The organism is Microbispora sp. NPDC004025 (genome assembly GCF_053604425.1).
Genome location: NZ_JBSGHN010000015.1, coordinates 57,672 through 112,633, shown reverse-complemented (window position 1 = coordinate 112,633; position 54,962 = coordinate 57,672). Strand labels below are relative to the sequence as shown.

The 54,962-nt window shown below is 71.9% G+C and carries 56 protein-coding genes and 2 tRNA genes (2 of these 58 cut by a window edge); 28 read left to right on the top strand and 30 right to left on the bottom strand.

Annotation, left to right across the window (positions count from 1 at the left end; genetic code table 11):
- Positions 1–1,593: the 5' portion of a leucine--tRNA ligase gene (gene leuS, locus ACWEQG_RS30985; protein WP_452290126.1), read on the bottom strand. Its footprint begins 870 nt before the window's first position; 1,593 of the gene's 2,463 nt are visible here — the first part of the coding sequence; the start codon lies at positions 1,591–1,593; the stop codon falls past the left edge of the window.
- A gap of 552 nt (positions 1,594–2,145) precedes the next feature.
- Here leuS and ACWEQG_RS30980 point away from each other — a divergent pair.
- Positions 2,146–3,687: a hypothetical protein gene (locus ACWEQG_RS30980; RefSeq protein ID WP_452290124.1), complete on the top strand. Its 1,542-nt coding sequence runs from the start codon at positions 2,146–2,148 to the stop codon at positions 3,685–3,687.
- On the opposite strand, the gene ACWEQG_RS30975 is transcribed toward ACWEQG_RS30980, so the two are convergent.
- The 3 genes from ACWEQG_RS30975 to ACWEQG_RS30965 are packed head-to-tail and all read right to left on the bottom strand — an operon-like array spanning position 3,671 to position 7,039.
- Positions 3,671–4,654, bottom strand: coding sequence for a phosphotriesterase family protein (locus tag ACWEQG_RS30975; RefSeq protein ID WP_452290122.1), 984 nt, complete (start codon positions 4,652–4,654; stop codon positions 3,671–3,673). The genes ACWEQG_RS30980 and ACWEQG_RS30975 overlap by 17 nt on opposite strands.
- 16 nt (positions 4,655–4,670) lie before the next feature.
- Positions 4,671–5,954 carry a cytochrome P450 gene (locus tag ACWEQG_RS30970; protein ID WP_452290120.1) on the bottom strand — a complete coding sequence of 428 codons (1,284 nt, stop codon included), beginning with the start codon at positions 5,952–5,954 and terminating at the stop codon, positions 4,671–4,673.
- Between the two features lie 44 nt (positions 5,955–5,998).
- Entirely contained in the window at positions 5,999–7,039 is a 1,041-nt protein-coding gene (locus tag ACWEQG_RS30965) for a GlxA family transcriptional regulator (protein ID WP_452290118.1), read from the bottom strand.
- 99 nt (positions 7,040–7,138) lie between these two features.
- Here ACWEQG_RS30965 and ACWEQG_RS30960 point away from each other — a divergent pair, with 99 nt between their 5' ends.
- Positions 7,139–7,543 (top strand): hypothetical protein, encoded by a 405-nt coding sequence (locus tag ACWEQG_RS30960; RefSeq protein WP_452290116.1) that lies wholly within the window; start codon positions 7,139–7,141, stop codon positions 7,541–7,543.
- 113 nt (positions 7,544–7,656) lie between these two features.
- Positions 7,657–9,183, top strand: coding sequence for a long-chain-fatty-acid--CoA ligase (locus ACWEQG_RS30955; RefSeq protein ID WP_452290114.1), 1,527 nt, complete (start codon positions 7,657–7,659; stop codon positions 9,181–9,183).
- Between the two features lie 4 nt (positions 9,184–9,187).
- On the opposite strand, the gene ACWEQG_RS30950 is transcribed toward ACWEQG_RS30955, so the two are convergent.
- The 3 genes from ACWEQG_RS30950 to ACWEQG_RS30940 form a co-directional block, all read right to left on the bottom strand.
- The gene (locus tag ACWEQG_RS30950) at positions 9,188–10,444 is read right to left on the bottom strand and encodes a class I SAM-dependent methyltransferase (protein ID WP_363461101.1); all 1,257 of its coding nucleotides are present in this window, start codon (positions 10,442–10,444) and stop codon (positions 9,188–9,190) included.
- Positions 10,445–10,469: 25 nt separating this feature from the next.
- Positions 10,470–11,840: an FAD-binding oxidoreductase gene (locus ACWEQG_RS30945; RefSeq protein ID WP_363461099.1), complete on the bottom strand. Its 1,371-nt coding sequence runs from the start codon at positions 11,838–11,840 to the stop codon at positions 10,470–10,472.
- A gap of 187 nt (positions 11,841–12,027) precedes the next feature.
- Entirely contained in the window at positions 12,028–13,017 is a 990-nt protein-coding gene (locus ACWEQG_RS30940) for an NAD(P)-dependent oxidoreductase (protein ID WP_452290112.1), read from the bottom strand.
- Positions 13,018–13,091: 74 nt separating this feature from the next.
- Between ACWEQG_RS30940 and ACWEQG_RS30935 the strand changes: the two genes are divergently transcribed.
- The 6 genes from ACWEQG_RS30935 (at position 13,092) to ACWEQG_RS30910 (ending at position 17,485) form a co-directional block, all read left to right on the top strand.
- Positions 13,092–14,210 carry a CaiB/BaiF CoA transferase family protein gene (locus ACWEQG_RS30935; RefSeq protein ID WP_452290110.1) on the top strand — a complete coding sequence of 373 codons (1,119 nt, stop codon included), beginning with the start codon at positions 13,092–13,094 and terminating at the stop codon, positions 14,208–14,210.
- A gap of 47 nt (positions 14,211–14,257) precedes the next feature.
- On the top strand, positions 14,258–14,905 hold the full coding sequence (locus ACWEQG_RS30930; RefSeq protein WP_452290108.1) for a nitroreductase family protein: 648 nt from the start codon (positions 14,258–14,260) through the stop codon (positions 14,903–14,905).
- 95 nt (positions 14,906–15,000) lie between these two features.
- Positions 15,001–15,843 carry an ABC transporter ATP-binding protein gene (locus ACWEQG_RS30925; protein ID WP_452290106.1) on the top strand — a complete coding sequence of 281 codons (843 nt, stop codon included), beginning with the start codon at positions 15,001–15,003 and terminating at the stop codon, positions 15,841–15,843.
- A complete protein-coding gene (locus tag ACWEQG_RS30920) occupies positions 15,840–16,628 on the top strand; it encodes an ABC transporter permease (protein WP_452290104.1) in 789 nt (262 codons plus the stop codon). Before ACWEQG_RS30925 ends, ACWEQG_RS30920 begins: the two co-directional genes overlap by 4 nt.
- A gap of 30 nt (positions 16,629–16,658) precedes the next feature.
- Complete coding sequence (locus tag ACWEQG_RS30915; protein ID WP_183544114.1) at positions 16,659–16,892, top strand: helix-turn-helix transcriptional regulator; 234 nt, start codon at positions 16,659–16,661, stop codon at positions 16,890–16,892.
- Positions 16,889–17,485 (top strand): hypothetical protein, encoded by a 597-nt coding sequence (locus tag ACWEQG_RS30910; RefSeq protein ID WP_452290102.1) that lies wholly within the window; start codon positions 16,889–16,891, stop codon positions 17,483–17,485. The genes ACWEQG_RS30915 and ACWEQG_RS30910 overlap by 4 nt, the downstream gene beginning before the upstream one ends.
- On the opposite strand, the gene ACWEQG_RS30905 is transcribed toward ACWEQG_RS30910, so the two are convergent.
- The gene (locus tag ACWEQG_RS30905) at positions 17,467–17,976 is read right to left on the bottom strand and encodes a GyrI-like domain-containing protein (RefSeq protein WP_452290100.1); all 510 of its coding nucleotides are present in this window, start codon (positions 17,974–17,976) and stop codon (positions 17,467–17,469) included. The genes ACWEQG_RS30910 and ACWEQG_RS30905 overlap by 19 nt on opposite strands.
- 104 nt (positions 17,977–18,080) lie before the next feature.
- Here ACWEQG_RS30905 and ACWEQG_RS30900 point away from each other — a divergent pair, with 104 nt between their 5' ends.
- The 5 genes from ACWEQG_RS30900 to ACWEQG_RS30880 all read left to right on the top strand — a co-directional run bounded on the left by ACWEQG_RS30900 (position 18,081) and on the right by ACWEQG_RS30880 (position 24,005).
- Positions 18,081–19,520: a GuaB1 family IMP dehydrogenase-related protein gene (locus tag ACWEQG_RS30900; protein ID WP_363461082.1), complete on the top strand. Its 1,440-nt coding sequence runs from the start codon at positions 18,081–18,083 to the stop codon at positions 19,518–19,520.
- An 83-nt stretch (positions 19,521–19,603) separates the two neighbouring features.
- Positions 19,604–20,281, top strand: a complete 678-nt coding sequence (locus ACWEQG_RS30895; protein ID WP_452290098.1) for a general stress protein — start codon at positions 19,604–19,606, stop codon at positions 20,279–20,281.
- A 132-nt stretch (positions 20,282–20,413) separates the two neighbouring features.
- Positions 20,414–20,788: an FKBP-type peptidyl-prolyl cis-trans isomerase gene (locus tag ACWEQG_RS30890; RefSeq protein ID WP_079316111.1), complete on the top strand. Its 375-nt coding sequence runs from the start codon at positions 20,414–20,416 to the stop codon at positions 20,786–20,788.
- 135 nt (positions 20,789–20,923) lie between these two features.
- Complete coding sequence (locus ACWEQG_RS30885) at positions 20,924–22,426, top strand: glycosyltransferase family 39 protein (protein ID WP_452290096.1); 1,503 nt, start codon at positions 20,924–20,926, stop codon at positions 22,424–22,426.
- A gap of 52 nt (positions 22,427–22,478) precedes the next feature.
- Positions 22,479–24,005, top strand: a complete 1,527-nt coding sequence (locus ACWEQG_RS30880) for an ATP-dependent DNA ligase (RefSeq protein ID WP_452290094.1) — start codon at positions 22,479–22,481, stop codon at positions 24,003–24,005.
- Between the two features lie 21 nt (positions 24,006–24,026).
- On the opposite strand, the gene ACWEQG_RS30875 is transcribed toward ACWEQG_RS30880, so the two are convergent.
- Positions 24,027–24,569: a DUF4870 domain-containing protein gene (locus ACWEQG_RS30875; RefSeq protein ID WP_452290092.1), complete on the bottom strand. Its 543-nt coding sequence runs from the start codon at positions 24,567–24,569 to the stop codon at positions 24,027–24,029.
- Between the two features lie 200 nt (positions 24,570–24,769).
- Here ACWEQG_RS30875 and ACWEQG_RS30870 point away from each other — a divergent pair, with 200 nt between their 5' ends.
- Entirely contained in the window at positions 24,770–25,117 is a 348-nt protein-coding gene (locus ACWEQG_RS30870; protein WP_169984690.1) for a hypothetical protein, read from the top strand.
- On the opposite strand, the gene ACWEQG_RS30865 is transcribed toward ACWEQG_RS30870, so the two are convergent.
- A complete protein-coding gene (locus ACWEQG_RS30865) occupies positions 25,096–26,196 on the bottom strand; it encodes a DUF4192 domain-containing protein (RefSeq protein WP_452290090.1) in 1,101 nt (366 codons plus the stop codon). The genes ACWEQG_RS30870 and ACWEQG_RS30865 overlap by 22 nt on opposite strands.
- Before the next feature lie 275 nt (positions 26,197–26,471).
- On the opposite strand from ACWEQG_RS30865, the gene ACWEQG_RS30860 reads away from it, so the two are divergent.
- Positions 26,472–28,064 (top strand): ABC-F family ATP-binding cassette domain-containing protein, encoded by a 1,593-nt coding sequence (locus ACWEQG_RS30860; RefSeq protein ID WP_452290088.1) that lies wholly within the window; start codon positions 26,472–26,474, stop codon positions 28,062–28,064.
- Here ACWEQG_RS30860 and ACWEQG_RS30855 read toward each other — a convergent pair.
- Together ACWEQG_RS30855 and ACWEQG_RS30850 are read right to left on the bottom strand one after the other, a co-directional pair.
- Complete coding sequence (locus ACWEQG_RS30855) at positions 28,037–28,843, bottom strand: EI24 domain-containing protein (protein ID WP_452290086.1); 807 nt, start codon at positions 28,841–28,843, stop codon at positions 28,037–28,039. The genes ACWEQG_RS30860 and ACWEQG_RS30855 overlap by 28 nt on opposite strands.
- A gap of 10 nt (positions 28,844–28,853) precedes the next feature.
- A complete protein-coding gene (locus ACWEQG_RS30850; protein ID WP_452290085.1) occupies positions 28,854–29,441 on the bottom strand; it encodes a Maf family protein in 588 nt (195 codons plus the stop codon).
- Between the two features lie 61 nt (positions 29,442–29,502).
- On the opposite strand from ACWEQG_RS30850, the gene ACWEQG_RS30845 reads away from it, so the two are divergent.
- Positions 29,503–31,368 (top strand): CASTOR/POLLUX-related putative ion channel, encoded by a 1,866-nt coding sequence (locus ACWEQG_RS30845; protein ID WP_452290083.1) that lies wholly within the window; start codon positions 29,503–29,505, stop codon positions 31,366–31,368.
- A gap of 30 nt (positions 31,369–31,398) precedes the next feature.
- On the opposite strand, the gene ACWEQG_RS30840 is transcribed toward ACWEQG_RS30845, so the two are convergent.
- Positions 31,399–32,046 (bottom strand): response regulator, encoded by a 648-nt coding sequence (locus ACWEQG_RS30840; protein ID WP_452290081.1) that lies wholly within the window; start codon positions 32,044–32,046, stop codon positions 31,399–31,401.
- On the bottom strand, positions 32,043–34,016 hold the full coding sequence (locus tag ACWEQG_RS30835) for a sensor histidine kinase (protein ID WP_452290079.1): 1,974 nt from the start codon (positions 34,014–34,016) through the stop codon (positions 32,043–32,045). The genes ACWEQG_RS30840 and ACWEQG_RS30835 overlap by 4 nt, the downstream gene beginning before the upstream one ends.
- Positions 34,017–34,159: 143 nt before the next feature.
- On the opposite strand from ACWEQG_RS30835, the gene ACWEQG_RS30830 reads away from it, so the two are divergent.
- Positions 34,160–35,023, top strand: a complete 864-nt coding sequence (locus ACWEQG_RS30830) for a CPBP family intramembrane glutamic endopeptidase (protein ID WP_363463282.1) — start codon at positions 34,160–34,162, stop codon at positions 35,021–35,023.
- Here ACWEQG_RS30830 and ACWEQG_RS30825 read toward each other — a convergent pair.
- From ACWEQG_RS30825 to ACWEQG_RS30815, 3 genes are read right to left on the bottom strand one after another with little or no spacing between them, the layout of a single operon-like run.
- The gene (locus ACWEQG_RS30825) at positions 35,020–36,000 is read right to left on the bottom strand and encodes a hypothetical protein (protein ID WP_452290077.1); all 981 of its coding nucleotides are present in this window, start codon (positions 35,998–36,000) and stop codon (positions 35,020–35,022) included. The genes ACWEQG_RS30830 and ACWEQG_RS30825 overlap by 4 nt on opposite strands.
- Before the next feature lie 46 nt (positions 36,001–36,046).
- Positions 36,047–36,709 carry a peptidyl-tRNA hydrolase gene (locus ACWEQG_RS30820; protein ID WP_452290075.1) on the bottom strand — a complete coding sequence of 221 codons (663 nt, stop codon included), beginning with the start codon at positions 36,707–36,709 and terminating at the stop codon, positions 36,047–36,049.
- Positions 36,706–37,965: an MFS transporter gene (locus ACWEQG_RS30815; protein WP_452290073.1), complete on the bottom strand. Its 1,260-nt coding sequence runs from the start codon at positions 37,963–37,965 to the stop codon at positions 36,706–36,708. The genes ACWEQG_RS30820 and ACWEQG_RS30815 overlap by 4 nt, the downstream gene beginning before the upstream one ends.
- A 72-nt stretch (positions 37,966–38,037) precedes the next feature.
- Between ACWEQG_RS30815 and ACWEQG_RS30810 the strand changes: the two genes are divergently transcribed.
- Positions 38,038–39,012 carry a GlxA family transcriptional regulator gene (locus ACWEQG_RS30810; RefSeq protein WP_452290071.1) on the top strand — a complete coding sequence of 325 codons (975 nt, stop codon included), beginning with the start codon at positions 38,038–38,040 and terminating at the stop codon, positions 39,010–39,012.
- 13 nt (positions 39,013–39,025) lie between these two features.
- On the opposite strand, the gene ACWEQG_RS30805 is transcribed toward ACWEQG_RS30810, so the two are convergent.
- Positions 39,026–39,232 carry a DUF6203 family protein gene (locus tag ACWEQG_RS30805; protein ID WP_452290069.1) on the bottom strand — a complete coding sequence of 69 codons (207 nt, stop codon included), beginning with the start codon at positions 39,230–39,232 and terminating at the stop codon, positions 39,026–39,028.
- 45 nt (positions 39,233–39,277) lie between these two features.
- A complete protein-coding gene (locus ACWEQG_RS30800) occupies positions 39,278–39,982 on the bottom strand; it encodes an SDR family oxidoreductase (protein WP_452290067.1) in 705 nt (234 codons plus the stop codon).
- Between the two features lie 117 nt (positions 39,983–40,099).
- Here ACWEQG_RS30800 and ACWEQG_RS30795 point away from each other — a divergent pair, with 117 nt between their 5' ends.
- Entirely contained in the window at positions 40,100–40,552 is a 453-nt protein-coding gene (locus ACWEQG_RS30795; protein WP_452290065.1) for a winged helix-turn-helix transcriptional regulator, read from the top strand.
- Between the two features lie 304 nt (positions 40,553–40,856).
- Here ACWEQG_RS30795 and ACWEQG_RS30790 read toward each other — a convergent pair.
- Positions 40,857–40,929: transfer RNA gene (locus ACWEQG_RS30790), tRNA-Ala, on the bottom strand.
- Between the two features lie 72 nt (positions 40,930–41,001).
- Positions 41,002–41,457, bottom strand: coding sequence for a rhodanese-like domain-containing protein (locus ACWEQG_RS30785; protein WP_452290063.1), 456 nt, complete (start codon positions 41,455–41,457; stop codon positions 41,002–41,004).
- Between the two features lie 72 nt (positions 41,458–41,529).
- On the opposite strand from ACWEQG_RS30785, the gene ftrA reads away from it, so the two are divergent.
- Positions 41,530–42,498 carry a transcriptional regulator FtrA gene (gene ftrA, locus ACWEQG_RS30780; protein ID WP_452290061.1) on the top strand — a complete coding sequence of 323 codons (969 nt, stop codon included), beginning with the start codon at positions 41,530–41,532 and terminating at the stop codon, positions 42,496–42,498.
- On the opposite strand, the gene ACWEQG_RS30775 is transcribed toward ftrA, so the two are convergent.
- The 3 genes from ACWEQG_RS30775 to ACWEQG_RS30765 form a co-directional block, all read right to left on the bottom strand.
- Positions 42,495–43,934, bottom strand: coding sequence for a SpoIIE family protein phosphatase (locus tag ACWEQG_RS30775; RefSeq protein ID WP_452290060.1), 1,440 nt, complete (start codon positions 43,932–43,934; stop codon positions 42,495–42,497). The genes ftrA and ACWEQG_RS30775 overlap by 4 nt on opposite strands.
- Before the next feature lie 39 nt (positions 43,935–43,973).
- The gene (locus ACWEQG_RS30770; RefSeq protein WP_452290058.1) at positions 43,974–44,642 is read right to left on the bottom strand and encodes a class I SAM-dependent DNA methyltransferase; all 669 of its coding nucleotides are present in this window, start codon (positions 44,640–44,642) and stop codon (positions 43,974–43,976) included.
- Between the two features lie 127 nt (positions 44,643–44,769).
- Entirely contained in the window at positions 44,770–45,333 is a 564-nt protein-coding gene (locus ACWEQG_RS30765; protein WP_452290056.1) for a helix-turn-helix domain-containing protein, read from the bottom strand.
- A 67-nt stretch (positions 45,334–45,400) separates the two neighbouring features.
- Here ACWEQG_RS30765 and ACWEQG_RS30760 point away from each other — a divergent pair, with 67 nt between their 5' ends.
- The 5 genes from ACWEQG_RS30760 to ACWEQG_RS30740 all read left to right on the top strand — a co-directional run bounded on the left by ACWEQG_RS30760 (position 45,401) and on the right by ACWEQG_RS30740 (position 48,192).
- Positions 45,401–46,129 (top strand): AzlC family ABC transporter permease, encoded by a 729-nt coding sequence (locus ACWEQG_RS30760; protein WP_452290054.1) that lies wholly within the window; start codon positions 45,401–45,403, stop codon positions 46,127–46,129.
- Positions 46,120–46,428 (top strand): AzlD domain-containing protein, encoded by a 309-nt coding sequence (locus ACWEQG_RS30755; RefSeq protein WP_452290052.1) that lies wholly within the window; start codon positions 46,120–46,122, stop codon positions 46,426–46,428. Before ACWEQG_RS30760 ends, ACWEQG_RS30755 begins: the two co-directional genes overlap by 10 nt.
- A gap of 192 nt (positions 46,429–46,620) precedes the next feature.
- Entirely contained in the window at positions 46,621–47,550 is a 930-nt protein-coding gene (locus ACWEQG_RS30750; RefSeq protein ID WP_452290050.1) for a hypothetical protein, read from the top strand.
- 37 nt (positions 47,551–47,587) lie between these two features.
- Entirely contained in the window at positions 47,588–48,037 is a 450-nt protein-coding gene (locus tag ACWEQG_RS30745; protein ID WP_452290049.1) for a hypothetical protein, read from the top strand.
- Positions 48,034–48,192: a hypothetical protein gene (locus ACWEQG_RS30740; RefSeq protein WP_452290047.1), complete on the top strand. Its 159-nt coding sequence runs from the start codon at positions 48,034–48,036 to the stop codon at positions 48,190–48,192. The genes ACWEQG_RS30745 and ACWEQG_RS30740 overlap by 4 nt, the downstream gene beginning before the upstream one ends.
- A gap of 71 nt (positions 48,193–48,263) precedes the next feature.
- Here the strand turns inward: ACWEQG_RS30740 and ACWEQG_RS30735 are convergent.
- Positions 48,264–48,339 (bottom strand) — tRNA-Ala (locus tag ACWEQG_RS30735).
- Positions 48,340–48,432: 93 nt separating this feature from the next.
- On the opposite strand from ACWEQG_RS30735, the gene ACWEQG_RS30730 reads away from it, so the two are divergent.
- Positions 48,433–49,347 (top strand): RNA polymerase sigma-70 factor, encoded by a 915-nt coding sequence (locus ACWEQG_RS30730; RefSeq protein WP_452290045.1) that lies wholly within the window; start codon positions 48,433–48,435, stop codon positions 49,345–49,347.
- The gene (locus tag ACWEQG_RS30725; RefSeq protein ID WP_452290043.1) at positions 49,344–50,507 is read left to right on the top strand and encodes a phytoene desaturase family protein; all 1,164 of its coding nucleotides are present in this window, start codon (positions 49,344–49,346) and stop codon (positions 50,505–50,507) included. The genes ACWEQG_RS30730 and ACWEQG_RS30725 overlap by 4 nt, the downstream gene beginning before the upstream one ends.
- Before the next feature lie 75 nt (positions 50,508–50,582).
- Here the strand turns inward: ACWEQG_RS30725 and ACWEQG_RS30720 are convergent, their stop codons facing one another.
- The 5 genes from ACWEQG_RS30720 to araB all read right to left on the bottom strand — a co-directional run.
- Entirely contained in the window at positions 50,583–51,350 is a 768-nt protein-coding gene (locus tag ACWEQG_RS30720; protein WP_452290041.1) for a glycoside hydrolase family 43 protein, read from the bottom strand.
- Between the two features lie 95 nt (positions 51,351–51,445).
- Positions 51,446–52,495 (bottom strand): immunoglobulin-like domain-containing protein, encoded by a 1,050-nt coding sequence (locus ACWEQG_RS30715; RefSeq protein ID WP_452290039.1) that lies wholly within the window; start codon positions 52,493–52,495, stop codon positions 51,446–51,448.
- Positions 52,492–53,973, bottom strand: a complete 1,482-nt coding sequence (gene araA / locus ACWEQG_RS30710; RefSeq protein ID WP_452290037.1) for an L-arabinose isomerase — start codon at positions 53,971–53,973, stop codon at positions 52,492–52,494. Before araA ends, ACWEQG_RS30715 begins: the two co-directional genes overlap by 4 nt.
- Entirely contained in the window at positions 53,970–54,629 is a 660-nt protein-coding gene (locus ACWEQG_RS30705; protein ID WP_452290035.1) for an L-ribulose-5-phosphate 4-epimerase, read from the bottom strand. The genes araA and ACWEQG_RS30705 overlap by 4 nt, the downstream gene beginning before the upstream one ends.
- Positions 54,626–54,962, bottom strand: partial view of a ribulokinase gene (araB, locus tag ACWEQG_RS30700; RefSeq protein WP_452290033.1) — the final stretch only. Its footprint extends 1,349 nt past the window's final position; 337 of the gene's 1,686 nt are visible here — the last part of the coding sequence; the start codon falls outside the window, past its right edge; it ends in the stop codon at positions 54,626–54,628. Before araB ends, ACWEQG_RS30705 begins: the two co-directional genes overlap by 4 nt.

Here is a 54,962-nt window from a genome sequence, read left to right as displayed (position 1 = left end):
CCACGTGCGGACCTTCTCGACGTCGAACGGCCCGTCGGTGTAGTGCGGGTCGCAGTAGCGCAGGAAGTACCACGACGAGTCGACGAAGGTGTCCATCGTGTCGGTGTCCCGCTGGGCGGGGCCGCCGCACTTGGGGCACGCGACATTGACCCACTCGGTGGCCGAGGCCAGCGGCGAGACGCCCTTCGGCTGCAGGGCCGCGCCGCGCAGGTCGGGCAGCGTGACCGGGAGCTGGTCGTCCGGCACCGGGACCTCGCCGCAGTCCATGCAGTGGATGATCGGGATCGGGGTGCCCCAGAACCGCTGCCGCGACAGCAGCCAGTCGCGCAGCCGGTAGTTCACCGCGGCCTTGCCGGTGCCCCGCTCCTCCAGCACCTCGATGATCTTCTGGATCGCCTCGGTCTTGGTCAGCCCGTCCAGCGGGCCGGAGTTGACCAGCGTGCCCTCGCCGGGGGTGGCGACGCCGGTCTCGCCCGGGTCGGCCAGGCCGGTGTGCACGACGACCTTCACCGGCAGGCCGAACTTCCGCGCGAAGTCGAGGTCGCGCTGGTCGTGCGCGGGCACCGCCATGATCGCGCCATGGCCGTAGTCGGACAGCACGTAGTCGGCCGCCCAGACCGGGATGCGTTCCCCGTTGACCGGGTTGATCGCGTACGTGCCCAGGAAGACGCCGGTCTTCTCCTTCTCCGTGGACAGCCGCTCGATGTCGGAGAGCTTGGCGACCTCGGCGCGGTAGGCGGCCAGCGCCTCCGCCTGCTCGGGGGCGACGATCTCCTCCGCCAGCGGGGCGTCGGCCGCCACGACGAAGAACGTCGCGCCGTACAACGTGTCGGGGCGGGTGGTGTAGACGGTGACCGGCTCGTCGCGGCCCTCGATGCGGAACTGGACGTCGGCTCCGGTGGAGCGGCCGATCCAGTTGCGCTGCATGGTGAGGATGCGCTCGGGCCAGCCGCCCTCGATCTGCGCCATGTCGTCGAGCAGCCGGTCGGCGTAGTCAGTGATCTTGAAGTACCACTGGGTCAGCTCGCGGCGGACGACGTCGGCGCCGCAGCGCTCGCACTTGCCCGCCACGACCTGCTCGTTGGCGAGCACGGTCTGGTCCTGCGGGCACCAGTTGACCAGGCCGCCCTTGCGGTAGGCCAGGCCCCGCTCGTAGAAGCGGGTGAACAGCCACTGGTTCCAGTGGAAGTACTCCGGGTCGCTGGTGTGCAGGCGCCGCGACCAGTCGAAGGAGATGGCGTACCGCTTGAACGAGTTCGCCTGGGTGTCGATGTTGGTGTACGTCCACTCGGCGGGGTGCGCGTTGCGCTTGATGGCCGCGTTCTCCGCGGGCAGGCCGAAGGAGTCCCACCCGATCGGGTGCAGGACGTTGTAGCCCTTCTGGCACCAGTAACGCGCGACGACGTCGCCGATCGCGAAGACCTCGCCGTGCCCCATGTGGAGGTCGCCGGAGGGGTAGGGGAACATGTCGAGCATGTACTTGCGCGGCCTGGTGTCCGCGAGGTCCTCGACCGCCGCGAAGGGGTTCAGCTCCTCCCACCGCGGCAGCCACTTGGCCTGCAGCGCCTGCGGGTCGTACACCGGCTCGTCCACTTCCACTCCTCGCCAGGCGGCTGGAATCACACAGATGAAGGCGCGTCCGGGGCGGAACCCCGTCGCACTCCCCTTACCGCTCCGGCCCTCTCCGACCCGACTGTCTGACGCGACTGTCCGACCCGGGAGGGGAGGGCGGCCCGCGCTCTCACACGCCCGGTGTGAGGCGGCTGCCTGCGCAGCAGGGTGCGGCACGCGTGTCAAGCGTAGCGCAGACCGCAAGTGAGTCGCCGATCGCTCGTGTGCCCCTCGCTGCGGCCTTCGCCTCCGTCCGGGCTGATCTCGTCGGTCGCGGCGCTCGCTCGCTGACCTCGTCTGTCAAAGTGTGATATCCGATGGTGATAGTTCCGTTGTGGGCTCTTATGTCCATTCCCTTACTGTGCTGCCGTGGCCAACTCATATCCGCCCGCGGATTTGCCGATGCAGGACCCGCCCACCGACCCCACGGGTGAGCAGTTCCGCGAGGCATTCCGCGGTTTCGCTGCGGCAGCCCCCGGCGCGCATGAGATCATGCCAGGCACCCCCAATTCGGGCATGATCTCGGGAGGTACCGTGCCCACGGACCGCAGCGAACACCAGCGGGAACCGGCCTGGCCGGAGATCCCGCCGGCGTGGCCCGAGATGCCTCCGCCCTCCTCCTTCACCCCCACCGTCCGGTCCTTCGTCGAGGGGGCGCCGCAGCAGTCGCCGGACGCCACCGCGACCATGGCGGGCTCGCTTCCCGGCGCGACTCCCCGGCAGCCCGTCCCCGCCTTCGGTGAGCCCGACGCGCCCCGGCCCGCTCCTTCCTTCGGCGGCCCCGAGTCCTTCGCAGGCCACCCGCAGGCCGGCGCGCACCCGCAGCCCGGTGGGCACCCGCAGCCCGGCGCACCCGCGGCTTTCGGCAACCCCGCCCAGCCCGGCGGCCCCGCGGCCTTCGGCGGCCCCGCGCCCGCGTACGGCATGCCGGGCCCCGCGCAGAGCCACGATCAGAACCACCTTCAGAGCCCCGGGCAGAACCACGGTCGAAACCACGGTCACGGCAACGGGCACGGCAACGGTCACGGTCACGACCGGGGTCAGGCGGGCCCCCACGGGGTGACGTTCCCGGGCGGTCAGGACCGCGCGCAGCCCTCCACGCCGTTCACTCCCTCGGTCCGCGCGTTCGCCGAGTCCGCCCCGCCCGTCTCCACCCCGCCCGTCTCCGCGGCGCCCGTCTCCACCGCCCCTCCTCCCCCGCCGCAGCCGGAGGATCCGTACCGGCCGTTCGTGACGGCGGGACAGATCAGCGGGCCGAAGACGCCTCCCGCGCACCGGCAGCAGGAGCTGTGGAACACGGTGTTCGGGGAGAACTACCGGGCCATCGACGAGTACGAGGAGGAGGAGCCCGGCCGGCCGGTCTGGCTGTACGCGCTGGTGGCCTCGGTCGTCGCCGCGCTCGTCGGGGTGCTCGTGTGGGCCTTCGCCGCCGGGCCGCTCAGCTCCGGCGACACGGCCGAGGCGGCGACGTCCGCGAAGCCCGCCCCCGCCAAATCCGCCGCCACGGCCAAGCCGCAGGCGCAGGTCCCGCGGCTGCCCGTCTACAAGGGCACGGCCTCCCCCGTGAACGGCGTGGTCACCGACACCGCCGCCCGGATCACGCTGCCCCGGCTCGGCGGCCCCTGGCAGGCGGACGCCGACCCGGCTCAGATCAAGGCGACGTACGGCTTCACCAGCAGGCAGTACGTGCCCGCAGGCATGACCACCAAGGGCAAGCGGGAGTTCGCCCTGGTCATGTCGGGCCGGTTGGCCCAGTCCCTCGCCGTGAAGTACACGACGCCCGACAACCTGGGCCCGGTCGTGAGCGCGGTGATGTTCCGGGCGCGGCAGACCCAGTTCCCCAAGGACAACAAGGTCACCAAGGTCGCCCAGCAGCGTCTGGCCCGCAACGGCCTCACCGGCCTGACGGCCGCGTACAAGGTGACCGCCGACGGCGCGACCACCACGGTCGTGATCGCGGCCGTGAACACCGGCGCCGACCTGCCCACGATCGTCTACATGGCCGTGCCGCAGCTCAAGGACGATCTGCTCCCCGACGTCAACACGGTCTTCCGGTCGATCAAGCCGATCGGCTGAAGTAGCGGCGGGGGGTGTCCACCAGCATCTGCCGGATCTGGTGGTCGCCCACCCCTCGCTCGCGCAGGGCCGGCAGCACGTCGTCGTGGATGTGGTCGTACCGCCAGTTCGGCGTGACCTGCATGACCTGGTCCCACGCCCCGCCGAAGTAGTCCATGAAGCACGCCGCGTCGTGGCTCAGCACCATGCGGTCGGCGTAGCCGCGTTCGCACAGCGCCGCGATCGTCTCCACGCGCGCGGCCGTGGGGTTGTAGAGGTCCAGGCCGAAGCGGTCCATGCCCAGGATCGCGCCGGTGTCGGCCAGGCGCATGAGGTAGTCGAGGTCGTTGGAGTCCCCGGCGTGGCCGATCACGATCGCCCGCGGGTCCACGCCCTCCGCGACGAAGAGGTCGAGCGCGGCGAGGCCGCTGCGGGCCGCGGCGTTGGTGTGCACGGTGATGGGCGCGCCGGTGCGCTGATGGGTCCGCGCCACGGCCCGGCAGATCCGCTCGACGCCGGGGGTGAGCCCCTGCTGCTCGACCACGCACTTGAGGAAGGCCGCCTTCACCCCGGTGTCGGCGATCCCCTCGGTGATGTCCCGGACGAAGTCGTCCACCATCGGCTCGGGCATGTCCATGACCAGGCCCGGCCCGCGCAACTCGTACTGGTGCGGCACGCTCTCGAACATGTACAGGCCGGTGGCCACGATGATGTTGAGTCCCGGCACCTCGGCGGCGATCCGCCGCACCCGGGGGATGTAGCGGCCCAGTCCCCAGACGGTGGGGTCGACGATCGTCGTGACCCCCTTGGCCACCAGCGACCGGAGCGTGGCGATCGCGTCGGCGACCCGGGTCTCCTCGTCCCACCACGCACCCCGGCCGTAGTTGTCCATATGCTCGGTCGCCAGCACGAAGACGTGCTCGTGCATCAGCGTCTCGCCGAGGTCGTCCACGTCGACGGGGCCGCGTACGGTGTCCACGGTGGCCATGCGAGCACCGCCTCGGTCAGAAGTCGCAGGTCATGTGCTTGATGCCGTTGATGAAGCTGGACAACAGGCGCTCCGGCTCACCCGTTTCGATCTGGGGGATCCGCCGCATCAGCTCGCGGAACATCACGGTGATCTCGCGGCGGGCCAGGTGCGCGCCGAGACAGAAGTGGGGACCCGGGCCGCCGAAGCCGACGTGCGGGTTGGGGTCGCGCCGAATGTCGAAGCGCAGGGGGTCGTCGAACACCCGCTCGTCGCGGTTGGCGGCCCAGTAGTACAGCAGGACCTTCTCGCCCTCGCGGTAGAGGTTGCCGTTCATCTCGTGGTCGCGGGTGACCTTGCGGCGCATGTAGTTGACCGGCGCGGCCAGCCGGACGATCTCCTCGATCGCGCGCGGCGCCCGGCCCTCGAAGTCCTCCAGCCACAGCCGCCGCTGATCGGGGTTGAGGGTGAGCAGGCGCATGCCGTGCGAGATGGCGTTGCGGGTGGTCTCGTTGCCGGCCACGACGAGCAGGATGAAGAACGAGCCGAGCTCCTGGGCGGTCAGCCGCTCCCCGTCGATGTTGGCGTTGACCAGGGACGAGGTGAGGTCGTCGGTGGGCGTCTCCATCCGCAGCGCGGCCAGGTCCTGGACGAGCTGCTGCAGCTCCATCCCCGCGGTGAGCAGCGCGTGGGCGATGTCCTCGCGGTCGCTGACGTACTCGGGGTCGGTGGCGCCGAGGACGATGTTCGAGCGGTCGAAGACGAACCGGTAGTCCTTCTCCGGGATGCCCATCATGTCGCAGATGATCTTCAACGGCAGCTTCGCGGCCACCTCGGTGACGAAGTCGCAGCCCGGGCCGGTCTCCAGCAACTCATCGACGATGCGCGTGGCGGCGGCGTCCACGTCGGACTCGAACTGTTTGATCATCCTCGGCGTGAAGGCACGTGAGACGATCCGCCGCAGCCGCGCGTGACGCGGGTCGTCCATGTTGATCATCGAGCCGAAGTACTCGGCGAACTCCGCCGGCAGGTCCGGGATGTTGGTGGCCCCGCCGTCCCCGGAGCAGAAGACCTCCGGGTTGCGGCTGGCCTCCAGGATGTCGGCGTGCCGGACGAGCGCGTGATAACCCGGCCCGGTGGCGGCCGCGAAGCCGAACTCCGGCTCGGGGAAGAAGGCGGGCTTGTCCAGGTCACGCAGCAGCCGGAACGCGTGTTCCCGCTCCGCGTCGGGGCGGCCCCAGAAGTTCCAGTCGTTCAGGTCGATGTCCGCGGCCGAGGTGATGGGCGCGGGCTCCGCGGGCTCCGTCGGCTGAGTCGTCATGGAGAGGCCGGCCCCTTCCGAGTGACTAGAACCATATTCGGTCGTCAGTCTGCCACACTCCCCGGCTCAGCCACAGGGGCCTGATCGGGCCGGGAAGGCGGATCGTCGCCGAAGGAGGACGGCAGCGCGGTGGCCTGGGTCAGGCGGTAGCGCGAGGGCGGGATGCCGTACAGGTCGACGAAGGCCTGGCGGAGGGCCTCGGCCGTCCCGAAGCCGCAGCGGGCCGCGACGGCGCCCATCGGCAGCGAGGTGGACGCGAGCAGGTGGGCGGCGGCCTCGGTGCGGGCCCGGCGGACGAACCGGCCCGGCGTCTGCCCCATGTGCTTGAGGAACAACCGGGTCAGGTGGCGCTCGCTCACGCCCGCGCCGGCCGCCAGAGCGGTGGTGGACAGGTCCGCGTCCGGATGGCCGGTGACGTGGTCGACGACGCGCTTGACCAGGCCGTCGCCGGGCGGCGGGCCCTCGGTGAACATGCTCATCTGCGCCTGGTTGCCGGGTCGTTGCAGGTAGGTCACCAGGTTGCGGGCCACCTGCCTGGCGAGGGCGGGGCCGTTGTCCTCCTCGATGAAGGCGAGGGTGACGTCCAGCGCGCTGGTGACGCCGGCGGCCGTGGTGACGTTGCCGTCGCGGATGAAGATCGGACGGGCGTCGACGGCGACCTCCGGATGGCGCGCGGCGAGCGTGTGCGCGAACTGCCAGTGCGTGGTGGCGCGCCGCCCGTCGAGCAGACCGGCGGCGGCCAGCACCGCCGCGCCCGTGCACACCGACGCGACGCGGCGGCTCTCCCGTGCCAGCCGCCGCACATGGCTGACGATCACCCGGTTGGCGGCCGCGTCCTCGTGCCCGATCCCGCCCGAGACGAGGAGCGTGTCCAGCGGCCCGGTGAGGCGTTCGAGCGCCTGCTGCCCCTGCAGCGTCAGACCGCTGCCGCAGGTGACGGGCAGGCCCGACGGGGTGGCCAGGCACACGTCGTAGCACGGGGACGCGCCGTGGGCGTTCGCCATTATCAGTGCCGAGGTCACGCAGGCGATGTCGACGAGCTCCGCCGCGTGATATCCGACCACGACCATGCGCCGCTGGGTCATGACACGACTGTAGGCCGGACGGACCGGGAGCCCAAGATTTCGGACCTGTCCCCGTCTCTCTCCTTGGCGCGTCCCGGAGCCGCCCGGACAGTTGGGGCCATGACGCACACGACGCCCGAAAGGCACGCCGCGCGGCGATGGGGCCGATTCGCCCTCCACTATCTCGAGATGGTCGTCGCCATGTTCGCCGGGATGGCCGCGCTCGGCCTGCTGTGGTCCGCCCTGGGGATCGATCCCTCGTACGCACGCGATCCCGAGATCGCCTATCTGCTGATGGCGTTCGACATGTCGGCCGGCATGGCAGCCTGGATGCGCGTGCGCGGCCATGCCTGGGCCCCGACTCTGGAGATGTGCGGCGCGATGTTCGCCCCGGTCGTGCCGCTGTTCCCGCTGCTGTGGCTGGGCCTGATCGACGGCATGGCACTGATGGTCGCGGCCCACGTCGCGATGTTCCCGCTGATGCTGGCGGCAATGCTGCGGCGCCGCGACGAGTACGCTCATTGAGGACCGGAGCGATCCGGGTAACCGGCCCCCCAAAATACGCCCCTCCGAGCCGTTACGCTGAGGTACCTACCGGTTGGTATGGACCGAGGGTCCGACAGAAGAGGGAGCGGCAGATGCTCAACCTGGCCGTCGTGCTGGACGACACCGCACGAGACACCCCCGACGCCACAGCGGTCGTCTTCGGAGACCTCCGCCTGCCGTACTCACTCGTAAACACCATCGCCAACCAGGTCGCCAACCTGCTCGTCTCGCGCGGCATCGGCAGGGGCGACAAGGTGGCGCTGGCCTGCCCCAACCTGCCGTACTTCCCGTTCGTCTACTTCGGGATCCTCAAGGCGGGCGCGACCGTCGTCCCGCTGAACGTGCTGCTGCAGACCAGGGAGATCGCCTATCACCTGAACGACTCCGACGCCAAGGCCTTCTTCTGCTTCGAGGGCTCGCCGGAGCTGCCGCTGGGTGAGCGGGGCCGGGCCGGTTTCGCCGAGACCGAGGTCACCGAGCACTTCTTCGTGCTGCCGGCCACGCCGTTCGCGACCGAGTCCGAGCTGGGCGAGACGCTCTGGGCCGCCCTCGACGGGATGTCCGGCGAGTTCGAGACCGTGCAGACCTCGGCCGAGGACACGGCGGTGATCCTCTACACCAGCGGCACCACCGGTCAGCCGAAGGGCGCCGAACTCACCCACCAGAACATGGTCATGAACGCCGTCGTCAGCGACGAGATGTTCCCCCGGCAGCCCCGGAACACCTATCTCGTCACGCTGCCGCTCTTCCACTCCTTCGGCCAGACCGTGTTGCTGAACGCCGGCTTCCGGCGCCGCGGCACGCTCGTGCTGATGCCTCGCTTCGAGCCGGCCGAGGCCCTCGCGCTGATGAAGCGGGAGGAGGTCACGCTGTTCGCCGGAGTGCCGACGATGTACTGGGCGATGCTCACCGCCGTGCAGACCGGGGCGGCCGAGGTGCCGTCGTCGCTGGTCACGGCGGTCTCCGGCGGCGCCGCACTGCCGGTGGAGGTGCTCAAGGACTTCAACGCGGCGTTCGGCGTGGACATCCTGGAGGGCTACGGCCTGTCGGAGACCTCGCCGGTGGCGTCGTTCAACCAGCCCGGCAGGCCCGCCAAAGCCGGCTCGATCGGCACCCCGGTCTGGGGCGTGGAGATGAAGCTGGTCGACGCCGGCTGGAACACGGCCGACGACGTCGGCGAGATCGCCATCCGCGGGCACAACATCATGAAGGGCTACTACAACCGGCCCGAGGCGACCGCCGAGGTGATGAAGGACGGCTGGTTCCGCACCGGCGACGTGGCCCGCCGCGACGAGGACGGCTACTACTTCATCGTCGACCGGGCCAAGGACATGATCATCCGAGGTGGGTTCAACGTGTACCCCCGGGAGATCGAGGAGGTCCTCATGACCCACCCGGCCGTCTCGCTCGCCGCGGTCGTCGGGGTGCCCCACGACTCCCACGGCGAGGAGATCAAGGCGTACGTGATCCGCAAGCCCGGCGCCACGACCACCGAGGAGGAACTGGTGGCCTGGTGCAAGGAGACGATGGCGGCCTACAAGTACCCGCGGATCGTGGAGTTCCGCGAGTCCCTGCCGATGACCGCCACCGGCAAGATCCTCAAGCGCGAGCTGCGGTAGTGCTCTACGGCCAGTCGAGGGACGGGCGCAGCGCGACGTGCGACCGTCCCTCGTCGAGCCGGACGCCGAGCACCTGGTGCAGCTGCACCTTGTTGCGCTCGAACCCGACGACGCAGCCGGCCATGTAGAGGCGCCAGACCCGGGCGGTGCCCTGGCCGACCTCCTCGACCGCCTCGTCCCAGTGGGCGTCGAGGTTCTTGCACCATTCGCGCAGCGTCAGCGCGTAGTGCTCGCGCAGGTTCTCCTCGTGGCGGACCTCGAACCCGGTGTCCTCCATCTGGCGGATGAGGTGGCCCACCGACTCCAGCTCGCCGTCCGGGAAGACGTAGCGGTTGATGAAGCCGCCCTTGTTCAGGGTCTTCTCCGTGCTGGTCGGACGGGTGATGCAGTGGTTGAGCAGGCGCCCGCCCGGCTTGAGCTTGCCGTACAGGAAGGAGAAGTAGGACGGCAGGTTGTCCTTGCCGATGTGCTCGGTGAGGCCGATCGAGCTGACCCGGTCGAAACCGGTTTCGGCGACGTCGCGGTAGTCCATGTGACGGACCTCGGCGAGCTCCGACAGCCCGGCCTCCGCGATGGCCTTCTGCGCCCACTCGGCCTGCTGGCGCGACAGCGTGACGCCGAGGCCCTTGACGCCGTACTCCTTGGCCGCGTGCATGACCATGCCGCCCCAGCCGCAGCCCACGTCGAGCAGGCGCATGCCGGGCTTGAGATCGAGCTTCTTGGCGACCAGGTCGAACTTCGTGTACTGCGCCTCCTCCAGCGTCGCGTCCGGCCGGGGGAAGACCGCGCACGTGTACGCCATGGAGGGGCCGAGCACCCACTCGTAGAAGCGGTTGGAGACGTCGTAGTGGTGATGGATCACCTCGGCGTCGCGCTGCTTGGCGTGCCTGCTGCCCAGCTTGGCCAGGGTGCTCTGCCGCGCCTCCTGCGGCGGCGGCGGAACGCGCATCAGCAGCGGCTTGATCCCGAGCGAGCGGACCGCGGCGATCTTCTCGCTCAGCGGCAGGTCGTTGAGCGTCAGCGACCACATCCGGTCGAGCAGGGTGTACATGTCACCGTGCACATCGATGTGCCCGGAGATGTACGCGCGGGCGAGGCCGAGTTCCCCCGGCGCCTGCGCGAGGTAGGCCACCGCCGCCGGCGACTTCACCTCGATGCGGACGTCCGCGCCCGAAGATCCGGCCTTGCTGCCGTCGTAGGCGACGAATTCGACGCCTGCGTCAGGACCGACGATCTTCTCAAAGATCTCCGCAAGAGTCATTGCACCTCTCCCGACGTTTCGACGCCTACCTGCCCCTGACGCACTTGTCATAGAGGTCAAGAAGCCGGCCGCCCGGGTCGTAGGCGCGTTTGACCGGCCAGTAGGCGTCACCGTTGTAGAGCCGCCAGAACTCCTCACGCTCGTAGAAAGAGGTGGAGTACAGCGACTTGTGGCCGTCGAGCGAGTGCACCGCCCGCTCGATCAGCCGGTTGTGGTACCCGTCGTACTGACCGCGCGGCAGCGGCACCATGCCCCAGAAGCCGAAGTTCACGTACAGACGGCCGGGCTCCAGGGGGTAGAGCGACCACTGGCCGGTCGCCTTGAGCGGGCACATCCACACCGGGGTCATGCCGACCCTGTCGTGGAAGACCTCCAGGAACTCGGCGCCGCGCTCGACCGGCACCTCGACGTCCTGGATCACCGACTCGTGCACCGGGTTGTTCCGCCAGCGGTCGACGCGGGCGGTCACGCCGTACCTCTGGTCGAGGCCGACGAGCTTGCGGTAGACGTCCGAGCGCAGGTAGCGGCGCGGCAGGAGCGAGCGGACCAGCGGCTGCTGCACGCCGAAGGCGCGCGAGCACCAGAACCAGTCGGTGTCCCAGCGCCACAGGTAGTCGCGCACGGTCAGCCAGTCGCGCACGCGGCTGCGGATCGACTGGTAGTAGATCCGCATGCCGGTGTAGTCGGACGTGTAGGGCGCCCGGTCGGAGAACGAGCCCACCGTGATGTACAGCTCGTCCGGGCCGAAGAACGTGCCGTCGACGAAGTCGACCTGCTCGCCGTCGTGCTCGCGGCTCTCGCAGATCTCCTGCATGGCGAGCATGCACTTGTCGGCGTCGCTGAAGCGGATGTGCGTCAGCTTGACGTACGGCTTCACCCGGGCCAGCTTGATGCGGATCCGCAGGGCGTAGCCGAGCGTGCCGTAGGAGTTGGGGAACGCCCGGAACAGGTCCGCGTGCTCGTTGTCGGCCCGGGCCACCACGATCCGCCCGTCGCCGGTGAGGATCTCCAGCTCCTCGACCGACTCGTGCGGCAGGCCGTCCTTGAAGCTCGTCGACTCGATGCCGAGGCCGGTGACCGCGCCGCCCAGCGTGATCGTCTTGAGCTGCGGCACGACGTACGGCATGAGCCCGTACGGCAGCGTCGCGTCCACGAGGTTCTCGTACGTGGTCATGCCCTGGACCTCGGCCGTCATGGTCGCCGGGTCCACCTGGATGACCTGGTCCAGATCGCGGGCGGACAGCGATGCCGTCTTCGCCGGCGTACGGAAGCGGAACAGGTTCGTCGTCGCCTTGGCCAGCCGGGGAGCCGCGTCCGCGGGAATGGCGGCGTAGGAGTCCCTGATCTGCTCGACGGCCTTGCTATGGGCGGTCATACTGGCCGTGCGCTCTGGCATGACACCACCCCCATGGATCGTAGAGATCGCCTTCTTGGCACGCTATCCCCGGAGGGGAACGCAGACCAGAGTAGACACGTTACGCCCGCGAAAACTATCCGGTTGTTCTCACGGCGGCCCACCGGCGTAGATCGTATCTCGCCTCTTTTCATCGCCTCCGCCGCCCCTGGTGTAACTGTGGAAACCGTCAGGACGTGGGCGGACGCCGGCGGACGAGCGGGTCGGCGCCGTTGACCACGTTGACGACGGGACGGCCCTCCATCGCCGCGGCGAGATTGTCCAGCACGCACCGGATCAGCCGCGTCGTCGCCTCGGGCGTGACCCCGGCCGCGTGCGGCGACAGCAGGACCCGCGGGCAGGAGCGCAGCGGGTCGTCCGGCGGCGGGGGCTCGCTGTCGTACACGTCGAGCGCCGCGCCCGCGAGGTGGCCGGACTCCAGCGCGGCCAGCAGCGCCGCCTGGTCCACCACCCCGCCGCGGGCCGCGTTGACCAGCACCGATTCCCTGGGCATGCGCCCGATCCTGGCGGCGTCGATCAGCCCGCGGGTCTCCGGCGCGAGCGGCACGGCTAGGACCAGCACGTCGCTGCCCGCGGCCAGCGCGTCGAGGTCCAGGTAGGCCGCGCCGTACGACTCTGGCTTGGGCGTGCGCGACCAGTAGGAGACCCGGCAGCCGAGCGCGCCGAACAGGCGGGCGCAGGCCGCGCCGATAGGCCCGAAACCGGCCACTCCCACGCGGCATCCGGCGAGCTCGCGGCGCTGGTAGGCGAACTGCGGCCACTCCCCCGCCCGCATGTCCCTGTCGCCGTCCGCGAGATGGCGCAGCAGCGCCAGCGCGGCGGCCAGGCACCATTCGGCGACCGCGGCGGCGTTCACCCCGGCGGTGTTCGCGAGGGGCACCCCGGCCCGGGCCAGCGCCTCCAGGTCGTGCCCGTCCACGCCGACGGACGGCTGCTGCACGAACGCCAGGCGCGGCGCCAGCCGTACGGCCCGCGCGTCGAGCGCCAGGGCGCCGCTCCAGTCGCCGACGACGATCTCGGCGTCCGGCAGGGCCTCCAGCAGCGATTCGCGGTCGTGGCGGGCGGGGACGCGCACCTCGGCGCGCCCGTCGAGATCGGCGAGCAGGCCGCGCACCGCGTCCTCGGGGAGCGGCGGCAGCGCGAGAACATTCCACGTCACGGGCGCAGTCTCGCACGTCTCCAGAAACATGTTCTACTGTCGCGTTGAGTGCTGCCGCGTTGAGGAGGATTCGGATGGACGAGTCGCGGGGACCGCTGGCGGGTGTCCGCGTGCTGGAGCTGGCCGGTCTCGCGCCCGGGCCGTTCGCCGGGATGATGCTCGCCGACCACGGCGCCGAGGTGCTGCGGATCGACCGCGTGAAGGCCGTGAGCGACACCCCGCGCCGCGACGTGATGGACCGCGGCAAGCGCACGATCGGCCTCGACCTGAAGTCGCCCGAGGGCGTCGCCGCGTTCAGGCGGCTGGCCGAGCGGGCCGACGTGGTAATCGAGGTGTTCCGGCCCGGCGTCGCCGAACGGCTCGGGATCGGGCCCGCCGACCTCCACGCGGTGAACGAGCGGCTGGTCTACGGCCGGATGACCGGCTGGGGCCAGGACGGCCCGCTCGCCTCCACGGCCGGGCACGACATCGACTACATCGCGATCGCGGGGGCCCTGTCGATGCTGGGCCGCGAGGGCGGCAAGCCGACCCCGCCGATCAACATCCTGGGCGACTTCGCCGGTGGCGGGCTCATGCTGGCCTACGGCGTGCTGCTGGCCCTGCTGGAGCGGGAGCGCACCGGCCGGGGCCGGGTGGTGGACGCGGCGATGGTCGACGGCGCGGCGCTGCTGCTGTCGATGTTCTACGGCGCGGTGCACGGCGGCCACTGGGGTCCGCGCGGCACCAACCTCCTCGACACCGGCGCCCCCATGTACGACACCTACGAGACGGCCGACGGCGGTTTTCTCGCCGTGGGCGCGCTGGAGCCGCAGTTCTGGGCGGAGATGCTCGCCCGGATGGGCATCGACGACATGCCCGACCGCGACGACCGGGCGAACTGGCCGGCCATCGGGGAGCGGCTGACGGAGGCGTTCCGGTCCCGTACGCGGGCCGAGTGGGAGGCGGTCTTCGACGGCTCCGACGCCTGCGTGTCCCCGGTGCTCGACCCGCGCGAGGCCGCCCGGCACCCGCACAACCGGGCGCGCGGCACGTTCGTGGAGGTCGGCGGGCTGCCGCAGGCGGCGCCCGCGCCCCGGCTGCTCGGCGCGCCGCGCGGCGACCTGTCCCCCGCCACCCGGCTGCGGGACCTGAGCTCCTGGGGACTGCCCGACGACGAGGCGAAGGCCCTGCGCGCCGCCGGCGTGCTGGCCTGACCGTCCCCGCTTCACCCTGCCGACAGAAACGAGGAGACCCCCCGCACATGGACGTTTTCGAAGCCCTCTACACGACCCGCGCCATGCGGCGGGTCAAGCCCGACCCGATCCCCGCGGAGGTCCAGGAACGCATCCTGGACGCCGCGGTCCGCGCCCCCAGCGCCGGCAACACCCAGGGCTGGCGGTTCCTGCTGGTGGACGACCCGGAGGTCAAGTCCCAGCTGGGGCCGTTGTACCGGGACGCGCTCGGCAGGCTGTTCGAGGGGCACTACAAGCCGATGCGCGAGCGGGCCGAGGCGACCGGCGACGCCGGCACGCTCAACGTGCTGCGCTCGGCCCAGCATCTGGCCGACAACTTCGAGTCCTATCCCCTGCTCATGTTCGCCTTCACCCGCAACGATCCCGGCGGCGGCTCCATCTACCCCTCGGTCTGGAGCGCCCAGCTCGCCGCCCGGGCCTTCGGCGTGGGCAGCGCGCTGACGTCCGTGCTGGGGCTGTTCCACGGCGCGGAGACGATGCGGATCCTCGGCGTGCCCGAGGGCAAGGGCTGGCAGGTGGCGTGCATGGTCACCTTCGGCTACCCGACCGGCCGCTGGGGGGTGGCCCCGCGCCGGCCCGCCCACGAGGTCGCCTACCGCAACCGCTGGGGCGAGCCGGTCGGCTTCGAGATCCCCGAGCCTCTCTGGACGCCCTGAGCGATCACCCGATACGCCCTCTGATGCAGCAGCCCTTGTCTCGAATGTAGTACATCTACTACATTCGAGAGTAAGGCTGCTGCATAGGAGGGTGCATGGACGACGTCGTCATCCGCGTACGCGGGCTACGCATGGCGTACGGGCCCGTCCGGGTGCTGGAGGGGGTCGACCTGGACCTGCGGCGCGGCGAGGTGTTCACGCTCCTCGGGCCCAACGGCGCCGGCAAGACCACCCTCGTCGAGATCCTGGAGGGGTTCAGGACCGGCTGGACCGGCGAGGTGAGCGTGCTCGGGGAGAACCCGGCGCGGGCCGGCGACGCCTGGCGGGCGCGGCTCGGGGTGGTGCTCCAGTCGTGGCGCGACCACCCGCGCTGGCGGGTGCGCGACCTGCTTCGCCACGTCGCCGCGCACTACGACGACCCCCGCGACGTCGACGACCTGCTGGCCGTGCTCGGCCTCACCGAGTCGGCGGGCGTCCGGGCCGCCGTGCTGTCCGGGGGGCAGCGGCGGCGGCTCGACGTGGCGCTCGGCATCGTCGGGCGGCCGGAGGTGCTGTTCCTGGACGAGCCGACGACCGGGTTCGATCCCGAGGCCCGGCGCGAGTTCCACCTGCTGATCGAGCGGCTGGCGGCCGAGGAGGGGCTGACCGTGCTGCTCACCACCCACGACCTGGCCGAGGCCGAACGGCTGTCCGGGCGGATCGCCGTGCTGGTGGCCGGGCGGGTGCTCACCTGTGGCAGCCCGGCCGAGCTCGCGCGAGCCGTGCAGGCGCCGTCGCGGGTGCGCTGGGCGGAGGGCGAACTGGAGACCGCCGACCCGTCCGGGGTGGCCTGGGAACTGCACCAGCGGTACGGCGGCCCGGTCCCCGGGCTGGAGATCCGGCGGCCGACGCTGGAGGAGAGCTACCTGGACCTCATCGAGGAGGCGAGGACCCGATGAACGCGACGATGCTGGGACTGCGGCGAGGCTGGATCGAGCAGCTCAACCAGTGGAGCGACCGCAAGGAGCTGTTCAACGCCGTCGCGGGGAGCGTCGTCACCTACGGGCTGCTCATCCTCTGGATCGGCGACACACCGGTCGAGGGCACGACCGTCACCGTGGGGACGTTCATGACGCCGGGCTTCATCGCGTTCGCGATCTTCACGACCGGGCTGACGGCGCTGCCCATGCTGATCGCCGCGGACCGGGAGGAGGGGACGCTGCTGCGGGCGCGCACGCTGCCCCGGGGCATCCGGGTCTACCTGGTCGGCCGCGCCACCACGGTGCTGCTGACGATCCTCGTCAACATCACCCTGGTCCTGGCGTTCGCGATCCCGCTCGCCGGGGTCCCGGCGCCGGCGACGCCCGCGCGCTGGTTCACCCTCGCCTGGGTCGTCGTGCTCGGCACGCTGGCCGTCGTGCCGGTGGGCGCGGTCATCGGCAGCCTGCTGCCCGGCCCGAAGGCGGGCGCCATGCTCGCCCTGCCGGCGATGCTCCTGATGGTCGTCTCCGGGGTGATGCTGCCGCTGGACACGCTGCCCGACCTCGTGCGCCGCATCGCCGAGGTGTTCCCGCTCTACTGGCAGGCGCTCGGGCTGCGCGCGGCGCTCCTGCCGGACTCGGTCCTCGCGACCGAGGTCGCGCAGGCGTGGCGGCTGGGCCAGGCGGCCACCGTGCTGGGCGCGTGGGCGGTCGGCGGTATGGTTCTAGCCCCCTGGTTGCTGCGCCGGGTCCGCGGAAGGTGAGCGGTCCCGTGGGCCCGACGGAGGTGAGACGTGGCCGAGGAGCCGGTGTTCAACCGCATCGCGGTGCTGAGGGCCGATCGCGGCGTCTCGCGCCGGGACCTGGCCGCCGCGCTCGGGGTGCACTACCAGACGGTGGGCTACCTGGAGCGCGGCGAGTACAGCCCCAGCCTCCACCTGGCCCTGCGGATCGCGGAGTTCTTCGAGGTGCCGGTGGAGGTCGTCTTCTCCCTCAAGCCGTTTCCCAGGCTGGGGAGCGCGTCATGAGCCTGCGCGACCGCTGGGACCACCACATCGCCCGGGCGATGGAGCAGGAACACCTTCCCGCGCTGCACCGCACCCGGCGGCGGCGGCGCCTGCTCGTCGTGGCGGGCGCCGCCAGCGTGCTGCTGCTGTGGGCGGACGCGGCGGTGTCGTGGGCGATCGCCCCGAGCGACACCGCCGTCCGGGTCAACCTCGTGCTGCTGGTCGTCATGGCGGCGATCTACATCCCGGTCGTGACCGCTCTCAACAGCGCCACCCGCGGGCTCGCCTCGCTGCCGGAGAGCCGTCTCGACGAGCGGCAGGTCGGCGAAAGGTTCCGGGCCCACACGTACGCGAACAGGGTGATGCGGCTCGTCCTGGGCGGCCTGGCGGTGTTCGTCGTGGTCGCGACCTGGGACGCGGGCGAGAAGGCCCAGATCCCCGGCGCGGCCGTCTTCCTCGGCGTCTTCGCCCTGTTGTGGACGCACATCCTGCTGCCGCTGCTGGTCGCCGGGTGGCGACTGCCCGACCCGCCGCCCGACGACGACGGCATGGACGACGGCCTGGACGACGGCCTGGACGACGACCGGACCGGCGGTCAGGCGGGCGTGGCCTGAACCGGCGGGATGGGCCCGGTCGGATCCCCGAACGACGGGAGCGTGGCCACGAAGAGGTCGACGCCCCCGGGGTGGTGGATCTCCAGGTCGGTGGTGAAGGCGCGGGCCGGGGTGAGGCCCGACTCCGCGTGCTTCCACACCTGCTGCCAGGCCTCGGTGAGCGCCCCCGGCATCGGCCCCCGCGCCTCGAACAGCAGCGCGGGCACGCCGGGCACCCGTACGGCGACCATGCCCTCGGGCAGCCGCGCGGCCGTGCGCACGGCCACGCCGACGATCTGGGTGTAGGCGCCGTTGTGGTCGCTCTCGTAGTCCGTCAGGACCGCGTACAGGTTCTCGTCGACCCGGCCGGGCACGTGCGCGAAGGCGCCGGGCGCACCGGCGCGGGCCCACAGGCCCGGCAACTGGGCGCGGGCCGGGTCCGCCTCCGCCGCGTTGGTCGTCCGCACGGCGAAGCCGACGACGAGCGTCTCCGGACGGTCAACGAAGATCACAAGCTCTCCTTTCAGGCGAGGTCAATGTATCCCGTGTCCGGGTCTGGTCCGGCGGCGGCCGGGAATGCCGGGTATGACCCGCTCACAACGTAGGCTGGACAAACGTGCGATTCCTCAATGATGTGACGCCGCCCTACGATCTCACGTACAGCGATGTGTTCATGGTGCCGTCCCGTTCCTCCGTCGGGTCGCGCCTCGCGGTGGACCTGTCCACCGGCGACGGCACCGGCACCACGATCCCCGTCGTCGTCGCCAACATGACGGCCGTCGCGGGCCGCCGCATGGCCGAGACCGTCGCCAGGCGCGGCGGCATCGCCGTCATCCCCCAGGACATCCCGATCGACGTGGTGGCCGACGTCATCGACTGGGTGAAGAGCCGCGACCTCGTCCACGACACGGCCATCACGCTCACGGCCCACGACACGGTGGGCGAGGCGCTCACCCTGCTGCCCAAGCGCGCGCACGGCGCGGTCATCGTCGTGGACTGGGAGAACCGCCCGGTCGGTGTGGTGACCGAGGCCGACTGCCACGGCGTCGACATGTTCACGCAGCTCTCCCAGGTCATGACCGCCTCACCGCAGACGCTGCCGCGCGGCGTCGACCCGCAGGCCGCGTTCGACGCGCTGCACGAGGGCCGCCACCGGCTGGCGCCCGTGGTGGACGAGGACGGCCGCCTGGTCGGCATCCTCACCCGCACCGGGGCGCTGCGCTCCACCCTCTACCAGCCCGCCCTCGACCCGCACGGCCGGCTGCGCGTCGCGGCGGCGGTCGGGGTGAACGGCGACGTGGCCGCCAAGTCCAAGGAGCTGCTCGACGCCGGCGTCGACGTGCTCGTGGTCGACACGGCGCACGGCCACCAGGAGAAGATGATCTCGGCGCTGCGGGCCGTACGCGCGCTCGATCCCTCCGTGCCGGTCGCGGCCGGCAACGTCGTCACCGCGGAGGGCGTACGCGACCTCGTCGACGCCGGCGCCGACATCGTGAAGGTCGGCGTGGGCCCGGGCGCGATGTGCACGACCCGGATGATGACCGGCGTGGGACGGCCGCAGTTCTCCGCCGTGCTGGAGTGCGCGGCCGAGGCCCGCCGCCTCGGCCGGCACGTGTGGGCCGACGGCGGCGTGCGCCACCCCCGCGACGTCGCGCTCGCGCTCGCCGCGGGAGCCTCCAACGTCATGATCGGCTCCTGGTTCGCCGGCACGTACGAGTCGCCCGGCGACACCCGCACCGCCCCCGACGGGCGGAAGTACAAGGAGAACTTCGGCATGGCCTCGGCCCGCGCCGTACGGCTGCGCACCGCCGAGGACTCGCCGTTCGAGAGGGCCCGCAAGGCGCTGTTCGAGGAGGGCATCTCGACGTCGCGGATGTACCTCGACCCGGCGCGGCCCAGTGTGGAGGACCAGATCGACGCCATCGTGGCCGGTCTGCGTTCCTCCTGCACGTACGCGGGCGCCACGACGCTGGAGGAGTTCCACGAGCGGGCCGTGGTCGGCGTGCAGAGCGCCTCCGGCTACAGCGAGGGCATGCCGCTCCACCAGAGTTGGTGACTCCTTCTATTCCGCACAGGAATATCGGGCTCTGTCGGGGTAGTGCGTTCGTGTACCGACCGCACTACCCCGCGGAGGCGATCATGCAGTACTCCCCGGCCGGAGGGCCGGTCAGTCCGGCGGTCGACAGACGGCTGCTGGTCAGTTACGACAACTACACGGCGGCGCAGCGAGCCGTGGACACCCTGTCCGACGCCGGATTCCCGGTGGAGAACACCGCGATCGTCGGCAGCGACCTGCGCCTGGAGGAGACCGTCACCGGGCGGCTCACCAACGGCAGGGCCGCGCTGTCGGGCCTGATCACCGGTGCGGTGTTCGGACTCGTCGTCGGCCTGTTCCTCGGGCTGTTCACCTCGACCACGACCTCGTTCATCGGGCTGGTGCTGTGGTCGATCCTCTGGGGCGCCATCGCCGGCGCCGCCTTCGGCTTCACCAGCCACGCCTTCACCGGCGGCACGCGCGACTTCTCGTCCAGGAGCTCGATCGTCGCCGGACGCTACGACGTGCTGGTGGCCTCCCCCATGCTCGACCAGGCCCAGGCGCTGCTGCAGGGCGGTGTGCAGCCGGCCGACACCGTCGTCGTCCAGCGTCCGCCGTCGGCCGGGCCCGTCACCACGTCGCCGGTCACCACGTCTCCGGCCACCACGTCTCCGGTCACCACGGGCGACACCGCGCCCCAGGAGGCGCCGGCCGAGGAGGAGCGCGCCGAGGAGGAGCGCGCCGACGACCGGACGGGCGCGTCCAGGGGCCTTCGCCGGTAACCCTCTCCCGTCGTCCACGCGAGCCGCGACGCCTTCCCCACGCCGTGTGGGGAAGGCGTCGTCGTGTCGGCCGTCACCGGTAGAGTCGTCAGCCGGTCGGAACTTCCGGCACTGGAAGAACAGGAGGCCCACGTGGCACTGGAGAAGCCCGAAATCGACTTCCCCGAGGGCGCGCCGCCCGCGGACCTGGAGATCGTCGACCTCGTCGAGGGGGACGGGCCGGAGGCCAAGCCCGGGCAGAACGTGACCGTCCACTACGTCGGGGTGGCGTTCTCCACGGGTGAGGAGTTCGACGCCTCCTGGAACCGCGGCCAGCCGTTCCAGTTCCCGCTCGGCGGCGGCCGGGTCATCGCCGGCTGGGACCGCGGCGTGGCCGGCATGAAGGTCGGCGGGCGGCGCCGCCTGACGATCCCCCCGCACCTCGGGTACGGCAACCGCGGCGCGGGCGCCCTCATCAAGCCCGGCGAGACGCTCATCTTCGTCGTCGACCTGCTCGGCGTCGGCTGACCCGACACCGGAAGGCGCCTGTCCGGGGGTAGGCGAGCCGGAGCGCTTCGAGGATGATGGCCGCGTGGACGATGCCCTCCCGAAGCACGGCTCCAGAGGCGGCCCCATGCGAACGCCGGCTTCCGGGAGGCCGGCGTGACCGCGGACGGGCAGGCGATCGCCGGCACACCGGCGGCAGGCAGAGGTGTCCGGGCGGGCGGCCCGCTCGCCGCGCCGCCCCGGGCCGTGGCCGGGATCGCGGCCGTGACCGTGGCCGTGCTCCTCGCGGTGAGCCCGTGGTACGGGTACCACCGCGACGAGCTGTACTTCCGCATGCTGGGTGAACGGCCGCGGCTCGGATACTTCGACACTCCGCCGCTGACGCCGATGATCGCCCGGTTGTCCACGACGCTATTCGGGGACACGGTCGTCGCGCTGCGGATCGTCCCCGCCCTGTGCACCGGGGCTCTGGTCGTGCTCGTCGCGCTGGCCGCCCGCGAGCTGGGCGGCGGCCGCGCGGCCCAGATCCTCGCCGCGGCCGGGACCGCGACCTCCGTGCTGCCTCTCGTGGCCGGGCACGCGCTGCTGACCCTCACCCCCGACCTCGTGCTGTGGAGCGCGGTCACGCTGTGCCTGCTGCGGGTGCTGCTCAGGGGGGACGGGCGTTACTGGCTCTGGACGGGAGCACTGTGCGGGATCGCGGCGTACAACCGCGATCTGATCGTGGTGCTGCTGGGCGGCGTCGGCCTGGGCATCCTCGTGGCCGGTCCGCGCGAGGTGCTGCGGGACAGGCGGCTGTGGGCGGGCGCCCTCCTGGCCCTGGCCATCGCCTCGCCCAACCTGGTCTACCAGGCCACGCACGACTGGCCGCAGTTCCAGATGGCCGAGGCGTTGCGGATCGACGAGGGCGCGGACAACCGCGCGTCCTTCGTCCCCCTTCAGATCGTGCTGCTCGGGCCCGTGCAGGCGGTGGTGTGCGCGGCCGGGTGGCTGCGCCTGTGGCGGAACCGGCGGGTCCGCTCGCTCGCCATCGCCTATCCCGTGGCCTGCGCGCTGATCCTGATTTCGGGCGGCCGCCCCGACTACACCGGCGCGTTCCTGCTCTACCTGTTCGCGGCCGGGTGCGTCACGGCGGCGGGGTGGCGATGGCGGACGGCGCTGACCGCGGCACTGGCGGTCGGCGCCGTGGTCGCGGTGGTGCTGGCGCTGCCGGTCGTCCCGGCCGCGTCGCTCGGGGGAACGCCGGTGGCCGCCGTGAACGAGGTGGCCCGCGAGTCGGTGGGCATGCGCGACGTGGCGGCGCAGACGGCCCGGGTGGTGGACGGCCTGCCCGCCGCCGAGCGCGCCGGAGCGGTGCTGCTCGCGGCCAACTACGGCGAGGCCGGCGCGCTGCGCCGCTGGGCGGGTGAGTTCGGATTGCCCCCGGTGTACAGCGGCCACAACGAGCTGTGGTGGTGGGGGCCGCCGCCGGAGGGGACCCGGGTGGTCGTGGCCGTCGGCTACCCGCCCGCCGGCCTCGCCACCGTCTTCACCCGCTGCGTCCCGGCGGGCAGGCTGAGCGGAATGCCGGGCGAGGAGCAGGGCGTGCCGATCACGGTCTGCCGCGATCCCGTCCGCCCGTGGCGCGAGCTGTGGCCGAGCGCGCGTCACTACAGCTGATGCCCGACCCCCGGCCTGGGCACCTGCCGCTGCGGTGAGGCAGGATTACGGTGTGTTGCTGATCGACCTTGCCAGGACCTCCGCGGCCGTCGCCGCGGACTCGGCGCGGCTCGCCAAGATCAGGCATCTCGCCGAGCTGCTCGGCAGGGTGGGAGCGGACGAGGCCGGGATCGCCATCGCGTACCTGTCGGGTGAGCTGCCGCAGCGGCAGATCGGGGTGGGGTGGCGGAGCCTGTCCGACCTCCCCGAGCCGCGTCAGGTCGCCACGGCGACCCTGACCCGGGTCGACGAGCTGCTCGAACGCGTCAAGTCCCGGTCCGGCGCCGGTTCGCAGGCCGCGCGGCGTGAGCTGCTGGGCGAGTTGTTCGGCGCCCTCACCCGCCAGGAGCAGTCGTTCATGCACCGGCTGCTGACGGGCGAGCTGCGCCAGGGAGCGCTCAACGGCGTGATGATCGAGGCGATCGCCATGGCCGCGAACGTGCCCGCGGCCGAGGTGCGCCGGGCCCTGACCCTGCGCGGCTCGCTGCCCGCCGTCGGCGCGGCAGCGCTGCGCGGCGGCGTCGCGGAGCTGAAGGCGTTCCATCTGGAGGTCGGGCGTGCGGTGGCGCCGATGCTCGCGCAGAGCGCGCCCAGCGTGACCGCCGCTCTGGAGAAGGCCGGCGCCCCTGCCGCGGTGGAGTGGAAGCTCGACGGCGTGCGGGTCCAGGCCCACCGGTCGGGCGACCGGGTCGCCGTCTTCACCCGCACGCTCGACGACATCACCGCCCAGGTCCCCGAACTTGTGGAGGCCGTGCTCGGCCTGCCCGGGACCGATCTCGTGCTCGACGGCGAGGTCATCGCCCTGCGCCCGGACGGCCGCCCCGAGCCGTTCCAGGTCACCTCGGGCCGGGTGGCCAGCAGGACCGACGTGGCGTCGCTGCGCGCGACCGTGCCGCTGACCGTCTTCTTCTTCGACGCCCTGCGCGTGGGCGGCGCCGACCTGCTCGACCTGCCCGACGAGGAGCGGCACGCCGCGCTGGAGGCCGCGGTCCCGGCCGGGCTGATCACGCCTCGGCTCGTCACGGCCGACGCCGACGAGGCCGAGGCGTTCTTCGGCGACGCCGTGCGGCGGGGCCACGAGGGCGTCGTGGTGAAGTCGCTGCGCACGCCGTACGCCGCCGGCCGGCGGGGGGCGGGCTGGATCAAGGTCAAGCCGCGGCACACGCTCGACCTGGTCGTGCTGGCCGCCGAATGGGGCAGCGGGCGGCGCCGGGGCTGGCTGTCCAACCTGCATCTCGGTGCCTATGACCCGGAGACCGGCGGCTTCGTGATGCTCGGCAAGACGTTCAAGGGCCTCACCGACGAGCTGCTGACCTGGCAGACCGAGCAGTTCCTGCGACTGGCGGAGGGGCCGGCGGACGACTACGTCGTCACGCTCAGGCCCGCGCTGGTCGTGGAGATCGCCTTCGACGGCGTGCAGCGGTCGAGCCGCTACCCCGGCGGCATGGCGCTGCGGTTCGCGCGGGTGCTGCGCTACCGGCCCGACAAGCGGCCCGAGGAGGCCGACACCGTGACCGCGGTCCGCGCGCTCATGCCCTGACCGGACGCCCCGCTCCGGACGTCACTTCACGAGACGGATGGTCAGCGGGTAGCGGAACTCGGTGCCGGCGAGTGCCGACACCCCGCCGACGACGCACAGGGCCAGTCCGACGACCCAGACGACCGGCACCAGGACGAGCCCGACGACGGTGAGCGGCAGCAGCACTGTCGCCCCCAGCACGGTGAGGTGGAAGTTCAGCGACTCCACCGCGTGCCTCCTGATGTAGGGGGACGTCCGTCCCGCGGTCACCATCATCAGCAGCGGGCCGATGATGAACAACCCCAGCAGCCCGAACACGTGCGAGGCAGCCGCCCCGACCCGGTCTCCCCCGTCAGGGGCCGCGGCCGCGCGGTACGACGGCGGCCGGGGGACGTAGGCCGGCCGGGTCCCGTACAGGTCGTTCATGATGGGCACGAGGTCGGCGTGCGTGCGCGCGGTCATCGCCAGATGCAGGCGCTCGTCCATCTCGTGCTTGTCGAGCCTGCCCTCGGCGTAGGCCGCCTTGACGTGCTCGACCACCTGTTCCCGATCCTGGTTGGTGACGCGCAACTGAGGATGTGGCATGGGGGCACGGCCCTGCCAGGGTGGTGTCACTGCCGTGGGCATCACTCATCGCCTTCCGTCACGTCGGCTGCTCGGCTCTCTTCGAGTCTGCCTCCATCTTGTGCCGGTTACGTGCCCGGCGGCATCAGGGACATCCCCGACATCGCCCCGAGACCGTTCCCTTAACGTCATCGTGATCCCCGGCGATGTATACAAGCACTATGAGATGGCGAGATCGCTATGGGCTCCGGCGGCGGCGGGGCGCCCGCGTGGCCAAGTTCGACCGCGAGGCGACCGACGCCGACATCGAGACCCTCATCGAGTTCGCCAAGACGCGGCGCGGCGTCGAGTTCTACGTCGAGCCCGAGACCTTCGCGACCGACACCACCGCGGTGGCCGTCGCGCACGACGGGGAGTGGACCCGCCGCCGTGTCGGATCTCCCGCTGTGATCGCGAAGGTCGCCAGGGACCTCGCTCTCCCGGTCTACGACGTGCAGCTCACCGGTTACCCCGCCCGGATGCGGGCCTACAACGAGCGCCGCCGGGCTCAGGACGGCGACCCGGTCTGACGGCCGCCCGGCACCGCCGCCGGCGCCGGCTCGGGCAGGTCCCGGGCCAGCAGTGCGCGCAGCGGCGCGAGCCAGATCGCCCGGGGACGGCCCATCTCGTCGTCGAGTTCCTCGGGCGTCGGCATGCGGTCGCGGAGCATGGCGGGGGACATCATGTACGTCAGGGCCTGCCGGAGCAGGAGCGCCATCGAATAGCCGGGGTCGGCGGCGAGCGCCCGCTCCAGCGCCATCCCGGCGAGTGCGCACTCCCCCCGATGCCACGCGGCGGCCGCCAGCAGTGAGGCCGCGGGCGCGGCGTGGCCCGGCTCCAGGCGGCGGGTGAGGTCGCGCCACAACGCGATGTGCGCGTCACGGTCGTCGACCAACGCCCACGCCTCGTCCCGCACCCTGACCACGGCGAGATCGAGCCCCAGCCGGGCGGCGCCGTCGTCGTCCAGCCGGCCCCCGGAGTCGTACAGGCCGAGGGCGGTGCGCACCCGTGCCAGCCCTTCGGCCACGAACCGCGCCGCCAGTTCGTCCGCGGCGGGTTCCCCGGGCTCCGGCAACGCCCGCAGATCGGCCATCACGCGGAGGGTGGCCTCCCGCATCGCCGCACCGCCGCACCGCTGGACCGATCGCCGCAGACTGCCCCGGTCGGGCAGGGCGACCAGCCCGTGCATCACGGCCTCCGCGGTGACACGGCTGCGCTCGGTGTCGTACGGCGTGCCCTCCGCGGGACAGCAGGTCGCGCTGCCGCAGGAGTAGGACCAGTAGCGCCCGCCTTCGGCCCGGAGACTCTCGGTCACCCCGATGCCCTCGGCACGCAGCAGCCGCGTCACCGTGTCGACGGCGGGGGTCACCGTGGCGCCGGGGCCGTATCCGATGACGAACACGGCCGTCACCGCCTCGCGGCGCAGCAGCGAGACCAGCCGGTCGAGGTCCTCGGCGGCGGCCGGCAGGTCCCAGCGCGTCGTCAGCCGCACCTCGGAACCGGCGAAGCCGGTCACGACGAGGCTGTCGGCGGGATGGAACCCGACGAGATAGGGCACGGCGGCGAGGATGTCCGCCGGCGAGGAGAGCACGAGCTTCGGAATCGTCATGGCCGCAAGCCTCGCCGGACGACCGCGCCCCCAGGAGGACCGAAGCGCGTTCTGGGGACAGCCGTCCTCCTGTGGACAACCGGACGACCGGGCAGCCCGGCAACCGGGCAGCCTGGCAGCCTGGCAGCCGGAAAACCGGGCAGCCGGAAAACCGTTGGCACCGGGCAGAGCGCCCGGCCTACACTCGGCACCATGTCTCTGCCCCGGATCTCCTAGCTCGGACACCCGCTTTCACGCCACCCGTGTGTCCTTGAGCTTCTCCGGAGCGTCATCCTATGATCACCCTTCGCGGTGTCGACGTGCGCGTCGGCGCCCGTCTCCTGCTGTCCGACGTCACCGCCCACGTCTCCCCCGGCGACCGCGTCGGCCTGGTCGGCCGCAACGGCGCGGGCAAGACCACCCTGCTGAAGACCCTGGCCGGCGAACTGCGACCGGCCGCGGGCACCGTCACCCGCACCGGCCCGGTCGGCTATCTCCCGCAGGACCCCGCGGCGGCCGATCCGTCCCTCACCGTCGCCGCCCGCGTCCTGTCGGCCCGGGGCCTCGACGAGGCCGAGCGCGCGCTGCGGGCCGCCGAAGCGGCCATGGCCGACCCCGCCCTGCGGGAGCAGGCGATGCGGCGGTACGTCCGGGCCGAGGCGGAGTTCGAGGCCCGCGGCGGGTACGCCGCGCAGGCCGAGGCCGCCCGCATCGCCGCCGGGCTCGGCCTGCCCGAACGGGTCATGGCCCAGCCGGTCGGCACCCTGTCCGGCGGGCAGCGCCGCCGGGTCGAACTCGCCCGCATCCTGTTCGCCGGGCACGGCACGCTGCTGCTCGACGAGCCCACCAACCACCTCGACGCCGACTCGGTCGCCTGGCTCCGGTCGTTCCTCGCCGGCCGCACCGGCGGGCTGGTCCTGATCAGTCACGACACCGGGCTCCTGGACGACACCGTGAACAGGATCTGGCATCTCGACCCCGGCCGGGCCGCGCTGGAGGTGCACAACACCGGCTGGCGCACCTATCTGGCCGACCGCGACGCCGCCGAGCGCGGGCGCGCCCGGCAGCGGGCGGTCGCCGAGCGCAAGGCCGCCGCGCTGCACGCGCAGGCCGACAGGATGCGCGCCGGCAAGTCGACGGCCGTCCGGGCCAAGGAGATGGCGCGCCGGGCCGACCGCATGCTGGCCGAGGCGGCGCCGGCCCGCCGCGCCGAGAAGGTCGCCCGCATCCGGCTGCCCGAGCCCGCCCCCTGCGGCCGTACCCCACTGGGCGCGATCAGCCTCACCAAGGCGTACGGCGACCTGCGGGTGCTCGCCGGTGTCGACCTGGCGGTGGACCGGGGCAGCCGGCTCGTCGTCCTCGGTCTCAACGGCGCGGGCAAGACCACCCTGCTGCGGATCCTCGCCGGGCGGGAACGCCCCGACTCTGGCCGCGTGGTGCACGGGCCCGGTCTGCGCCTGGGCTACTTCGCGCAGGAGCACGACACGCTCGACCCGGCGCGCACCGTCGCCCAGAATCTCGCCGCCGCCGCGCCGCATCTGGGCGACGGCGAGGCGCGCCGCATCCTCGGCTCGTTCCTGTTCGGCGGGGACGACGCGGCCAAGCCCGCCGGTGTGCTGTCGGGCGGCGAGAAGACCCGTCTGGCGCTGGCCACCCTGGTCAGCTCGCAGGCCAACGTGCTGCTGCTCGACGAGCCGACCAACAACCTCGACCCGGCGTCGCGGGACGAGGTGCTGGCCGCGGTCGCCTCCTACCGGGGCGCCGTCGTGATGGTCACCCACGACGAGGCCGCCGTGGACGCCCTGCGCCCCGACCGCGTCCTGCTGCTGCCCGACGGGGTCGAGGACATGTGGAACGCCGGCTACGCCGGTCTCGTGTCCTTGGCCTGACCTTCCGGTACGGCCGCCGGCGCCATACGCATGCGGACGAGCATGGCGGCGCCGGCGACCGCGCCGGGCATCGCGACGACGCTGACGAGCGGCACCATGAACGCGAGGAAGAGCGGCACGCCGAATCCGAGCGTGGCGGACATGTTCGACCTGAGCAGGGCGAAGCGCTCCTTGCGCCGCAGGCCCCGCCGTTCCATCGCCAGGGCGGTCAGCTCGACCGTGAGGAAGAACCCGGAGACGAACGCCCCCACCACGGGCACCACGGTCTGTCCGACGACCGGCACGAAACCGAGCACGAACAACGGCACCGTGAACAGCAGGACGTACCAGAGCGTGACGAGGCTGTCGCGGATCGACCGGAGCAGGGACGACCAGAAGGGCTGGTCGCCGCCGGGAAGACCGCCGCAATCCTCCTCGACCTTCTCCGACAGCTTCTCGTAGAACGGGTCGCCGATGACGAGCGTGACGGCGGTGAACGTCAGCACGGCGAGCGCGAGACCCACCACGAAGATCATCACGCCGACCAGCGTGCGGAACGTGTCGCGCCAGCCCCAGTCGTCCGCGAAGGGCGTCGCCCAGGCCGCCACGTCGGTGGCGTGCGTGCCCAGCCAGACCAGCGCCAGGGCGTACAGCACCAACGCGATCAGAGCCGGGATCAACCCGAACAACCACCAGCGGGGATGCCGGGCGACCCACCCGAGACCCCGGAAGCAGAACCCGATTCCCTCGGCGAAACCGCCGACGCCGCGCCGTCCGGCGGGCCGCCCGATGCCACTCATGGCGGGCAGGCTAGCGCCACAAGGTCGTCACCGGCACGTCCAGATCGGCGAAAAGGCGGCGAAGCAGGGGCAGCGAGATGCCGAGCACGTTGCCGTGGTCGCCCTCGATGCCCTCCACGAACCAGCCGCCCAGGCCGTCGAGCGTGAACGCCCCCGCCACGCGCAGCGGCTCCCCGCTGGCGACGTACGTCTCGATCTCCTCGTCGGACGGCGTGCCGAACCGCACCACGGTCGCCGCCATCTCGGAGACCGCGCGGCCCCCCGCCACGTCGACCACGCTGTGCCCGGTCAGCAGCCGGCCGGTCCTGCCCCGCATCATGTGCCAGCGGCGCACCGCCTCCTCGGGCGTCCCCGGCTTGCCGTACGCGACGCCGTCGAGTTCGAGCACCGAGTCGCAGCCGATCACGATGCCGTCGCCGAGCGTCCCGGCGACGGCGTCCGCCTTGGCCACGGCCAGTTTCAGGCACAGCTCCTCGGGCGTCCCGGCCGTGATCGCGTCCTCGTCGACCCCGCTGACGATCACCTTCGGATCGAGCCCGGCCGCCCGCAGCACGCCGAGGCGGGCGGGCGAGGCGGAGGCGAGTATCAGATCCGTCACACGGTGAAGCCTAGTCGCTTCTACTATGTCTGGCGTTTGCCGATCAAAGACGGGGGATCCGGTGTCAAAACCGACGGTCAAGGAGCGCCTGAGCTACTGGTTCGACAACACGATGGCCAGGGGCACGGCCGCCCTGATCGGCTGGCTGGCCATGGTGTCGCTGGGGCTCATCGTGGTGGTCGGCGCGCTGACGATGTGGCTGACCCCCGACGAGGCGCTCAAGTACCACGGCTGGCCGGGTGTGCTGTGGCTCGCGCTCATGCACGCGCTCAGCCCGGGGAAGATCGCCGGCGACGCCGGGACGGCGCCCTTCCTCGCCATCATGCTGGGCGCCTCCCTCGGCGGCATCTTCATCGTCAGCATCCTCGTGGGCGTGCTCTCCGCCGGCCTGCGCGGCAAGATCGAGGAGCTGCGCAAGGGCCGCTCGCGCGTCATCGAGAGCGGTCACACCGTCATCCTCGGCTGGTCCGAGCAGCTCTACACGATCGTCTCCGAACTGGTGAAGGCGCACGCCAGCCAGCACGGCTCGGTCATCGCGATCCTGGCCGACAAGGACAAGCCGGCCATGGAGGACGCCATCCGGGCGCGGGTGGGCGACACAGGCAGGACGCGGCTGGTCTGCCGCACCGGCCGGCCCACCGAGCCGACCGACCTCGACCTGCTGAGCCTGAACACGGCGCGCACGATCGTGGTGCTGTCCCCCGAGAAGGACGACCCGGACGCGCACGTCATCAAGACCCTGCTCGCGCTGGCGAAGCGGGCCGGTGACCACCCTCCCGTGGTCGCCGCCATCGCCTCCTCGCGCAACATGGCCGCCGCCCGGCTGGCCGGCGGGCCGGGCGTCCACCTGGTCGACAGCGACGACATCGCCGCCCGGCTGATCGTGCAGTCGTCCCGCCAGTCCGGCATGTCCGTCGTCTGCATGGATCTGCTGAACTTCGACGGCGGCGAGATCTACCTGCGCCGCGACCCCTCCCTCGCCGGCCGGTCGTACGCGCAGGCCCTCGACGCGTACGCGACCGCGACCGTCCTCGGCCTGCGCACCTCCGCCGGCGTGGCGCTGAACCCGCCGCGGCACACGGCGATCGGAACCTCCGACGAGCTCGTCGTGCTCGCCCAGGACGACTCGCTCATCCGCCTGGCGAACGGCACCGCGCCCGCCGACGAACGGCACATCGTGCCTCCTCGCGCCCCGGAGAGGACCGCGGAGCGGACGCTGATGCTCGGCTGGAACGGCCGTGCCGCGCGGATCATCCGCTACCTGGACGGCTACGTGACCCCCGGCTCGGTGCTCGACGTCGCGAGCGACCACCCCGGCGCCAGGGCCGGCCTGGCGGGCCTCGCCAATCTCACGGTGAACGTCAAGGAGTGCGACGCCACCGACAGGTACGCCCTGGAGTCGCTCGGCGTCGGCGTCTACCAGCACGTCATCGTGCTCTCCGACGACCGGCACGACCCGCATCACGCCGACACCCGCACGCTGATGACGCTGCTGCAGCTCCGCGACATGCAGGCGACCCTCGGCGAGAAGTACTCGATCGTGAGCGAGATGCACGACGAGAACAACCGCGCGCTCGCGGAGGTGACCGAGGCCGACGACATCGTGATCAGCGACACGGTGATCGGCCTGCTGCTCGCGCAGCTCGCCGAGAACCCGCACCTCGCCGAGGTCTTCGGGCAGCTGTTCGACTCCGCGGGCTCGGAGGTCTACCCGCGGCCCGTGGAGGACTACGTGACCACCGGCGTGCCCGTCGCCTTCCGCACGATCGTGGAGTCGGCCCTGCGGCGCGGCGAGACCGCGATCGGCTACCGCCTGGCGGCGAACGTCGGCGAGCCGCCCCACTACGGCATCGTGCTCAACCCCGACCGGTCGCGTACGGTGGCGTTCGCCCCGGACGACTCCGTGATCGTTCTCGCCGAGCATTGAGCCCGGGCGTCCGTGCGCGCCGGCGCGGGCTCACTCTCCGAGACCGGCCCGGCGGGCACGTACGACGGCCTGCGCCCGGTCGGCCACCTGGAGCTTGGCGAAGACGGACGTCAGGTGGTTCTTCACGGTCTTCTGGCTGAGGAACAGGGCGCGGGCGATCTCCGCGTTCGACTTGCCGGACGCGAGCAGGTCGAGGATCTCCCGCTCCCTGACGGTCAGCTCGGGGAACGGCGTGACGTCCGGGCCCGACGCCAGGAACCTGCGGATGCGCCGGGCCACGGCGGGGCCGTACACGGCCTCGCCCCTGGCGACCGCATGCACGGCGGCGATGAACTCCGCCCCGCCCGTGCCCTTGAGCACGTAGCCGCGCGCGCCCGCGCGCAGGGCGGCGAACACCGACGCGTCGTCCTCGCTCATCGTCAGCACGAGCACGCCGAGGCCGGGATCGCGGTCGACCAGCCGGCGGGTGGCATCGAGGCCCGAGGTGCCCGGCATCACCAGGTCCATCACGACCACGTCGGGCCGCAGCGACAGGGCGAGGGCGACGGCCTCCTCCCCGTCTCCCGCCTCGCCCACCACCTCGGCCCCGCCGACCTGTTCGAGCAGCGCCCGCAGGCCGTGCCGCAGCAGCGGGTGATCGTCCACCAGCAACACCCGCACCGGCTCGCTCTCCGTCACAGCGGCAGCACCGCCTCCACCGTCGTGCCCGCCCCGGAGGCGGACGTCCTGCGCAACACGCCGCCGAGCTCGGCGGCACGCTCCCTCATGCTGCCCGAGCCCACGCCCTCGACGAGCGGCTCGGGCAGCCCCCGGCCGTCGTCGCGGACCCGCAGGACCAGCCCGTCCCGATCGATCCGGACGACGATCTCGATGCTCCGGGCCCCCGCGTGGCGCAGGGCGTTGGCCAGCGCCTCCTGGGCGATGCGGTAGGCCGCCACCTCGACGGCGGCGGGCAGTTCGGGCAGCGGCTCCGGCACCCGGACCGCGACCGCGGGGCCGCCCTCCGCGGTCTCCCCCGTGTCCAGGGCCAGGTCCTCAAGGGCCGCGGCCAGCCCGAGCTCGTCCAGCGCCGGCGGGCGCAGGTCGTGGACGATCCTCCGCACGTCGCCGACGAGGCCCTGGACGAGCTGCCCGACCTCCGACAGCGACGACCGCACGGCCGGCGACACGCCCGCGGCGGTGGCCTCGATCACGTCGAGCCGTACGCCGATGGCGGCCAGGCCGGGACCGAGACCATCGTGGAGGTCACGGCGGAGCCTGCGCCGCTCCTCCTCCCTGGCGATGACCAGCCGCTCCCGCGACGTCTGCACCTCCCTGGCGAGCCGCACGGCGGCGAGGGCGACGGCGAGCTGGCGGGCGAGATCGTCGAGTACGGCCAGGTCGGCCGCCGACAGGGCTTCGCCCGGCGAACGGGGAGCCGCGCGCAGCTCCCCCTCCACACGCCCGCCCACCACGAGCGGCAGCCGTACGCCGTCGCCGGGGACGCCGCCCTCGGCGCACACCGGCGTGCCGTCGGCGGCGAGCACGGCGACCGCGGGCAGCCGCAGCGTGTGCGCCACGGTCTCGGCCGCGCGGTCGAGCAGCCGCGTCGGGTCGGCCGACGACTCCAGGCGCTGGCCGAGCAGGGACAGCGCGGCGGCCGGGTCACCCCGGTTGCCGAACAGCAGACGGCCGACGGCCCGCTGCGCGGCGTCGCGTGCCGGCGCGAACGCCACCGCGACGACGGCGGTGGCGGCGAGCGGCTCCAGCATCCCGTCTCCGGCCTTCAGGAGCGTGCCGACCGTGGCCACGGTGACCAGGTAGGCCCCCAGCAGCACGACCGTGACCAGCGCGTACACGACGGTGCGCCGGACCAGCACCTCGATCTCGAACAACCGGTAGCGGAAGATCGAGACCGCCGTGGCCACGGGGAACAACGGCAGCGCCGCCGCCTGCAGCCACACCCCCACGGGCGGGTCGGGCGGCAGCAGCGCGTCGGCGACAACCGAGATCACCACCGCGACGACGGCGGCGAGGACCGGCAGGAGCCGCCGCCTGTCGTCCGAACGGGTCACCCTCGTGGCCAGCGCCGCCACCCCCGACAGGGCCAGGCCGAGTGCCACCACGACGAAGGCGATCTCGGCGACGGGCTTAGTGGGGATCAGGCCGACGGGGCTGGGCGCCTCGTGTCCCCACACCCAGATGCGATCCCTGAGCATGAGCATCACCTGCAGCACGGCCATCCCGGCGAGGGCGGTGACCAGGACCGGCCGCCAGCGCGACGACGGCAGCCGTCCGTCGGGCAGCAGGAGGGGAAGCAGCAGGAGCGGCCCGAACCCGGTGAAGAACACCCAGTTCGTCACCCACGCGGCGGCCGGCCCGCCGGGCAGCCCGTGCGCTTGGCCGTACGCGGCGTATCCCCCGGCCAGAGCCTGGAGCGCCAGCCCGGCGCCGCTGAGGCAGAACAGCCACCCGATGGGGTGCCGCGCCCACCGCGACAGGATCAGCGCGCCGACCACGGGGCAGGTCAGGCCGACGGCCGCGTCGAGCACCAGATAGGTCGTGTCGGGCGCGGGCACGGCCGTGGTGAGCGCGACACCGGCGACGACGGCCGCCCCGCACAGGACGGGGATCAGCCAGAGCCATCGAGGCCACGCGGAGCTTCGCATCAGGACATCATTGGACATTCCTCACGTGAGGGGAATGGGACCCGGGTCCCGCCTTGACCGGGACCTCCCGGGCGCCGGGCGACGGGACGGAACGGGACCCGGCCCTCAGGCGGGCGGGACCGCCGGGACGCTGGGATCGACCCATGCGAACTGACACCTCAACCGTCCGCGAGCCGCGGCTCGCGGTGTACGCCGTCACTCTGGCCGCCCTCGTGCTGCCCGTCGTGGCCCTCGCCGTCTCGCAGGGCGCCGATCTCGACCGGATCGGCGACGCCCCGATCGGCACCCAGATCGCCGTCTACAGCCAGGCGTTCATGCCCGCGCTCGCCGCGCTCGCCGCGTGCCTGGCGGGTGGCGGCGTCCGCGCCGTGGACTGGGGTTTCCACCGGGTGCCCTGGCGCACGCTCGCCGTCGCGTGGGCCGTGCCCGTCCTCGGCGCCGGCCTCGCGTACGGCACGGCCTGGCTGACCGGCGCCGCCCGCTTCGATCCGGGCGACCTCGCCGCGTCCACCGGACTGCATCCGGCGCTCGGCGTGCTGCTCGGCCTCGTGCCCGGCGTGGCGCCGTTCGTCGTGCTGGCGCTCGGCGAGCAGCTCGGCTGGAGCTCCGTGCTCGTCACGAGGCTCGCCGCGCGCCGGAGCCCGGCCGCGACGGCGGTGATCCTCGGCCTGGCCTGGGCCTCGTTCCACTACCCCCTGATGCTGTTCGTGCCGGGCGCGGTGGAGGAGGGCGTGCCGGTGCCGTACGCGCTGCTGATGTTCACGCTCCAGACGGTCACACTGGCCTTCCCGCTCGTGTGGCTGCGCCTGCGGACCCGGAGCATCTGGCCCGTCCTGGTGCTCCACGCCACGATGAACGCGTCGCTGTACTTCGTGGCCGAGGCGCTGACCTCGGCGCACGACAGGTCGGCCTGGATGGTCGGGGAGGGCGGCGCCCTCACCACCGCGGGGCTCGCGGCCGCCGTGCTCCTGACACGCCCCCTGTGGCAGCGCCCGCTGTCCCGCTAGAGCGCCCTGACCGACGACATCACCGTGTTGATGTCGTGCCAGCGCTTCTTCTGGCTGTCGGGGATCGTGACGAACACGACGGCGGGCTTCTTCTCCGGGACGTCCACGAGGGCCAGCGCCGCCGCGGAGACCCGCTTCTTGCCCTTGAGCGTGTAGTGCACGGTGTAGCCCAGGAGCCAGCCCTTCCGCTTGCCCGCCTTGATGGGCTGGGAGGCCGTCCAGGTGATCGTGGCGCCCGAGGGGTGGTGGTTCAGGGTCCACCGGGCCGCCAGGAACGCGGTGTCGCGCAACGTCTCCTGCTCCGGGATCGGCACGGGACAGGAGACCAGCATCCCCCGGTACGACGCGCCCTTCACCCTGGGCAGCAGCTGGCGGGAGGCGAACGGCGTGGGCGTGGCGAGCGCCCACTGTTTCGCGAAGCGAGGCAGGGCGACGCCGGAGCGGCGGTCCTTGACCAGACCGCGGGTGGCGGCCGCCCGGCCGGGCAGGCCGCGGAGCCGGCGGTCGGCCTCCGGCAGCGCGGGCACCCGGGGGTCTTTCAGGGCCGCCGCCAGCGCCGGATCCAGGGCGTCCGGACTCGCCGCCGGACTAGCGGCGGGACTGGACGGCGGACTGGAGAGGGGACTGAGACCGGGCGTGGCCGCCGCGCCCGCGGCCGGCGCGGCGGCGCTCGACACGGACGAGGCCGACACAGCCGAAGGCAGGCCGACCACGGCGGACTGGCGCGGCGCGGCGGCCCTGGTGCCAAGGTCGTCCCGGTTCAGCAGCACGACGGCCGCGCCCGCCCCCAGCACGGCGACCCCCGCCGCGACCGCGACGACCTTGTAGACCACCCGCATCGGCAGGTCCCCGAGTTTCTTGGGAGGACTCGCCGGCGGCACCGGCTCAGGGACCGTGATCTTCGGTAGCGGAGTGGTCTCGGCCTCGGCCGCTATGTAAGAGGGGACGGCCTTCGTCCCATAGTCCCCAGGTGACACGATCGGGAGCGTACGGCAAATCCCGCTATTTCGGGTGCCTTCCCCATCACACTTCGGGAACGCCCACCCGCAGCCACGGCGCGTCGGCCACGACCGTCGCGGAGCCCGGTTCGATCTCGGTGAACCCGGCGTCCCTGACCACCGGCAGCCCGCTCGCGGCCAGCGCGTCCCATCGTCCGGGGGCGGCCGTCCTGACCCGTACGGCGAAGCCGCGCCCGCGCCAGCCCGCCCGCTCCGTCTCGCCCGCGCCCCACCAGGCGAACTGCGCGCCGTGGCCTGCCTGGGCCATCGCCTTGCCCGCCGTCATCTCCAGACGGGGATTGATCCAGAGCACCACGTCATCGGGGCCCGCCTCCGGCGGCGCCACGTCGTCGGTGAGGTCGGTGCCCGACACCTGGAGCCTGGCGAGGTCGCGCGGCCAGCCGTCGAGCGGCACGGGAGGATGCACGCGCACCTCGGCCGTGCCCACGGCCACGGTGATGCCGGGCAGGGCGAGCGCACGCCGCCACTCGGCGCCGCGTGCGCGCCTGACCACCTTCCTGATCCGGCCGTCCTGCCACTCGGCGACCTCCTGCGGCCACTGTCCCCCGCTCTCGGCACTGTCCAGCAGGAGCACCACCGCCGTCGCGGCGGCCTCCAGCGCGTCGGTGCGCCGCGGGGGCGTGGCCCGCTCGATGCGTACGACCAGGGGAAGAACGCGTTCGGTCACCCGACAAGGATCGCAGCTTCGCCGCGGTCCCGGACACGCGTGACGATACGGGACGACATGAGCGCGGCCAGCAGGCACAGCGCGCCCGAGCCGTACCACGCCAGGTCGTAGTTCCCCAGATGGTCGCGGGTGAGCCCGGCCACAGTGGCGACGACGGCCGCGCCGACCTGGTGGGAGGCGAAGACCCAGCCGAACACCACGGCGCCGTCCGCGCCGAAGATCTTGCGGCACAGGGCGACGGTCGGCGGCACGGTGGCCACCCAGTCGAGGCCGTAGAAGACGATGAAGACCAGCATGCTCGGCTCGGCCGTGGCGGCGAAGAGCTGCGGCAGGACCAGCAGCGACAGCCCGCGCAGCCCGTAGTAGACGACGAGCAGGAGCCGTGGGTCCACCCGGTCGCTGAGCCAGCCGGAGAAGACGGTGCCGGCGATGTCGAAGATCCCGATGACGGCGAGCAGCGAGGCGGCGGTGGTCTCCGGCATGCCGTGGTCGTGGGCGGCCGGGATGAAGTGGGTGCCGACCAGGCCGTTCGTGCTCGCGCCGCAGATGGCGAAGCCGAGCGAGAGATACCAGAAACGCCGGGTGCGGGCGGCGTCCCGCAGCACCCGTACGGCCCGCGCCGCGGCGCCCTTGCCCGGCGTGCGCACGACCGGCCCGGTCGCGCCCAGCGCGGTCAGGCCCAGCTCCTCCGGCGTGTCCCTGAGCAGGAACCACACGAGCGGGACGACGGCGAGCGCGGCCGCCGCCACCGTGATCGAGGCCCACCGCCAGCCCTGCGACTCGGCCAGGTGCGCGAGCACCGGCAGGAAGACGAGCTGTCCCGTCGCCCCGCCCGCCGTGAGCACGCCGGTGACCAGGCCGCGGTGCCGTACGAACCAGCGGTCGGTCAGCGTGGCGGCGAAGACGAGCGCCATCGAGCCGGTGCCCAGCCCGACCAGGACGCCCCAGAGCGCGACGAGCTGCCAGCTCGCGGTCATGAACACGGTCAGGCCGCTGCCCACCGCCACCAGCAGCAGGGCGTAGGCGACGACGCGGCGCATGCCGAAGCGGTCCATGAGCGCCGCCGCGAACGGCGCGCACAACCCGTAGAGCATGAGGTTCACCGAGACGGCGAGTGAGATCGTGCCCCTCGTCCAGCCGAACTCGTCCTCCAGAGGCGTGATCATCACGCCCGGCGAGGCGCGGAACCCGGCCGCCCCGATGATCGCGACGAAGGCGACGGCGGCGACGATCCAGGCACGATGCAGCGACTTCATGGCGAGCATCATCCCGTCGCGCCCGCCATCGGGGACAGTGGCCGAGAGGCCAACATGTGAAAGAATCAGGCCATGCATCCGGCTGTGCACCGCGTCGCCGTACTGGCCCTGGACGATTTCGCCACACTCGACCTGGGCATCCCCGGGCAGGTGTTCTGGGCGGCTCGCGATCCCGGCCCGCTGTACGAGGTCGTCACCTGCACTCCGGGCGGCCGCCCGGTGCGGAGCCGGGCGGGCTACAGCGTGGTCCCCGACCACGACCTCGGCGTGCTCGCGACGGCGGACACGGTGGTGGTGCCGGGCATCCACAGCGGGACGCCGCTGGAGAACGGCACGCTCGACGGCGAGGTGCGCGCGGCGCTGTGGGGCGTCGCGGGACGGGCCCGGCTCATCTCCATCTGCACCGGCGCCTTCGTGCTGGCCGCCGCGGGCCTGCTGGACGGGCGTCCGGCGACGACGCACTGGCGCAACGCCGCGCACTTCCGCGGCCTGTTCCCCCGCGTACGGCTCAATCCCGACGTGTTGTTCATCGACGACGGCGACGTGCTGACCTCGGCGGGCGTGGCGGCGGGGATCGACCTGTGCCTGCACGTCATCCGGCGCGACCACGGCAGCGAGGTGGCCAACCGCACCGCCCGCCGGTGCGTCACTCCGCCGTTCCGGGAGGGCGGCCAGGCCCAGTTCATCGAGCGGCCGCTGCCCGACCCCGCCGGGACGACCACGGCGCCGACCCGGGCGTGGATGCTCGAACACCTGGAGGAGCCGGTCAACCTGGCGGCCCTGGCCGCGCACGCCCGCATGAGCGTGCGGACGTTCACCCGCAGGTTCCGGGAGGAGACCGGCCTCAGCCCGGCCAGGTGGCTCGCCGGGCAGCGGATCGCGCACGCCCGGCACCTGCTGGAGACCACCGACCTGCCGGTCGACGCGATCGCCAGGAAGGCCGGGTTCGGCAGCGCGGTCTCACTCCGCCAGCACCTCCACGCCGCCGTGGGGGTGTCCCCCCTGGTCTACCGGCAGACGTTCCGCACGCCCGCCGTGCTCGGCTGATCGCCCGGCTGTCTCATCGGCGGTTGCCGGCGGAAGGGCCGCGCCAGGCGTACGGGTTGCCCGACCGGCGTCCGGGCTCGCGGAGCGCCGGGGCCTGCGCGGGCTGCTGCTTACGGGCCCGCCGCTTGCGCATGAACAGCCAGCCGAGGCCGAGCAGGACCATTCCGATCGGCGTACGCGCCAGCCAGCGGGTGAAGACGAGCTGCAGGATCCTCTTCATGACACCCGCCCCTACCCGGCACGGATGTGATCATGTGTCCGCGGTTCAGGATGCCAGCTGCGGATACAGTCCGGCCACGTCGCCGGACAGCTTGGCCCGCACCTGGCGGCTCACGTCGTCGGCGACCACCTCGAAGCTCCCCTGCTCGATCCCCTGCAGGGCCTGGGCGGCGACCTCCGCCGGGTCGATCTTCGGGCCGTCGACGCCGGCGGCCATGTCGGTGTCCATGTATCCGACGTGCAGCGCCGTGACGAGCGTGCCCTGCTCCTGTAGTTCGAGGCGGAGACTGTTGGTGAGCTGCAGCGCGGCCGCCTTGGCCGCGGAGTAGCCGGCCACCTGCGGGGCCGTGAACCACGACAGCACCGACAGCACGTTGAGGATCGCGCCGCCCCCGTTGCGGCCCAGGACCGGGGCGAACTCACGAGCCATGGCGAGCGTGCCGAAGTAGTGCGTCTCCATCTCCAGGCGGATGTCGTCGAGCGCACCGGCGACGATCGACGAGCCCGTGGAGATTCCGGCGTTGTTGATCAGGAGGTCCACGTCGCGGGCACGCTCGGCCGCGGCCCGGACGGACGCGGGGTCGGTGATGTCCAGGGCGAGCGGCACCACGCCCGGCAGGTCGACCGTCTCCGGCCTGCGCGCCGCCGCGTACACCTTGGCGGCGCCCCGCTCCAGCAGCGCGACCGCGAAACGCCGTCCCAGCCCGCGGTTCGCGCCCGTGACCAGCGCGACTGATCCCTCGATCTTCATTGTGGCCTCCATCGCTCGACGACTTCGCGTCCACACTAGAGACCTGACTTTAAAATTACAAGTCAGCTTCCCCGGGCTAGCCTGGATCCGACCGGCGACGAGCGAGCGAGGCGTGCGATGACGACCACCGAACTCCCCGACTCGATGACGTGCTCCATCGAGCGGGCGGTGACCCTCCTCGGAGAGCGGTGGACGCCGCTGATCCTGCGGGAACTGCACACGGGAGTCGTCCGCTTCGCCGACATCCAGCAGCGCCTGGGGATCGCCACGAATCTGCTGACCACCCGGCTGGCGACGCTCGCCGGTGCGGGCGTCGTCGAGAAGCGGCCCTACCGCGACACCGGGGCCCGCACCCGGTACGAGTACCACCTGACCGATTCGGGCCGCGACGCGCTCGTGATCCTCGGAGCGCTGCAGCAGTGGGGGGACCGCCACGTGCCCCGGCTCGCGGGACCGACGGTCGAACGCCGCGATCGACGGACCGGGGCGCGGCTGGACGTGTCGTTCACCGACCCCGAGGGGCGCGCCGTCCCGCTGGACGCGGTCGCCTTCGTACGCACAGACAACTGACCGGCCGCGTCGGTATCCGGTGAGCACTGCGGACACGCCGATCCCACGCTGCCTCGCGATGTGTACGACGTCTACATGACCGTCGCGGATTCACGTGAGCTCGCCCTGCGCCTCATGGCCCACTGATCATCGGCGGGGCGGCGGTATCCCGAAGCCGAACGCCTCGCCGCGCGTGTACGCCGTCTCTTCACGCCGCGTCCGGCGAGATATCCGTGGATGCCGGAGACCGTCTCGGCGCCCGTAGAAACGCCGAGAGCCGCCCCCCTGCCGGAGGACGGCTCTTGCGATGCCTCATCGATCACGGTGGAGCTATGGGGACTCGAACCCCAGACCCCTTCCATGCCATGGAAGTGCGCTACCAGCTGCGCTATAGCCCCTTACCCACGCCGCGTCGGCGGCGCGTGGCCAGTGTATAGGACTTTCGCGGCGTGGGTGTAACCGAGAAGGTCTCAGCAGGCGCAGGCGGCCCCCAGGGGCGCGGTGAGCGGATCGGCCGGCCGCGCGCGCACGCCGGAGGGCTCCACGACGGGGAAGCCCTCGCGCACCCAGTACTCGAACCCCCCGATCATCTCCTTGACCCGGTAGCCCAGCCGGGCGAACTCCAGCGCCGCGCGGGTCGCGCCGTTGCAACCCGGCCCCCAGCAGTACGTGACCACGGTCACGTCACGGGGGATCAGCGCGGGCGCCCGGACGACGATCTCCGTCGTGGGCAGGTGGACCGCGCCCTCGATGTGACCCTGCCGCCAGCTCTCCGCGCTGCGGGAGTCGACCACCACGATCCCCGGCTCACCGGAGAGCAGATCGGCGCGTACGTCGGACACGTCGGTCTCGAAGGCCAGGCGGGCGGAGAAGTGGGCGGCGGCGGTGGCCGGCTCGGCGGCCGGCGTGTGCGTTACGGCGGACATGCCCATCAGGGTGCCCGGGCATCCCGCCGCGCCAGAAGAGGCATAAAAGCCCGATATCGCTAATATCCCGCCATGCTCCCGCTTCCGCGCCGGAGCCGTACCGTGTCGGTGCTGGCCTTCGACGGCATGAGCCCCTTCGAACTCGGCTGCGTCGTCGAGGTCTTCGGGCTGCCGCGCCCGGAGCTGGACGTCCCGTGGTACGAGCTGGCCGTGTGCGCCGAGAGGCCCGGCCCGTTGCGGGCGGTCGGCGGGTTCACGATCGAGGCGGCGCACGGGCTGGAGGTCTTCGCCGGGGCGCGCACCGTGATCGTGCCCGGCGTCCCGGACGTGCGGGCGGAGGTCTCCCCCGCTCTCACGGAGGCCCTGCGCCGGGCGCACGCGCGGGGCGCGCGGATCGTTTCGATCTGCTCGGGCGCCTTCGCCCTCGCCGCCGCCGGGCTGCTCGACGGGCGGGCCGCGACGACCCACTGGAGGTACGCCGAGCTGCTCCAGCGGCGTTTCCCCGAGGTCACAGTGGATCCCGGGGTGCTCTACGTGGACGAGGGCGACGTGCTGACCAGTGCGGGCAGCGCGGCGGGGCTCGACCTGCTCGTCCACCTGGTGCGGCGCGACCACGGGCCGAGCGTGGCCAACGCGGTGGCCCGCAGGCTCGTGGTGACGCCGCACCGCGAGGGCGGGCAGGCGCAGTTCGCCGAGGCGCCGGTCGCGGCCGTGGAGGACGACGACCCGGTGGGCAGGGCGATGGAGTGGGTGCTGGCCGATCTCACCCGGCCGGTCACGGTGGCCGCGCTGGCCCGGGTCGCGGGGATGTCGGAGCGCGGCTTCATCCGGCACTTCGGGCGGCGCACCGGTACGAGCCCCCTGCGGTGGGCGATCGCGCAGCGGATCGCGGCCAGCCTGCCACTGCTCGAGACGACGGCGGCTTCGATCGAGGAAATCGCAACCGCCGTCGGCTTCGAGAGCCCGGTGACGTTCCGCCACCATTTCGGCCGATCGATGCGTACGTCGCCCTCCGCCTACCGCAAGGCGTTCCGGCGTTAGGGAATCGCCAGCGAGAACCAGACGGTCTTGCCTCCGGCGACCCGGCTGGTCCCCCAGTGCTCGGCGAGCTGGCTGACCAGGTACAGCCCTCTGCCGTCCTCGTCGAGCGGGCCGGGCTCGCGGACGACCGGCAGCCGGTGGTCGTCGTCGCTGACCTCGCACAGCAGGTGGTCGGTGCGCAGCAGCCTGAGGGTGATGGGCCGCTGGGTGTGCCGTACGGCGTTGGTGACGAGCTCGCCGGCGAGCAGTTCGGCCACCGGGGTCAGCCGCGCGAGACCCCACGAGTCGAGCGTCCGGCGGACCAGGCCGCGCACGCGTCCCGGCGTCGTCGGCTGGGGCTCCAGCAGCCACTGGGCGACGTGCTCGCTGGGGATGCCGCGGAACCGGATGGCGAGCACGGTGACGTCGTCGGTCCTGGCCGCGGACAGCACGTCGTCGCTCAGCGCCTCGATCGAGGTGCCGTTCGCGAGCCTGCGGCGCAGCGACTCCACGCTCAGCCCGATGTCCTGCCCGCGCTCCTCCACGAGGCCGTCGGTGTAGAGGACGAGCATGCTGCCGTCCTCCGCCGCGATCTCCATCGTCTCGAACGGGGTACGGCCCAGCCCGATCGGCGGGCACCGGGGTGGCGACAGCACCTCCGCCTTGCCGTCCGGCCTCAGCAGGATCGGCGGCAGGTGCCCGGCGCTCGCGATCGTGCATCTGCGCAGCACCGGGTCGTACACGCAGTAGACACAGGTGGTCAGCGTCTGCGCGGCCAGCCGCTGGGCCATCTCGTCCAGCGAGTGCAGCACCTGCTCGGCCGGCAGGTCGAGCGAGGCCAGGGTCTGCACGGCCGTGCGGAGCTGGCCCATCACGGCCGCCGCGGCCAGCCCGTGGCCCATCACGTCGCCGACGACCAGCGCCACCCTGCTGCCCGGGAGCGGGATGACGTCGTACCAGTCGCCGCCCACCCGCTCGGCGGCGGGCTTGTAGCGGTAGGCGATCTCCAGCCCGGGCAGCTCGGGCGGGTCGCCCGGGCGCATCCCGCGCTGGAGGATCTCCAGGGTCTCGTCCTGCTGCCGGTCCCGCCGCCCATGGAAGATCGTGAGCGCGGCCGGCACGGCGAACTGCCCGGCGGCCAGCACGTGGGCCTCGCCGAACGGCGGACGCCGGGCGTCGCGCGCCAGCAGCGCGCAGCCGACCGGCGCGCCGTACGCGCGGAGGGGCACGGCGAGCAGATGCCCGTCGAGCAGGGCCGCCTCACGGATGCCGTCGCCGGTCCAGCGCGGCGGCAGCCGCCCGTCGGGATCGACCCGCTGGCAGACGGCGCCGTCCACGTAGACCGCGGCGGCGTCGGCCAGGCCGGGCACGACCGCCTCGCAGAGAACCCTCGTCGCCTCCTCCGGCCCAGGGCTTTCGCCGATGGCACGGACGATCCCACTGACATCACTCAGCACGGCGAGCGGTTCCCCGTCTCCCGACACGGGTGGGGCCGCTCAGAATTTGTCGTCACGCCGGCAGTTGACGAACAGCTGGATTTCCGGCGGCGCCTGGGTGGTCGCCGGAGCATACGAAAGGTGATTCTCCGACAGCACACTGAAACCTGCGGCTTCGATGACCTCGCGCAACTCGTCGCGCAGATATCCGGTCACCCGTACCGGCGCGCCGAGAAACTGGAAAGGCACGTCGTCGAGGTCGATTTCCACCATGCTCAGCGAGAACAGGCCGCCGGGCGCGAGCACGGCGTGGATTTGGCGCAGCGCCTGCTCGATCTCGGCGCGCGGCAGCATCAGCAGGCTGAAGAAGGCCGTCGCGGCGTCGAACACGCCGAGCGAGTCGTCGAGGTCGAGCACGTCGCGTTCGAGGAAGGTCCCGGTCGGCACGTTCTTGCGCGCCAGGTCCAGCATGACCGGGGAGATGTCGATGCCGGTCACCTCGCAGCCGGCGTCGGCGAACTGCTGGGCGGTGGGCGCGCCCGTCCCGCAGCCGACGTCGAGGACCCGCGCTCCCGGCTTGAGCTGCTTGATCAACCATTCACCGGCGGCTACCTGGCCTTCCTTGTGCGGGAACGCCTCGTCGTACCGTCCGCCGATGCGATTGAACGCCTCGGCCTGGATGGCGCGGTACTCCTGACGCGGATTGTCCGGTCCTGATTCGATTGTCATCGTCGCCGCCGTTAATGATCAGCCGTCTTTGCCTCCTTCTAGATAGGGGGCTGAACCCCAACAAGTCAAGACATTCCCCGGCCAAATGGGCTTTTCGGCTGGCGATTGTGTCAAAGATCGTTGTCAATCAGATGTGCTCGATGACGATCACCGCGGTGGTGCCGGGTTCGAGTGCCTCGAAGACGTGCGGCGCGTCTCCGGGATAGACGATGTAGTCCCCCGGCCCGAGCTCCACCGGTTCCTCCGCCGGCCCGGCCGACGCCCGGCCGGTCCCGATCACCAGGTGCTCCGTCGTACCGGGCCGGTGCGGGTCCGATCTGCGGGGCGGGCCCGGCTCGGCCGAGATGCGGTAGAGGTCGCGCCGGGCGTGCGGCGGGCAGGAGGCGAGCAGCGTGACCCCGTAGTTGGCCTGCTCGGAGTAGGTGGCGGGACCCTCCCCCGCCCTGATCACCTGGACGACCGTGCGCGGCGGGTCCACCAGGCGGCTGAACGGCACGCCGAGCGCGGCCCCGAGCGCCCACAGGGTCTCCACGCTCGGATTGCCCCCGCCCGACTCCAGTTGCGAGAGCGTGGACTTGGCGATGCCCGCCCGCTTCGCCAGCTCGGTCAGTGACAGACCGGCGCGTTCACGCTCCCGGCGGATCGACGCCGCGATCAGCGCGATCAGATCGAAGGACGCCTTCTCAGCCACGTGTTCGCTCCACGCTTCCAATCGTTCGACTTGACGAACCTCGCCATTTTTGTTCACTCTACTGGACATGAATTCGTTATGGCGAACACTCGATCGCGGCACGCTCCGCGACATCGCCCTGGTCTGCCTCGCCGATGCCATGGTGGGCGCCGCGTTCGGCGCGATCGCCGTGTCCGGCGGTCTGCCTCCGTGGGTGCCGGTCGTCATGTCCCTGCTGGTGTTCGCCGGCGGCGCCCAGTTCGCCGCGGTCGGCGTGGTGCTCTCGGGCGGCGCGCCGATCGCCGCCGTCGCGGCCGGCCTGGTGCTGAACGCGCGCCTGCTGCCGTTCGGCTTCGCCGTCGGCGACGTCCTCGGCGGCAGGTGGTGGACGCGGCTCGCCGGCGCGCACCTCATGACGGACGAGGCGGTGGCCTTCGTGCTGCGCGACGGCGATCCCCGCCGGCGTCACGCCGCGTTCTGGGCCTGCGGGCTCGGTCTTTTCGTCAGCTGGAACGCGGCCGTCGTGCTCGGCGCGCTGGCCGGGCGCGGCATCGGGGACACGACCGCACTGGGCCTCGACGCGGCATTCCCCGCGGTGCTGCTGGCCCTCGTCCTGCCCTCGCTCACCGAGCGAGCCGAGCGAGCCGAGCGAGCCGAGCGGAACGTGCGGAACGTGCGGAACGCCGCCCTGCTCGGGGCGGCCGTCGCGGTGGCGGCCACGCCGTTCCTGCCCGCCGGCCTGCCGGTGCTGCTCGCCCTGACCGGTCTCGTGCTCACCGTGCGGACCCCCTCCGGTTCGGAGGTCTCATGCCCCTGATCGCCATCCTCGCGCTGGCCGCCGGCACCTACGCGTTCCGGGTGGCGGGCCCAGTGCTGCAGCACAGGCTCCGGCTGCCCGGACGCCTGCGTCACCTGCTGTCCGTCACCGCGACCGTGCTGCTCGTCGCCCTGGTGGCCACCTCGGCCCTCACCGAGGGGCACGGCTTCGCCGGTTGGGCCAGGCTCGCCGGGGTGCTCGCCGCCGGGATCCTCACGCTGCGGAAGGCGCCGTTCCCCCTGGTCGTCGTCCTCGCCGCCGCCACCACCGCTTTGCTACGTCTCTGCGGGATTGATTAGGCATATCCGATTTACAGGGAAGAATACGGTCATCTCGAATGCCAGGATCGCGACCTTCCGCGTTCGCGCTGTAACAGGTGCCGGACTGCGACGATCTAATCGATGACCACGAATCACGCCGCGAGAATCGAGCGGAGACGTGATCGCCCCTCCCGCAGAGCGCCGGTACGGCCTTGATCAGTCGGAGATCTCGTGAGTGCATGGCGCATCAGGCTGGCCGTCCTGCTCCTGGTCTTGGCGACTCCAGTGGCCGTCGAGTCGATAATCGCGGCCGTCAGGAGCACTTTCAGCCCGGCCCGCGTGCTGCTGCAGGTCCTCGGTCTCGCGATACTGCTGGCGCTGGCCAGAGGAGCGGAGAGATTGGCGCGAAGAACGCAGATCTACTCCCTGATGCTGATTCCACTCGTACTGATCGGCCTACTGAACATGGGGCTCGGGGCGATTCTGCTGACCGGAGGCGACAACGGTTCCGGCGGTCTGGACCTCGGTGTCGCGGGCGGGCTGACGCTGGGAGGGGGACTCTTCGTCTTCGGCCTGTCGCTGTCTCTCGTGTATCTCGACATGAGAAGCGTCCACATCGCGCCCTTCCCGACCGGGCCCGCCGCCGATGCGGGATATCGCCCCGTAGCCGAGACTCTCACCAGCGAGGAGCATCTCACCGTTCATGAGTACCGGCATTCGCCACAGGACGTGAGTGAGCTGATCCTTCTGTGCCGACCGGAACTGAACGTCGAGGGCCTCCATTACGTGCAGATATGTGCTCGCGACGGAATACTGCTCTCGGCCGACATCCTGGACCATCCCCTGCTCGCACGTTATTTCGGCGACACCGGAAAGGACCAGAGGAGGAACGTCTACATCAACGTGGGGAAGCAGGTGGGCTGGCTCATCAACGGCCTCAACGACTTCCTCGCGGACGCCGAGGGAGGGGTGCTCATCCGGACCGTCCTGGACGTCGAGAGGGGCGCCGTCTACTACTGCCGGATAGACGAGAGCAAATATCTCATCGGGGTGACTCTGGATCAGAACGTCGTCCACGTCGCCGACAGCGCGACCCGTCTGCTCGCCGACAGGATACGCGGCTACTACAGCCTGCCGCCTCTCCAACAGCCGAACGTCTGACGCAACGAGCCCTCGACATCGCCCGGCAGGGATACAAATGGTCGCACCTTTCCAGAACGTCGCCTCAGCGGTCGACACCTCGCCCCCGAACAGGCGGCGCGCCGTCGTGGCACGGCTCACCCTGTGGATCCTGTTCGGCGTGATAATCGGCCTGATGCCGCTCGTCTTCGACACGTTGCGGGCGACTTTGTCGGTACAGGGCTTCAGCGTGATCACGACCCTGGCACGAGGACAACTGTTCATCTCGTCGGCGGCCATGTCCGCCGGAGCCATGGGCGAGTTGTTCTTCTCGTCCTCGACCCGGCGAGGCGACATGCTGCAGGTGATCGCCGGTTTCTTCTGCCTGCTGTGCTGCCTGGCCAACTCGGTCGCGTACACGCAGGTGCCGGTCGCCCAGCCCGCCGCCATAGTGACCCTGTCCCTGATCTTCTTTCCTCTCACCATCCTTGCCAGCGGCATCTGCATCGGAATGACGGCGGGACGATGAACATCGCATTGACCGTCTCCACGGTCCTCATGGGCGTCGGCACCGTGGGAGTGGTGGCCGCGGCCGCGATCTCGCGCCTGCTCGGCAGGAACGGCCGGCAGATGGGCGCCGACCACATGCTGCGATCCGAACAGTCGCCCTATCGTCTCCCCTGAGGCTCCGGTCTCCCGGCGGCGCGGAAATCGGGCGACGAAAAAAGGGCGGTCGATCGACCGCCCTTCGAGTGTGGTGGAGCTATGGGGATTCGAACCCCAGACCCCTTCCATGCCATGGAAGTGCGCTACCAGCTGCGCTATAGCCCCTTGCGACGCAGTCAGTGTATAGGAGTCCGCGCGAGGGTGGTAACCGGACGAGCCGACGTCACACAACGGTGGGCATGATACGTCTGGCATGACATGACCATCGAAGTCTTCACCGCGCACCGGAGCCTGCTCATCGGCGTGGCGTACCGCATCCTCGGCAGCGCCGCGGACGCGGAGGACGTGGTCCAGGAGGCGTGGCTGCGCTGGGCGGACGTGGACGCCACGTCGGTGGCCGACCCGAAGGCCTACCTCGTGCGCGTCACCACCAACCTCGCCATCGACCGGCTGCGCCGGGTGCGGGCCAGGCGGGAGGCGTACGTCGGGCCCTGGCTGCCCGAGCCCGTCGCCGCCGCGCCGGACGCCGGGGAGCCCGCCGATCGCGCCGACAGCCTCGAACTGGCCCTCCTCGTCGTGCTGGAGACGCTGTCCCCGCTGGAGCGGGCCGTGTTCGTCCTGCGGGAGGCGTTCGGCTTCTCCCACGCCGAGATCGCCGAGTTCCTCGGCCGGGGTGAGCCCGCCGTACGGCAGCTCGCCCGGCGCGCCCGCGACCACGTGCGCGAACGCAGGCCGCGTTTCGACGTGGACCGGCGCGAGCGGCGCACGATCACCGAGCGCTTCGTCGCGGCCTGCGAGGAGGGGGACGTCGAGGCCCTGACGGCGCTGCTCACCGCGGACGTCCGCCTGGTCGGCGACGGCGGCGGCAAGGCGCGGGCGCCGCTGCGGGAGCTGGCCGGGGCCGCGCCGGTCGCCCGGTTCCTCCTCGCCATCGCGAGCCCGCAGGGCCGCCGGCGCTTCCTGGCCTCCATCGGCGCTCCCCCGGGCGTGGAGATGGACCTGGAGATCGCCGAAGTCAATGGCGGGCCCGCGATCGTCGCCCGGCTGGACGGCCGGCCCGTCACGTTCGTCTCGCTGGTGATCGCCGACGGACTGGTCGGCACCGTTTATCTCATCGCCAACCCCGAGAAGATGTCACGACTCGGGGTCTCGGACGCGTCCGGGAGTGCATGAGAGAAGACATCACGATCGTGGGCGGCGGGCTCGCCGGGCTGACCGCCGCCATCGCCTGCGCCGAGGGCGGCGCGTCCGTCGTCCTGCACGAGGCGCACCACACCCTCGGCGGACGCGCCCGGTCCACCCCCGCGCCGTACGTCGCGAACGAGGGCGTCCACGCCCTCTACGCGGACGGCCTGCCGTGGCGGTGGCTGGACGAACGGAGGCTGGTCCGGCCGTACGCGCCACCCCGGCCGGGGCATCTGCTCCGGGCACGGTTCCGCCGCGACGGGAGGCTCACCGGGCGGCCCCCGGCCGCACTGCTGCGGATGGCCGCCCGGCGCGGCCTCCGGGCGCCGGTCGAGGAGGACTTCGGGTCCTGGGCCACGCGCCACTTCGGCGAGGAAGCCGCCCGGGTGGCGGCCGGGGCGACCGGCGTGGTCACCTACGACGCCGATCCCGGCAGGCTGTCGGCCGCGTTCGTCTGGGAGCGCCTCCTGCGCGTCGCGGCCCCTCGGTATCCGGCCGTACGTTATCTGGTCGGCGGGTGGGGACGGATGATCGACCGGATGGCGGCGTACGCCCGCGACCTGGGCGTGCGCGTCGAGACCGGGTCGAGGATGGACCGGCTGCCGGACGGCCGGGTGATCGTCGCCACCTCGCTCGACGCCGCCCGCGGCCTGCTGGGCGACGACTCGCTGCGCTGGGAGAGCGGACGGGGAGTCCTCCTCGACCTCGGGTTGCGCGCGCACCCCCGGGACCTGTTCCTCGTCAGCGACCTGGACGAGGGCGGGTTCCTGGAGCGTTACTCGCTGCCCGACCGGTCGGTCGCCCCCCGCGGGGAGAGCCTGGTGCAACTCGAGCTGCCGATGCGCCCCGGTGAGGCGAAGGGCGAGGCGCTCGCACGGCTGGAGCGGATCGCCGACCTCGCCCTGCCGGGCTGGCGCGACCGGGTCACCTGGCGCCGCGAGTCGGTCGCCGCCGGCCGCACCGGCGCCCTCGACCTGCCCGGCGCCTCGTGGCGCGACCGCCCGGCGGTCGAGCGCGGCGACGGCGTCTGGCTGGCCGGCGATCAGGTGGCCGCGCCCGGCCTGCTGGCCGAGGTCTCGGTCAACAGCGCGCTCGCGGCGGCCCGGGCCGCCCTCGCCGCCCGATCGCGGGCCCGGCCGGCTGCCTGACGCGCGGAAACGGGCCCTCCCCACAGGGGAAGGGCCCGTATGGTCAGGGGGACCGGATCAGCACCAGAGCCCGGATCAGCCGAGAGAGGAAAGCAGCCGGGCGTACTCGGCCTGCGTGACGCCCAGCACCGTGCCGTGACGCGGACGGCTCGGCAGCTGGTAGGCGGCCGGGACGGTCCAGTCGCCCTTCTCGAGGTCGGTCGACTCGAACGGCACGTAGCCGCGGCCGCCGTACTCGTCGATGAACAGGTACCACTTGTCCTCGACGTTGGACTTGAAGATCGTCGACCCCTCGCCGCGCGACAGCGCGCCGGAGCCGATGCACTCCTTCAGGAAGTCCCAGTTCGTGCTGGTCAACGAGGTGGACTTCTCCTCGATGATGTACTTGCTGCACGGGCTGGAGGAGCTGTTGTTCCGCTCGTCCTTCGTGAAGCGGTAGTAGGTCCCGTTGTGCTCGACCACCGTCGAGTCGATGACCGAGTAGCCCGGGTCCTTCCAGATCTTCGGCTCGGAGAAGGTGTAGAAGTCGCGGGTCGTCGCGTACACCATCTTGTTGTAGGTGTCCCCCGTGTGCTGCGGGTTGCCGTACAGCTTGGACGCCCGGAACACGACGTACGCCCCGAGGGTCTTGTCGTAGTACGCCTCCGGCGCCCAGGTGTTGCCTGCCTCCGGCGGGGAGACCTGGACCAGCCGCTGGTTCGTCCAGTGCACCAGGTCGGCCGACTCGGCCACCATGATCGAGCGGCTGCCGCCGCGCTGCGCGCGGTCCCAGTCGCCGTTGCCGTAGATCTTGAGGTCCGTGGCGATCAGGTAGAACCTGTCTCCCTCGGGCGAGCGGATCACGAACGGGTCGCGCAGGCCCTTCTCGCCGACGTCGGACGTGACGACCGGCCGGCCGCCGTTGAGCTCCTGCCAGTGCAGCGGGTCGTTGCCCTTGCTCAGCGCGTTGTAGATCTGCTCGCCGTCCGCAGCGTGGCGGCGTCGGTCTCGACGGCCCGCTTGTCGGTGTAGATCGCCTCGACGGTGACGTCGAACGTCTTCGTCTCCGTTGCCGTGCCCTTGGTGAGCGTGGCGGTGAGCATGACGTGGGCGTCCTGCGCGCCCGCCGGCGGCCGGGCGACGGCGCCTGTCGCGCTGACGACGGACGGGTCGCCGGAGGCCCAGGTGATCGTGGACTCGGACGCGCCCCTCGCCGGCAGCATTAGGTCGGACCGGACCGCGCCGGTGTCGCCGAGATCGAGCGCCGCGGCGTCCTGCTTGACGATCTCGGCGTTGACCGGCGCCGCCAGCCGGGCGATCTCGGACGCACCGAGGGCCCGGCCGTAGACGCGGAAGTCCTTGACCCTGCCCTTGAGGTACTTGTCGCCGGAGTAGAGCGAGCGGCCGATGTAGTCGGCGGTGGTCGTGCCGCCGCCGATCGAGCCCGGGGTGAGCGTGACGGCGGTGTTGCGGGCCACCTCGTCGCCGTTCTGGTACAGCACCCCGACGCCGCCGCCGAGCGTGTAAGCGATGTGCTGCCAGCCGCCGCGCGGCAGATCGACGCCGGCGTTCACGTTCTGCTCGGTCGACCAGTTGCCCGACGCGATCGACGTACGGGACGCGTCGCCGGTGGTGAACAGGTAGCCGTTGCCGCTGGACCCGCTGGAGTTGCCGAAGCCGTAGACGAAGTACGGCGTGGCCTGCGTGGGGTCGATCCGGACGTCGAGCGCGACCGTGATCGAGGTCATGCCGCGCATGAGGTTGTCGGGCACCTTGACGTACCCGTTCGTGCCGCCGAGCTTGAGGCCGTCGCCCCAGCTCGCGTCACCGTTAAGCGTGCCGTTCCTGCCGTTGCCGGAGGAGTCGGCGGCGGTCGTGCCGGAGGTCTCGTCGAGCCTGTACCAGAGCGCGAGGCCCTCGTCCGCCGCCGAGGCGGCCGAAGGGACGAGTGCCCCGGCTCCGAGTGTGAGGGCGGCCAGGCCGCCCATCACGAACCTACCGAGCGTCAAAATCCTTGCGCGAGCCGATAGTAGGCCTGGTTCCACCGCAGTTCCTTGGTGAACTGGCGGGAGGTGGTCGCCTCGTCGATGACGAGCAGCTCGACGCCGAGCATGTCGGCGAAGTCGGTCAGCTCCTCGGAGCCGACGGCCGAGGAGAGCACCGTGTGGTGCGGGGCGCCGGCGGTGATCCACGACTCGGCGGAGGTGCGCAGGTCGGGCCGGGGGCGCCACACGGCCCGGGCGACCGGCAGGGCGGGCAGCGGCTCGGGCGGCGCGACCACGTCGATCTCGTTGGCCACCAGGCGGAACCGCTCGCCCATGTCGGACAGGCCGACCACCACGGCGGGGCCGGGGGCGGCGTCGAACACCAGCCGCACCGGGTCCTCACGACCGCCGATGCTCAGCGGGTGGATCTCGCACGCGGGGGTGTCGGCCGCGATCGTCGGGCAGACCTCCAGCATGTGCGCGCCGAGGATGAGCTCCTCGCCCGGAGTGAGGTGGTAGGTGTAGTCCTCCATGAAGGACGTGCCGCCGGGCAGGCCCGCCGACATGACCTTGAGCGTGCGCAGCAGCACCGAGGTCTTCCAGTCGCCCTCGCCGCCGAAGCCGTAGCCGTCGGCCATCAGCCGCTGCACGGCCAGGCCGGGGAGCTGGCGCAGCCCGCCAAGGTCCTCGAAGTTCGTGGTGAACGCCTTGAAGCCCCCGCCCTCCAGGAACTGCCGCAAGCCCAGCTCGATGCGGGCCGCGTACCGCAGCGACTCGTGCCGCTCCCCGCCCGCGCGCAGCTCGGGCGCCATCCGGTAGAGGTCCTCGTACTCCTTCACGAGCGCGGACACGTCCGCGTCCGCGGTGGCGTCCACGGCCTCGACCAGCTCGTTGACCCCGTAGGTGTTCACCGACACCCCGAACCGCAGCTGCGCCTCGACCTTGTCGCCCTCGGTCACCGCGACGTCGCGCATGTTGTCGCCGAACCGGGCCAGGCGCAGCGAGCCGACCTCCGCCCGGCCCGCCGCCGCCCGCGCCCAGGTGGCGATGCGCCCCGACACGGACGGGTCGCTGACGTGCCCGGCGATGGTCTTGCGCGGCACGCCGAGGCGCGTCTGGATGTAGCCGAACTCGCGGTCGCCGTGGGCGGCCTGGTTGAGGTTCATGAAGTCCATGTCGATGGAGCTCCACGGCAGCTCCACGTTGGCCTGCGTGTGCAGGTGCACCAGCGGCTTGCGCAGCGCGTCAAGCCCGGCGATCCACATCTTGGCCGGGGAGAACGTGTGCATCCACGCGATCAGGCCGATGCAGTCGTCGTCGGCGTTGGCCTCCAGGCACACGCGGCGGATGGCCGCCGCGTCGGTGAGCACGGGCCGCCACTCGAGCTCGAACGGCAGCGCCTCGCCCAGCTGCTCGGCGATGCGCCGGGACTGCTCGGCCACCTGCCGCAGCGTCTCCTCGCCGTACAGGCCCTGGCTGCCGGTCAGAAACCATAGCCTCACAGGTGACTCCTCTGTCCATAGACGTTCTGGTAGCGGTCGTACAAGCTGTCGATGTCGCTCTGGGCGATCGGCAGCGGCTCGCCGAGCTGGCGGGAGATGTGCACGGTGCGGGCCACGTCCTCGCACATCACGGCGGCCTTCACCGCCGCCTTCGGCGACTCGCCGATCGTGAACACCCCGTGGTTCTGCATCAGCACCGCCGGGGAGCGGTGCCCGGTCAGGGTCTCGACGATCCCCTTGCCGATGTCGTCGTTGCCGATGAGGGCGAACGGCCCGACGGGGATCTCGCCGCCGAACTCGTCGGCCATCGCGGTGAGCACGCACGGGATCGCCTCGCCGCGGGCCGCCCACGCCGAGGCGTACGTGGAATGGGTGTGCACCACACCGTTCACCTCCGGCATGTGCCGGTAGACGTAGGCGTGCGCGGCCGTGTCGCTGGAGGGGGCCAGGTCGCCCTCGATGAGGTTGCCGTCGAGATCGCAGACCACGATCGACTCGGGGGTCAGGTCGTCGTACGACACGCCGCTGGGCTTGATGACGAACAGGTCCTCACCGGGCACCCGGCCCGAGACGTTGCCCGCCGTCCACACCACCAGGCCGTACCGCACGAGCTCGGCGTGGAGTCTGCAAACGGTTTCGCGAAGGTCATCGATCATGCACTGGCCTCGTTCCTGATCGCGCGGAGCCGGTGGAGCATGCCGCCGTCCGCGAAGTGGTCGTGCAGCCTGCGATATTCGGCGTACAGCCGGTCGTAGGCGTCGGCCCGCCCGGCGTCGGGCACGTACGCGGCGGCCTCGCGCTTGCCCATCGCCGCCGCGGCGGCCGTGATGTCGGTGTAGGCCCCCGCCGCGACGGCGGCGTGGATCGCCGAGCCGAGGGCCGGCCCCTGGTCGGAACCGATCACCGACAGCGGGCGGCGCAGCACGTCGGCGTACGTCTGCATGAGGAAGCGGTTCTTGAGCAGGCCGCCGGCGACCACGAACTCCTCG

Bases quoted from the DNA above. Each gene is read 5' to 3' on its own strand.
- ACWEQG_RS30865 (WP_452290090.1), bottom strand. From the start codon at position 26,196: ATGACGATTCCGAAGCTCGTGCTCTCCTCGCCGGCGGACATCCTCGCC.
- ACWEQG_RS30975 (WP_452290122.1), bottom strand. From the start codon at position 4,654: ATGGCCACCGTGGACACCGTACGCGGCCCCGTCGACGTGGACGACCTC.
- ACWEQG_RS30870 (WP_169984690.1), top strand. From the start codon at position 24,770: ATGAGATGGCGAGATCGCTATGGGCTCCGGCGGCGGCGGGGCGCCCGC.
- ACWEQG_RS30705 (WP_452290035.1), bottom strand. From the start codon at position 54,629: ATGATCGATGACCTTCGCGAAACCGTTTGCAGACTCCACGCCGAGCTC.
- ACWEQG_RS30960 (WP_452290116.1), top strand. From the start codon at position 7,139: ATGACGCACACGACGCCCGAAAGGCACGCCGCGCGGCGATGGGGCCGA.
- ACWEQG_RS30925 (WP_452290106.1), top strand. From the start codon at position 15,001: ATGGACGACGTCGTCATCCGCGTACGCGGGCTACGCATGGCGTACGGG.
- ACWEQG_RS30830 (WP_363463282.1), top strand. From the start codon at position 34,160: ATGCGAACTGACACCTCAACCGTCCGCGAGCCGCGGCTCGCGGTGTAC.
- ACWEQG_RS30860 (WP_452290088.1), top strand. From the start codon at position 26,472: ATGATCACCCTTCGCGGTGTCGACGTGCGCGTCGGCGCCCGTCTCCTG.
- ACWEQG_RS30910 (WP_452290102.1), top strand. From the start codon at position 16,889: ATGAGCCTGCGCGACCGCTGGGACCACCACATCGCCCGGGCGATGGAG.
- ACWEQG_RS30805 (WP_452290069.1), bottom strand. From the start codon at position 39,232: ATGAAGAGGATCCTGCAGCTCGTCTTCACCCGCTGGCTGGCGCGTACG.
- ACWEQG_RS30965 (WP_452290118.1), bottom strand. From the start codon at position 7,039: ATGACCCAGCGGCGCATGGTCGTGGTCGGATATCACGCGGCGGAGCTC.
- ACWEQG_RS30950 (WP_363461101.1), bottom strand. From the start codon at position 10,444: ATGACTCTTGCGGAGATCTTTGAGAAGATCGTCGGTCCTGACGCAGGC.
- ACWEQG_RS30920 (WP_452290104.1), top strand. From the start codon at position 15,840: ATGAACGCGACGATGCTGGGACTGCGGCGAGGCTGGATCGAGCAGCTC.
- ACWEQG_RS30810 (WP_452290071.1), top strand. From the start codon at position 38,038: ATGCATCCGGCTGTGCACCGCGTCGCCGTACTGGCCCTGGACGATTTC.
- ACWEQG_RS30835 (WP_452290079.1), bottom strand. From the start codon at position 34,016: ATGCGAAGCTCCGCGTGGCCTCGATGGCTCTGGCTGATCCCCGTCCTG.
- ACWEQG_RS30930 (WP_452290108.1), top strand. From the start codon at position 14,258: ATGGACGTTTTCGAAGCCCTCTACACGACCCGCGCCATGCGGCGGGTC.
- ACWEQG_RS30795 (WP_452290065.1), top strand. From the start codon at position 40,100: ATGACGACCACCGAACTCCCCGACTCGATGACGTGCTCCATCGAGCGG.
- ACWEQG_RS30800 (WP_452290067.1), bottom strand. From the start codon at position 39,982: ATGAAGATCGAGGGATCAGTCGCGCTGGTCACGGGCGCGAACCGCGGG.
- ACWEQG_RS30785 (WP_452290063.1), bottom strand. From the start codon at position 41,457: ATGTCCGCCGTAACGCACACGCCGGCCGCCGAGCCGGCCACCGCCGCC.
- ACWEQG_RS30770 (WP_452290058.1), bottom strand. From the start codon at position 44,642: ATGACAATCGAATCAGGACCGGACAATCCGCGTCAGGAGTACCGCGCC.
- ACWEQG_RS30875 (WP_452290092.1), bottom strand. From the start codon at position 24,569: ATGCCACATCCTCAGTTGCGCGTCACCAACCAGGATCGGGAACAGGTG.
- ACWEQG_RS30745 (WP_452290049.1), top strand. From the start codon at position 47,588: ATGGTCGCACCTTTCCAGAACGTCGCCTCAGCGGTCGACACCTCGCCC.
- ACWEQG_RS30755 (WP_452290052.1), top strand. From the start codon at position 46,120: ATGCCCCTGATCGCCATCCTCGCGCTGGCCGCCGGCACCTACGCGTTC.
- ACWEQG_RS30935 (WP_452290110.1), top strand. From the start codon at position 13,092: ATGGACGAGTCGCGGGGACCGCTGGCGGGTGTCCGCGTGCTGGAGCTG.
- ACWEQG_RS30730 (WP_452290045.1), top strand. From the start codon at position 48,433: ATGACCATCGAAGTCTTCACCGCGCACCGGAGCCTGCTCATCGGCGTG.
- ACWEQG_RS30815 (WP_452290073.1), bottom strand. From the start codon at position 37,965: ATGAAGTCGCTGCATCGTGCCTGGATCGTCGCCGCCGTCGCCTTCGTC.
- ftrA (WP_452290061.1), top strand. From the start codon at position 41,530: ATGCTCCCGCTTCCGCGCCGGAGCCGTACCGTGTCGGTGCTGGCCTTC.
- ACWEQG_RS30760 (WP_452290054.1), top strand. From the start codon at position 45,401: ATGAATTCGTTATGGCGAACACTCGATCGCGGCACGCTCCGCGACATC.
- ACWEQG_RS30740 (WP_452290047.1), top strand. From the start codon at position 48,034: ATGAACATCGCATTGACCGTCTCCACGGTCCTCATGGGCGTCGGCACC.
- ACWEQG_RS30725 (WP_452290043.1), top strand. From the start codon at position 49,344: ATGAGAGAAGACATCACGATCGTGGGCGGCGGGCTCGCCGGGCTGACC.
- ACWEQG_RS30945 (WP_363461099.1), bottom strand. From the start codon at position 11,840: ATGCCAGAGCGCACGGCCAGTATGACCGCCCATAGCAAGGCCGTCGAG.
- ACWEQG_RS30955 (WP_452290114.1), top strand. From the start codon at position 7,657: ATGCTCAACCTGGCCGTCGTGCTGGACGACACCGCACGAGACACCCCC.
- ACWEQG_RS30895 (WP_452290098.1), top strand. From the start codon at position 19,604: ATGCAGTACTCCCCGGCCGGAGGGCCGGTCAGTCCGGCGGTCGACAGA.
- ACWEQG_RS30855 (WP_452290086.1), bottom strand. From the start codon at position 28,843: ATGAGTGGCATCGGGCGGCCCGCCGGACGGCGCGGCGTCGGCGGTTTC.
- ACWEQG_RS30970 (WP_452290120.1), bottom strand. From the start codon at position 5,954: ATGACGACTCAGCCGACGGAGCCCGCGGAGCCCGCGCCCATCACCTCG.